This window comes from Agrobacterium sp. NPDC090283, assembly GCF_044769685.1.
In the GTDB taxonomy this organism is placed as follows: Bacteria; Pseudomonadota; Alphaproteobacteria; order Rhizobiales; family Rhizobiaceae; genus Agrobacterium.
In genome coordinates this window covers 171,995-229,665 of the sequence record NZ_JBIVYG010000004.1, presented here as the reverse complement: position 1 = coordinate 229,665, position 57,671 = coordinate 171,995, and the positions used below count along the sequence as shown (strand labels likewise).

At 60.7% G+C, this 57,671-nt stretch carries 50 protein-coding genes (2 of these 50 running past the window's edge); 14 read left to right on the top strand and 36 right to left on the bottom strand.

What is annotated here, in order from left to right:
• The 3 genes from ACIQUH_RS08400 to ACIQUH_RS08390 all read left to right on the top strand — a co-directional run.
• Nucleotides 1-797, top strand: partial view of an SGNH family hydrolase gene (locus tag ACIQUH_RS08400; protein WP_400813640.1) — the 3' portion only. It extends 439 nt beyond the left edge of the window; 797 of the gene's 1,236 nt are visible here — the last part of the coding sequence; its start codon lies off the left edge, out of view; the stop codon is at nucleotides 795-797.
• Between the two features lie 250 nt (nucleotides 798-1,047).
• The gene (locus ACIQUH_RS08395) at nucleotides 1,048-1,722 is read left to right on the top strand and encodes a response regulator transcription factor (protein WP_400813639.1); all 675 of its coding nucleotides are present in this window, start codon (nucleotides 1,048-1,050) and stop codon (nucleotides 1,720-1,722) included.
• Nucleotides 1,719-3,074 (top strand): sensor histidine kinase, encoded by a 1,356-nt coding sequence (locus tag ACIQUH_RS08390; RefSeq protein WP_400813638.1) that lies wholly within the window; start codon nucleotides 1,719-1,721, stop codon nucleotides 3,072-3,074. The genes ACIQUH_RS08395 and ACIQUH_RS08390 overlap by 4 nt, the downstream gene beginning before the upstream one ends.
• A gap of 85 nt (nucleotides 3,075-3,159) precedes the next feature.
• Here ACIQUH_RS08390 and ACIQUH_RS08385 read toward each other — a convergent pair whose 3' ends face one another.
• From ACIQUH_RS08385 to gltB, 3 genes are read right to left on the bottom strand one after another with little or no spacing between them, the layout of a single operon-like run.
• On the bottom strand, nucleotides 3,160-4,614 hold the full coding sequence (locus tag ACIQUH_RS08385) for a glutamate synthase subunit beta (protein WP_400813636.1): 1,455 nt from the start codon (nucleotides 4,612-4,614) through the stop codon (nucleotides 3,160-3,162).
• A gap of 15 nt (nucleotides 4,615-4,629) precedes the next feature.
• Nucleotides 4,630-4,788 carry a hypothetical protein gene (locus tag ACIQUH_RS08380; protein WP_374637175.1) on the bottom strand — a complete coding sequence of 53 codons (159 nt, stop codon included), beginning with the start codon at nucleotides 4,786-4,788 and terminating at the stop codon, nucleotides 4,630-4,632.
• An 8-nt stretch (nucleotides 4,789-4,796) separates the two neighbouring features.
• Nucleotides 4,797-9,542: a glutamate synthase large subunit gene (gene gltB / locus ACIQUH_RS08375; RefSeq protein WP_400813635.1), complete on the bottom strand. Its 4,746-nt coding sequence runs from the start codon at nucleotides 9,540-9,542 to the stop codon at nucleotides 4,797-4,799.
• Between the two features lie 369 nt (nucleotides 9,543-9,911).
• Between gltB and ACIQUH_RS08370 the strand changes: the two genes are divergently transcribed.
• Entirely contained in the window at nucleotides 9,912-10,964 is a 1,053-nt protein-coding gene (locus ACIQUH_RS08370; protein WP_400813634.1) for a low specificity L-threonine aldolase, read from the top strand.
• A 32-nt stretch (nucleotides 10,965-10,996) separates the two neighbouring features.
• On the opposite strand, the gene ACIQUH_RS08365 is transcribed toward ACIQUH_RS08370, so the two are convergent.
• The 9 genes from ACIQUH_RS08365 to ACIQUH_RS08325 all read right to left on the bottom strand — a co-directional run bounded on the left by ACIQUH_RS08365 (nucleotide 10,997) and on the right by ACIQUH_RS08325 (nucleotide 22,129).
• The gene (locus ACIQUH_RS08365; protein ID WP_127755535.1) at nucleotides 10,997-11,686 is read right to left on the bottom strand and encodes a response regulator transcription factor; all 690 of its coding nucleotides are present in this window, start codon (nucleotides 11,684-11,686) and stop codon (nucleotides 10,997-10,999) included.
• 58 nt (nucleotides 11,687-11,744) lie between these two features.
• On the bottom strand, nucleotides 11,745-14,447 hold the full coding sequence (locus tag ACIQUH_RS08360; RefSeq protein ID WP_400813633.1) for a DUF4118 domain-containing protein: 2,703 nt from the start codon (nucleotides 14,445-14,447) through the stop codon (nucleotides 11,745-11,747).
• Between the two features lie 55 nt (nucleotides 14,448-14,502).
• Nucleotides 14,503-15,069: a potassium-transporting ATPase subunit KdpC gene (gene kdpC, locus ACIQUH_RS08355; RefSeq protein ID WP_400813632.1), complete on the bottom strand. Its 567-nt coding sequence runs from the start codon at nucleotides 15,067-15,069 to the stop codon at nucleotides 14,503-14,505.
• A gap of 12 nt (nucleotides 15,070-15,081) precedes the next feature.
• Nucleotides 15,082-17,166 carry a potassium-transporting ATPase subunit KdpB gene (kdpB, locus tag ACIQUH_RS08350; protein ID WP_400813631.1) on the bottom strand — a complete coding sequence of 695 codons (2,085 nt, stop codon included), beginning with the start codon at nucleotides 17,164-17,166 and terminating at the stop codon, nucleotides 15,082-15,084.
• A 44-nt stretch (nucleotides 17,167-17,210) separates the two neighbouring features.
• On the bottom strand, nucleotides 17,211-17,372 hold the full coding sequence (locus ACIQUH_RS08345; protein ID WP_400813630.1) for a hypothetical protein: 162 nt from the start codon (nucleotides 17,370-17,372) through the stop codon (nucleotides 17,211-17,213).
• 9 nt (nucleotides 17,373-17,381) lie between these two features.
• Nucleotides 17,382-19,085 (bottom strand): potassium-transporting ATPase subunit KdpA, encoded by a 1,704-nt coding sequence (gene kdpA / locus ACIQUH_RS08340; protein WP_400813629.1) that lies wholly within the window; start codon nucleotides 19,083-19,085, stop codon nucleotides 17,382-17,384.
• A gap of 134 nt (nucleotides 19,086-19,219) precedes the next feature.
• Complete coding sequence (gene kdpF, locus ACIQUH_RS08335; RefSeq protein WP_003506089.1) at nucleotides 19,220-19,309, bottom strand: K(+)-transporting ATPase subunit F; 90 nt, start codon at nucleotides 19,307-19,309, stop codon at nucleotides 19,220-19,222.
• 418 nt (nucleotides 19,310-19,727) lie between these two features.
• A complete protein-coding gene (locus ACIQUH_RS08330) occupies nucleotides 19,728-20,681 on the bottom strand; it encodes an asparaginase (protein WP_400813627.1) in 954 nt (317 codons plus the stop codon).
• Nucleotides 20,678-22,129, bottom strand: a complete 1,452-nt coding sequence (locus ACIQUH_RS08325) for an amino acid permease (RefSeq protein WP_400813626.1) — start codon at nucleotides 22,127-22,129, stop codon at nucleotides 20,678-20,680. Before ACIQUH_RS08325 ends, ACIQUH_RS08330 begins: the two co-directional genes overlap by 4 nt.
• A 273-nt stretch (nucleotides 22,130-22,402) precedes the next feature.
• Between ACIQUH_RS08325 and ACIQUH_RS08320 the strand changes: the two genes are divergently transcribed.
• Nucleotides 22,403-23,830 (top strand): aspartate ammonia-lyase, encoded by a 1,428-nt coding sequence (locus ACIQUH_RS08320; protein ID WP_400813625.1) that lies wholly within the window; start codon nucleotides 22,403-22,405, stop codon nucleotides 23,828-23,830.
• On the opposite strand, the gene ACIQUH_RS08315 is transcribed toward ACIQUH_RS08320, so the two are convergent.
• The 4 genes from ACIQUH_RS08315 to ACIQUH_RS08300 form a co-directional block, all read right to left on the bottom strand.
• Nucleotides 23,799-24,515: a FadR/GntR family transcriptional regulator gene (locus tag ACIQUH_RS08315; protein ID WP_400813623.1), complete on the bottom strand. Its 717-nt coding sequence runs from the start codon at nucleotides 24,513-24,515 to the stop codon at nucleotides 23,799-23,801. The two genes, ACIQUH_RS08320 and ACIQUH_RS08315, sit on opposite strands and share 32 nt — an antisense overlap.
• Nucleotides 24,516-24,712: 197 nt before the next feature.
• A complete protein-coding gene (locus ACIQUH_RS08310) occupies nucleotides 24,713-27,784 on the bottom strand; it encodes an efflux RND transporter permease subunit (RefSeq protein WP_400813622.1) in 3,072 nt (1,023 codons plus the stop codon).
• Complete coding sequence (locus ACIQUH_RS08305) at nucleotides 27,781-28,866, bottom strand: efflux RND transporter periplasmic adaptor subunit (RefSeq protein ID WP_400813620.1); 1,086 nt, start codon at nucleotides 28,864-28,866, stop codon at nucleotides 27,781-27,783. The genes ACIQUH_RS08310 and ACIQUH_RS08305 overlap by 4 nt, the downstream gene beginning before the upstream one ends.
• Nucleotides 28,866-29,942, bottom strand: coding sequence for an efflux RND transporter periplasmic adaptor subunit (locus ACIQUH_RS08300; protein WP_400813618.1), 1,077 nt, complete (start codon nucleotides 29,940-29,942; stop codon nucleotides 28,866-28,868). Before ACIQUH_RS08300 ends, ACIQUH_RS08305 begins: the two co-directional genes overlap by 1 nt.
• 300 nt (nucleotides 29,943-30,242) lie before the next feature.
• Here ACIQUH_RS08300 and ACIQUH_RS08295 point away from each other — a divergent pair, with 300 nt between their 5' ends.
• Nucleotides 30,243-30,857, top strand: a complete 615-nt coding sequence (locus ACIQUH_RS08295; RefSeq protein WP_400813617.1) for a TetR/AcrR family transcriptional regulator — start codon at nucleotides 30,243-30,245, stop codon at nucleotides 30,855-30,857.
• Between the two features lie 23 nt (nucleotides 30,858-30,880).
• Here ACIQUH_RS08295 and ACIQUH_RS08290 read toward each other — a convergent pair whose 3' ends face one another.
• The 12 genes from ACIQUH_RS08290 to hutC form a co-directional block, all read right to left on the bottom strand.
• On the bottom strand, nucleotides 30,881-32,335 hold the full coding sequence (locus ACIQUH_RS08290; protein WP_400813616.1) for an NAD-dependent succinate-semialdehyde dehydrogenase: 1,455 nt from the start codon (nucleotides 32,333-32,335) through the stop codon (nucleotides 30,881-30,883).
• Between the two features lie 11 nt (nucleotides 32,336-32,346).
• Complete coding sequence (locus ACIQUH_RS08285) at nucleotides 32,347-33,429, bottom strand: ABC transporter ATP-binding protein (RefSeq protein WP_400813615.1); 1,083 nt, start codon at nucleotides 33,427-33,429, stop codon at nucleotides 32,347-32,349.
• Nucleotides 33,426-34,226, bottom strand: coding sequence for an ABC transporter permease (locus ACIQUH_RS08280; protein ID WP_400813614.1), 801 nt, complete (start codon nucleotides 34,224-34,226; stop codon nucleotides 33,426-33,428). The genes ACIQUH_RS08285 and ACIQUH_RS08280 overlap by 4 nt, the downstream gene beginning before the upstream one ends.
• Nucleotide 34,227: 1 nt before the next feature.
• Entirely contained in the window at nucleotides 34,228-35,055 is an 828-nt protein-coding gene (locus tag ACIQUH_RS08275) for an ABC transporter permease (RefSeq protein ID WP_400814009.1), read from the bottom strand.
• 108 nt (nucleotides 35,056-35,163) lie between these two features.
• Nucleotides 35,164-36,174 (bottom strand): ABC transporter substrate-binding protein, encoded by a 1,011-nt coding sequence (locus ACIQUH_RS08270; protein ID WP_400813613.1) that lies wholly within the window; start codon nucleotides 36,172-36,174, stop codon nucleotides 35,164-35,166.
• 57 nt (nucleotides 36,175-36,231) lie between these two features.
• A complete protein-coding gene (locus ACIQUH_RS08265) occupies nucleotides 36,232-36,546 on the bottom strand; it encodes an NIPSNAP family protein (RefSeq protein ID WP_400813611.1) in 315 nt (104 codons plus the stop codon).
• 4 nt (nucleotides 36,547-36,550) lie between these two features.
• On the bottom strand, nucleotides 36,551-38,017 hold the full coding sequence (locus ACIQUH_RS08260) for an aldehyde dehydrogenase (protein WP_400813610.1): 1,467 nt from the start codon (nucleotides 38,015-38,017) through the stop codon (nucleotides 36,551-36,553).
• Nucleotides 38,018-38,021: 4 nt separating this feature from the next.
• Nucleotides 38,022-39,062 (bottom strand): LLM class flavin-dependent oxidoreductase, encoded by a 1,041-nt coding sequence (locus ACIQUH_RS08255; protein ID WP_400813609.1) that lies wholly within the window; start codon nucleotides 39,060-39,062, stop codon nucleotides 38,022-38,024.
• Entirely contained in the window at nucleotides 39,059-39,997 is a 939-nt protein-coding gene (locus ACIQUH_RS08250; RefSeq protein WP_400813608.1) for a flavin reductase family protein, read from the bottom strand. The genes ACIQUH_RS08255 and ACIQUH_RS08250 overlap by 4 nt, the downstream gene beginning before the upstream one ends.
• The gene (locus tag ACIQUH_RS08245) at nucleotides 39,994-40,839 is read right to left on the bottom strand and encodes an alpha/beta fold hydrolase (protein ID WP_400813607.1); all 846 of its coding nucleotides are present in this window, start codon (nucleotides 40,837-40,839) and stop codon (nucleotides 39,994-39,996) included. Before ACIQUH_RS08245 ends, ACIQUH_RS08250 begins: the two co-directional genes overlap by 4 nt.
• 11 nt (nucleotides 40,840-40,850) lie before the next feature.
• On the bottom strand, nucleotides 40,851-41,453 hold the full coding sequence (locus ACIQUH_RS08240; RefSeq protein WP_400813606.1) for an amino acid synthesis family protein: 603 nt from the start codon (nucleotides 41,451-41,453) through the stop codon (nucleotides 40,851-40,853).
• 279 nt (nucleotides 41,454-41,732) lie between these two features.
• The gene (gene hutC / locus ACIQUH_RS08235; protein WP_400813605.1) at nucleotides 41,733-42,473 is read right to left on the bottom strand and encodes a histidine utilization repressor; all 741 of its coding nucleotides are present in this window, start codon (nucleotides 42,471-42,473) and stop codon (nucleotides 41,733-41,735) included.
• 130 nt (nucleotides 42,474-42,603) lie between these two features.
• Between hutC and ACIQUH_RS08230 the strand changes: the two genes are divergently transcribed.
• The 5 genes from ACIQUH_RS08230 to hutH all read left to right on the top strand — a co-directional run bounded on the left by ACIQUH_RS08230 (nucleotide 42,604) and on the right by hutH (nucleotide 47,358).
• Complete coding sequence (locus tag ACIQUH_RS08230) at nucleotides 42,604-42,945, top strand: hypothetical protein (protein ID WP_400813604.1); 342 nt, start codon at nucleotides 42,604-42,606, stop codon at nucleotides 42,943-42,945.
• A 98-nt stretch (nucleotides 42,946-43,043) separates the two neighbouring features.
• Complete coding sequence (locus tag ACIQUH_RS08225) at nucleotides 43,044-44,081, top strand: ABC transporter substrate-binding protein (RefSeq protein ID WP_174058092.1); 1,038 nt, start codon at nucleotides 43,044-43,046, stop codon at nucleotides 44,079-44,081.
• 95 nt (nucleotides 44,082-44,176) lie between these two features.
• Nucleotides 44,177-45,034 carry an ABC transporter permease gene (locus ACIQUH_RS08220; RefSeq protein ID WP_400813603.1) on the top strand — a complete coding sequence of 286 codons (858 nt, stop codon included), beginning with the start codon at nucleotides 44,177-44,179 and terminating at the stop codon, nucleotides 45,032-45,034.
• Nucleotides 45,027-45,857: a glycine betaine/L-proline ABC transporter ATP-binding protein gene (locus ACIQUH_RS08215; RefSeq protein ID WP_400813602.1), complete on the top strand. Its 831-nt coding sequence runs from the start codon at nucleotides 45,027-45,029 to the stop codon at nucleotides 45,855-45,857. The genes ACIQUH_RS08220 and ACIQUH_RS08215 overlap by 8 nt, the downstream gene beginning before the upstream one ends.
• On the top strand, nucleotides 45,850-47,358 hold the full coding sequence (gene hutH / locus ACIQUH_RS08210; RefSeq protein ID WP_400813601.1) for a histidine ammonia-lyase: 1,509 nt from the start codon (nucleotides 45,850-45,852) through the stop codon (nucleotides 47,356-47,358). Before ACIQUH_RS08215 ends, hutH begins: the two co-directional genes overlap by 8 nt.
• A 41-nt stretch (nucleotides 47,359-47,399) precedes the next feature.
• On the opposite strand, the gene ACIQUH_RS08205 is transcribed toward hutH, so the two are convergent.
• The 8 genes from ACIQUH_RS08205 to ACIQUH_RS08170 form a co-directional block, all read right to left on the bottom strand.
• The gene (locus ACIQUH_RS08205; RefSeq protein WP_400813600.1) at nucleotides 47,400-48,098 is read right to left on the bottom strand and encodes a GntR family transcriptional regulator; all 699 of its coding nucleotides are present in this window, start codon (nucleotides 48,096-48,098) and stop codon (nucleotides 47,400-47,402) included.
• Nucleotides 48,099-48,240: 142 nt separating this feature from the next.
• Nucleotides 48,241-49,125: a formyltetrahydrofolate deformylase gene (purU, locus tag ACIQUH_RS08200; RefSeq protein ID WP_400813599.1), complete on the bottom strand. Its 885-nt coding sequence runs from the start codon at nucleotides 49,123-49,125 to the stop codon at nucleotides 48,241-48,243.
• Between the two features lie 89 nt (nucleotides 49,126-49,214).
• Nucleotides 49,215-50,522, bottom strand: coding sequence for a type III glutamate--ammonia ligase (gene glnT, locus ACIQUH_RS08195; RefSeq protein ID WP_400813598.1), 1,308 nt, complete (start codon nucleotides 50,520-50,522; stop codon nucleotides 49,215-49,217).
• Between the two features lie 84 nt (nucleotides 50,523-50,606).
• Nucleotides 50,607-51,935, bottom strand: a complete 1,329-nt coding sequence (locus ACIQUH_RS08190) for an FMN-binding glutamate synthase family protein (protein ID WP_400813597.1) — start codon at nucleotides 51,933-51,935, stop codon at nucleotides 50,607-50,609.
• Nucleotides 51,936-51,951: 16 nt separating this feature from the next.
• Nucleotides 51,952-52,638, bottom strand: coding sequence for a protein GlxC (locus tag ACIQUH_RS08185; RefSeq protein WP_400813595.1), 687 nt, complete (start codon nucleotides 52,636-52,638; stop codon nucleotides 51,952-51,954).
• A 37-nt stretch (nucleotides 52,639-52,675) separates the two neighbouring features.
• A complete protein-coding gene (locus tag ACIQUH_RS08180; protein ID WP_400813594.1) occupies nucleotides 52,676-53,581 on the bottom strand; it encodes a glutamine amidotransferase family protein in 906 nt (301 codons plus the stop codon).
• 96 nt (nucleotides 53,582-53,677) lie between these two features.
• On the bottom strand, nucleotides 53,678-54,355 hold the full coding sequence (locus ACIQUH_RS08175) for a helix-turn-helix domain-containing protein (protein WP_400813593.1): 678 nt from the start codon (nucleotides 54,353-54,355) through the stop codon (nucleotides 53,678-53,680).
• A 34-nt stretch (nucleotides 54,356-54,389) separates the two neighbouring features.
• On the bottom strand, nucleotides 54,390-55,364 hold the full coding sequence (locus tag ACIQUH_RS08170; RefSeq protein ID WP_400813592.1) for a GlxA family transcriptional regulator: 975 nt from the start codon (nucleotides 55,362-55,364) through the stop codon (nucleotides 54,390-54,392).
• A gap of 89 nt (nucleotides 55,365-55,453) precedes the next feature.
• Here ACIQUH_RS08170 and ACIQUH_RS08165 point away from each other — a divergent pair, with 89 nt between their 5' ends.
• The 3 genes from ACIQUH_RS08165 to ACIQUH_RS08155 form a co-directional block, all read left to right on the top strand.
• Nucleotides 55,454-56,704: a sarcosine oxidase subunit beta family protein gene (locus ACIQUH_RS08165; protein WP_400813591.1), complete on the top strand. Its 1,251-nt coding sequence runs from the start codon at nucleotides 55,454-55,456 to the stop codon at nucleotides 56,702-56,704.
• 77 nt (nucleotides 56,705-56,781) lie between these two features.
• The gene (locus ACIQUH_RS08160; protein ID WP_400813590.1) at nucleotides 56,782-57,057 is read left to right on the top strand and encodes a sarcosine oxidase subunit delta; all 276 of its coding nucleotides are present in this window, start codon (nucleotides 56,782-56,784) and stop codon (nucleotides 57,055-57,057) included.
• Nucleotides 57,054-57,671 carry the 5' end (the start) of a sarcosine oxidase subunit alpha gene (locus ACIQUH_RS08155; RefSeq protein WP_400813589.1) on the top strand. Its footprint extends 2,346 nt past the window's final position, so the window shows 618 of its 2,964 coding nt (coding positions 1-618); it begins with the start codon at nucleotides 57,054-57,056; its stop codon lies beyond the right edge, outside the window. The genes ACIQUH_RS08160 and ACIQUH_RS08155 overlap by 4 nt, the downstream gene beginning before the upstream one ends.

Sequence of the window (57,671 nt, the reverse complement as noted above, 5' to 3'; positions counted from 1 at the left end):
GTCTCGTCCGTACCGATTATTACGACTGGTTCACCACCCTGCCGCAATTCATCAGCGAGACCAATCCGGCCACCATCGTCATCATGATGGGATCGAATGACCGCCAGCAGATGCAGATCGGCGATATCAGGGAAAAATTCGGCACGGAGGTCTGGTTCAAGGAATATGAACGGCGGATCGACGAGCTTCTCACCCTTGCCGGACGCCAGAAGGTGCCGCTGCTGTGGGTTGGCCTGCCCGCCTTTCAGTCGCCATCGCTTTCGGCCGATCTCGTCGGTTTCAACCGGCTTTATCGCAGCCATGTCGAAAAATATGGCGGTGAATTCGTGGATGTCTGGGATGGCTTTGTCGATGAGGCGGGGAAATTCGTCATCACCGGTTACGACATGAACGGCCAGCAGGCCCGCCTGCGCGAGGCCGATGGCATCGGCATGACCCAGGCCGGTAAACGCAAGCTCGCCTTTTACGTCGAAAAATTCGTGCGCAGGCACCTCGACAGTGCAGGACCGGACCTCGTGAAACTGGATGGCAGCAATCTGCCAGCGCTCACCTCCCTGCCGGCACTCGGCATCGATGCGGGCCAGGTGCGCACCCAGCCGATCAGCCTGACCGATCCCAATCTCGATGGCGGCGACAAACTGCTTGGCGACGCCCCCGTTGCTTCCGGACCGACACGCGTATCCGTGGTGGAATCGCCACGCGAAAGGCTGACCAAGCGGGGCGAGATGGCCGATGCACCAGCAGGCCGCATCGATGACTATCGGGTGATGCCCGATACCACACAGGTAAAACAATAGACGCCTGCCAGCGATCTGACGCCTCGTCAGCCGGCGTAATGTTCAGGCAATCCCCCAATGACAGGATAATTGCAGCTTTGCAGGAATGCGGAGATTGGCCACCAGCCTTCTCCGATCCCTCCTTTTGCAGGGCTATATTTTTTCGACGGCGACGCGTCGCTTGCCCTGAGCGTCAACGGAACCGTCGCTTTTGACTTCATGCGCGCCGTTCCCCCCCGGAAGGCGTGCCGGACGATGCCGAGACGAATTCATGCGCCTGCTGCTTGTTGAAGACGAACGCGAAATGGCAGCAGCCCTGTCCGCCGCGCTCCACCGGTTCGATATTATCGTGGATACGGTCGGCACGCTCGATCTCGCCCGTCACGCCATCATGGACGGCGTCCACGACCTTGTCGTGCTTGACCGGCAATTGCCCGATGGTGACGGCATCCAGCTTATCGAAGATTTGCGGCTCCTGCCCGTCACTCCGCCCGTCATTGTGCTGACGGCGCAGGGGGCGCTTGTGGATCGGGTGAAGGGTCTGAACCTTGGTGCGGATGACTATATGGCCAAGCCATTTGCCGTAGAGGAACTGCTTGCGCGCATCCGCGCCCTGATGCGCCGTCCGGCCGGCGCTGTGACGATGACGGCAAAACTGGGCAGGCTTGAATTCTGCTTCGAGACCCGCGAAGTGCGCATCAAGGGCGAATTTCTTCCGCTGACCAGACGCGAATTGCTGATCCTCGAAGCCCTGTTGCGGCGACAGGGCAGAACGGTGCTGCGCTCCCTGCTCGAGGAGGCCGTCTATAATTTCGACGATGAAATCCAGTCCAATGCGCTCGATTCCCATATTTCCCGCTTACGCCGCAAGTTGGCGGCCGCAGACGCGGGTGTCGAGGTTCACGGCATTCGCGGTGTCGGTTACCTGCTGAGGGCAACCTCGTGAAATCGGCCAAAAGAAAATCGCTCAAGCGCCGGCTGACCATTCAACTGCTGCTGTTCCAGATCGGCAGCCTTTTCTTCGTCACCGCCGCCATTGTCACCTATATGTCGAGCGGCGGCGCAGGCAGCGCGCTGCTCAGCCCGGAGGCAGCCCAGATAACCGCCAACGCGATCATACGGAATGAGGATGGTCGGCTGGTTCTCAAAGAAACGCCCGAATTCATCAACCTGCGCAGCAATACCTCCGATTTCTGGTTCGTCGCGGTCAGCGAGAAAGGTGAGATCGTGCAGGGCGGGCAAGTGCCCGAGGCGTTCAGCAACATGGATCAGCAGCTGAGCGACATCAAGGTCTCCGACGTGCGCGACGCGGCGCTGTCCTATTCCTATCTCGCCGTGGTGCGCATCGCCGTCGTTCGCCGCGCTTCGGGGCCGGCGGGAGAATTCGTCATGATCGGCAAAGGTGGCCCGTTCAGCATGACCTTTCCCGTTCTGTTGTTCTCGAACATATTGATCATGCCGGTCCTCATTCTCATGTCGGTCGTGACGATCGTAACCATCCCCTGGATCATCCGCAGGGAATTTCGCGCCCTTTCCACCATCGCCCGCACGGCGGAAACAATCGATATCGACAGGCGCGGATACCGATTGCCGGATGGCGATATTCCACGGGAGGTGCAGCCGCTCGTGCATGCCGTCAACGGCGCGCTGAAACGGCTGGACGACGGCTACGAACGGCACAAGCGTTTCATTCTCGATGCCGCCCATGAACTGCGAACCCCCGTCGCCATTCTCCAGACCCGCGTTGAAACGCTGCTGGACGGCCCTGCCCGCAGCAGAATATTGGCGGATGCCAGCCGTATCGCCGTGCTGGCCGAACAATTGCTCGATTTGCAGCGCCTTGGCGGGCAGAAGGCCCCTCTGGTCCCCCTTGATCTTGTCACCCTGTGCAGATCGGTCGTCGCCGATATGGCCCCGCTCGCCATATCGCAGGGATATGCGCTGTCCTTCGAACCGGAGGAAGAGCCGATCCTCGCGCTTGCCGACGACGCTTCGTTGCAGCGCGCCCTGATGAACATCGTGCAGAATGCCATCGAACATGGCGGCAATCGCGGAACGATCACGATAAGGGTTGCGGCAAACCGGGTGATCGAGATAGCCGATGAGGGCAACGGCATTCCCGAGGAGGAACGGGAGCTGGTTTTCGATGCCTTCCACCGCCTGCGGCCGAAAGATCGCGGCACCGGGCTCGGGCTCAACCTCGTGCAGGAAATCGTCCGTTATCATGGCGGAGAGATTACCATCAGCGATGCTTCCACCGGTGGTGCCTGCTTTCGCATCACCCTTCCCTATTGCTGAGGAAGAAACCCTCATTTTCGCGGCCAAAAGAAAAGGCCTGTTGCGTCTGCAACAGGCCCTTCCGGTTCGGATTATCTTCGCCTGCTCAGAGCGGCAGAACGGTCGCGCCCATCAGTGCCTCGTCGATCGCACGTGCTGCCTGACGGCCCTCGCGGATCGCCCAGACCACCAGCGACTGACCGCGGCGCACGTCACCCGCCGCCCACAGCTTGTCAACCGAGGTCTTGTAGTCCGTTTCGTTGGCGATCACATTGGTGGAGCCGCGACGGTCGGTGTTGAGCGTCAGCTTGCCGTCCATTTCCTTCAGCACGCTATCGGTGAAGGGGCCGGAAAAGCCGATGGCGATGAAGGCGAGATCGGCCTTGATGATAAATTCCGTGCCGGCAATCGGCTTGCGGCGGTCATCCACCTGGCAGCACTTCACGCCCGTCAACACGCCGTCTTCACCGACGAATTCAAGCGTCGCCACCTGGAACTCGCGGATGGCGCCTTCGGCCTGCGAAGACGAGGTACGCATCTTGGTTGCCCAGAAGGGCCAGACCGCAAGCTTGTCTTCCTTTTCCGGCGGCATCGGGCGGATGTCGAGCTGGGTGACCTTCACAGCACCCTGACGGAAGGCCGTGCCAACGCAGTCCGAAGCGGTGTCACCGCCACCGACAACGACGACATGCTTGCCGCCGGCCAGAATCGGATCGGCAGGCCAGCCGACGCTGTCGATGTTTTCGCGACCGACGCGGCGGTTCTGCTGCACGAGATAGGGCATGGCATCGTAAACGCCATGCAGATCGGCGCCGCCGATACCGGCCGGGCGCGGGGTTTCCGAACCGCCGCAATAAAGCACGGCATCGTGGTCGGCCAGAAGCGCCTCCACCGTCACATCGACGCCGACATTGACGCCGCAATGGAAGGTGACGCCTTCGCCCTTGATCTGCTCGACGCGGCGGTCGATGAAGTTCTTCTCCATCTTGAAGTCGGGAATGCCGTAACGGAGCAGGCCGCCGGGCTTGGATTCACGCTCATAGACGTGCACCTCATGGCCGGCGCGGCCAAGCTGCTGTGCCGCCGCCATGCCCGAAGGGCCGGAGCCGATGATGGCGACCTTCTTGCCGGTATGGATCGTCGCCGGCTTCGGCACGATGAAGCCCAGCTCGTAGGCCTTGTCGGCGATAGCCTGCTCGACCGTCTTGATGGCAACCGGCGCATCTTCGAGGTTCAGCGTGCACGCCTCCTCGCAAGGTGCCGGACAGACGCGGCCGGTAAATTCCGGGAAGTTATTGGTGGAATGGAGGTTGCGGATCGCCTCTTCCCAATTGTTGTTATAGACCAGATCGTTCCAGTCGGGGATCTGGTTATGCACGGGACAGCCCGTCGGGCCGTGACAATAGGGAATGCCGCAATCCATGCAGCGCGCCGCCTGCTTCTGCACCTCGGCATCCGACATCGGAATGGTGAATTCGCGGAAATGGCGGATACGATCCGATGCGGGCTGATACTTGCCCACCTGCCGGTCGATCTCCAGAAAACCTGTAACCTTGCCCACGTTTATGTCCTCACATCAAAGCGGAGCGCCTGTCGGGCCCCAGTACCAGTAAGCGAAACCCAAAGCCGCCCCCAATACGATGAACTCAAATCCGGTCTCGCCGCTCGTCCAATAGATCGCCGTGGGAACGGCGGCCGCGATCATCAGCGAGACCAGTTGGTGTAGTGTCCTCATGCGGCGGATTATTCCGCCGCCACGCCCATGCGCATGCGCTCCATTTCCTCAAGCGCACGGCGGTATTCGACCGGCATGACCTTGCGGAACTTCGGACGGAACTCGCTCCAGCGGTCGAGTATATCCTTGGCACGCGACGAGTTCGTGTAATGGAAGTGGTTCGAGATAAGCTGGTAAAGGCGCTCCTCGTCGTGGCGCGTCATGTCTTCGGAAACGTCCACGCGTCCCTTGTGCATGAGGTCGCCGCCGTGATGGTGCAGCTTTTCCAGCATGTCGTCCTCTTCCGGAACCGGCTCCAGCTCGACCATGGCCATGTTGCAGCGGGTGGCGAAATCGCCCTTCTCGTCGAGAACATAAGCCACGCCACCGGACATGCCGGCTGCGAAGTTGCGGCCCGTTTCGCCGAGAACGACGACGATGCCGCCGGTCATATATTCGCAACCGTGGTCGCCGACACCTTCGACAACCGCAACCGCTCCGGAGTTACGCACCGCGAAACGCTCGCCAGCCACACCGCGGAAATAGCACTCGCCGGTGATCGCGCCGTAAAGCACGGTATTGCCGACAATGATCGAGTTTTCCGCGACAATGCGGGTGTTTTCCGGCGGGCGCACGATGATGCGGCCACCCGAAAGACCCTTGCCGACATAGTCGTTGCCGTCACCCACCAGATCGAAGGTGATGCCGCGTGCGAGGAAAGCGCCGAAGGACTGGCCGGCCGTGCCCTTGAGGGTAACGTGGATCGTATCGTCCTTAAGGCCCTTGTGACCCCAACGTTTGGCAAGCGCACCCGAAAGCATGGCGCCTGCGGAACGATCGACGTTCTTGATCGGCACTTCGAAGACCACGGGCTCGCGGTTTTCGAGCGACGGCAAGGACTTCTCGATCAGCTTGCGGTCGAGAATGTCGTCGATCGGATGCTTCTGGCGCTCAGTCCAGAAGGTTGCTTCCTTGGGGGCCTCGACCTTGTGGAAGATGCGGCTGAAATCCAGCCCCTTGGCCTTCCAATGCGCCAGCATCTCATCCTTCTCGAGCAGTTCGGAAGCGCCGATGATCTCGTCCAGCCGGGTAACACCAAGCGAGGCGAGGATTTCGCGCACTTCTTCGGCGACGAAGAAGAAATAGTTGATGACGTGTTCCGGCGTGCCCTTGAAGCGCTTGCGCAGAACCGGGTCCTGCGTGGCAACACCCACCGGGCAGGTATTGAGGTGGCACTTGCGCATCATGATGCAGCCGGCCGCAATCAGCGGCGCGGTGGCAAAGCCGAATTCATCCGCGCCCAAGAGCGCGCCGATGATGACGTCGCGGCCGGTCTTCAGACCGCCATCCACCTGCAGGGCGACGCGCGAACGAAGGCCGTTCAGCACCAGTGTCTGCTGGGTTTCGGCAAGGCCGATTTCCCAGGGGCTACCCGCATGCTTCAGCGAGGTAAGCGGCGAAGCACCCGTACCGCCATCGAAACCGGCAACGGTGATATGGTCGGCACGCGCCTTGGCGACACCGGCCGCAACCGTGCCGACGCCCACTTCCGACACCAGCTTCACCGAAACATCGGCTTCCGGGTTGACGTTCTTCAGGTCGTAGATCAGCTGCGCCAGATCTTCGATGGAATAGATATCGTGATGCGGCGGCGGCGAGATGAGACCGACACCCGGGGTCGAGTGACGGGTCTTGGCAACCGTCGCATCCACCTTGTGGCCGGGCAGCTGGCCGCCTTCGCCCGGCTTTGCGCCCTGCGCCACCTTGATCTGCAGCATGTCGGCATTGACGAGATATTCCGTCGTCACACCGAAGCGGCCGGAAGCGATCTGCTTGATGGCGGAGCGCTCCGGGTTCGGCTGGCCGTTCAACAGCGGCATGTAACGGTCGGATTCTTCGCCGCCCTCACCCGTGTTGGACTTGCCGCCGATACGGTTCATGGCGATCGCGAGCGTGGTATGCGCCTCGCGGCTGATCGAGCCGAAGGACATGGCCCCCGTCGAGAAGCGCTTGACGATATCAGCCGCCGGCTCGACCTCGTCGATGGAGACCGGCTTGCGGCCGAGCGCTTCCGCCGACTTGACCTTGAACAGGCCGCGTATGGTGTTCATGCGCAGCGCCGTCTCATTCACCATGCCGGCGAATTCGCGGTAGCGGTCCTGGCTGTTGCCACGCACGGCGTGCTGCAGCGAGGCGACGGCATCCGGCGTCCAGGCGTGGCTTTCGCCGCGCATGCGATAGGCGTATTCGCCGCCGATATCGAGCGTGTTGGCAAGGATCGGGTCCTTGCCAAAAGCAGCCGTGTGGCGCGTTACGGTTTCTTCGGCGATCTCCGTCAGGCCAACACCTTCGATGGAGGTGGCGGTGCCGAAGAAATACTTCTCGACGAATTCCGAGGAAAGGCCGATGGCGTCGAAGATCTGCGCGCCGCAATAGGACTGGTAGGTGGAAATGCCCATCTTGGACATGACCTTGAGGATGCCCTTACCCACCGCCTTGATGTAGCGATAAACCACTTCGTCGTCGGAGACTTCCTTCGGGAAGGCGCCGTGCTTGTGCATGTCGAGCAGCGTGTCGAAGGCGAGATAGGGGTTGATCGCCTCCGCACCATAACCGGCCAGCAGACAGAAATGGTGGATTTCGCGCGGCTCACCGGTTTCCACGACGAGACCGACAGAGGTGCGCAGACCCTTGCGGATCAGGTGATGGTGTACCGCGGCCGTCGCCAGAAGGGCGGGGATCGCGATACGATCAGGGCCAAGCTGTCGGTCGGAAAGAACGATGATGTTATAACCGCCACGCACGGCCGATTCCGCCCGCTCGCACAGACGGTCGAGCATTTCCGGCATGCCTTCGGCACCACGCTCCACATCATAGGTGAAGTCGAGCGTCTTGGTATCGAAGCGGTCTTCCGTGTGGCCAATGGAGCGGATCTTTTCCAGATCGCCATTGGTCAGGATCGGCTGGCGCACTTCCAGACGCTTGGCGCGGGCAGCACCTTCGTGATCGAGAAGGTTCGGGCGCGGACCGATAAACGAGACGAGGCTCATGACGAGCTCTTCGCGGATCGGATCGATCGGAGGGTTGGTGACCTGCGCAAAGTTCTGCTTGAAATAGGTGTAAAGCAGCTTCGACTTGTCCGACATGGCCGAAATCGGCGTATCGGTGCCCATCGAGCCGATGGCTTCCTGACCCGTCGTCGCCATCGGCGACATCAGGAGCTTGGTGTCTTCGCTGGTGTAACCGAAGGCCTGCTGACGGTCGAGCAGCGACACGTCGCGGCGCAGTGCGCGCGGCTCCACGGGCTTCAGATCCTCAAGAATGAGCTGGGTGCGGTCGAGCCAGGTGCGGTAAGGGTGCTTGGCGGCAAGCTCGTGCTTCACATCCTCGTCGGAAATGATCGCGCCCTTTTCCATGTCGATCAGCAGCATCTTGCCCGGCTGCAAGCGCCACTTCTTGATGATGCGCTCCTCCGGCACCGGCAACGTGCCGGCTTCCGACGCCATGATGACGCGGTCGTCATCGGTGACGAGATAACGCGCCGGACGCAGGCCGTTACGGTCAAGCGTCGCGCCGATCTGCTTGCCATCGGTAAAGGCAACGGCGGCGGGGCCGTCCCACGGCTCCATCAGCGCGGCATGATATTCGTAAAACGCCTTGCGTTCCGCCGACATGGACAGGTTGCCCGACCAGGCTTCGGGGATCAGCATCATGACGGCATGGGCCATGGAATAACCGCCGCGCACGAGGAATTCGAGCGCGTTGTCGAAACAGGCGGTATCCGACTGGCCTTCATAGGAGATCGGCCAGAGCTTGGAAATGTCATCGCCGAACAGCGCGGACGAAACCGAAGCCTGACGCGCCGCCATCCAGTTGACGTTGCCGCGCAGCGTGTTGATTTCACCGTTATGGGCAACCATGCGGTAGGGATGCGCCAACTTCCAGGACGGGAATGTATTGGTCGAGAAACGCTGGTGCACGAGGGCAACGGCGGATTCGAAACGCGGGTCCGCCAGATCCTTGTAATAGGCGCCAACCTGATAGGCGAGGAACATGCCCTTGTAGACGATGGTGGAGGAAGACAGCGAAACCGGGTAGAAATCCTGCGTTTCCTTGCCGCCGCCCTCATCATAGATGCGGTTGGAGAGAACCTTGCGGATCAGGAACAGCTTGCGCTCGAAATCATGATTGGTCGCGGCATCGCGGCCGGCGCCGATGAAGACCTGAACATGGTGCGGTTCGGTCGCGGCGATATCCGGCGCCTTCGACAGCGAGGAATTATCGACCGGCACGTCGCGGAAGCCGAGGAACTGCTGCCCCTCTTCGCCGATCACGTCGACGATGACCTTCTTGTAATGCTCGATGCGGGAAGGATCGCGCGGCATGAAGATGTGGCCGACCGCATATTCTCCGGCCTTCGGCAATGTCACGCCCTGTGCCGCCATTTCCTCGCGGAAGAAGCGGTCCGGAATCTGCACGAGAATGCCCGCGCCATCGCCCATCAGCGGATCGGCGCCGACAGCGCCGCGATGCGTGAGGTTTTCGAGAATGAACAGGCCATCCTTGACGATCTGGTGCGACTTGACGCCCTTCATATGGGCAACGAAGCCGACGCCGCAGGCGTCATGTTCATTGGCGGGATCGTAAAGACCCTGCCTTTCCGGCAAGCCGCCCGCGAAACGCGCTTTCGCAGAAACGGGTGCGGCCGCAGCCGCGGTGGGACAGTCTGTGGTCAGGGTTGCGGCGGCGATATCCGCCTGCGGCTTGTTCGTCATTTTTGTCCCTCCTGCAAAATTACTTGCATGGTTTCATGCGAAGATCCGGCTCGACACGAATTTCTGCTTCCCGCAAAATCCGCATTCCATCCGGCTTGGTCAAATTTAGGACAGCAAAGCTGTCTCAATTCACGAGAATTTTGGCAGAAACGGGCGAATTTGGCAAGGGTACGAATCCAATTAGTGAAAACCCCATTTGCAGCGAAGTTTCGATACTGACCTATTGGGCGAAACTTTCTTGTCGCAAAACAGGCCGACCCGTTGCTTTCATTACCGGATTTGCCAAGCTCAATGTTCCGACCTAGAACTTTCCCTGTTATCGCTTCGAACAGCCCGAACAGAACCTCAGCTATCGGAAAGCCTTCAGAGATGTTTTTTGCTTCAGACAATTGGGCTGGTGCCCATCCGGCCGTCAATGAACGGCTGTCGCGGGAATCCACGCGTTTTGCCGCCGCTTATGGCACCAGCGAACTCGATCTCTCCATCGAAAAACGCTTCAACGAAATCTTCGAACGCGAAGTCGCGGTGTTTTTCGTTGCGACCGGCACGGCGGCCAATTCGCTTTCGCTGGCCAGCATTGCCCGCGCCGGCGGCCTGACCTTCTGTCACTCCGAAGCCCATGTGATCGAGGATGAATGCGGCGCCCCGGATTTCTTTTCCGGCATGCGCATGGTCGCGGTAGAAGGACCCAACGGCAAGATGCTGCCGGAGAACCTGATCGAGCGTATTGCGCGTTATCCGCAGGATGCCGTGCACCATGGTCGCGCCGCAGCCATCACCATGACGCAGGCAACCGAAGCCGGCACCGTCTACACGCTCGACGAAATCGATGCGATATCCAAGATCGCCAAGCAGAACGGCCTGCCGCTGCATATGGATGGCGCACGGTTTGCCAATGCGCTTGCCGCACTCGGCACCACACCGGCTGAAATGACCTGGAAACGCGGCGTCGACGTCCTGTCTTTCGGCGGCACGAAAAACGGCTGCTGGTGCGCGGAAGCGATCGTCTTCTTCGATCCTTCGCTCGCCCGGGACTTTTCCTTCCTGCGCAAGCGCACCGCCCAGCTTTTTTCCAAGTCGCGTTTCATCGCCGCGCAGTTCGAGGCCTATCTGCAGGACGATCTGTGGCTCGGTCTCGCCGGCCACGCCAATGCCATGGCCAACCGGTTGCGCGCCGGTTTCGGCTCATTGAACAGCGCCCGCCTGGCATGGCCAACACAAGCCAACGAAGTTTTCGCCATTCTGCCGAAGGCGGCCGCCGAAGCCGCCACGGCAAAGGGTGCGAAGTTCTACGACTGGCTGGAGCCGCGCGACATGCCGGAAAAGGTCGGCAAGGACGAAGTGCTGATCCGCATGGTCACCAGCTTCGCGACGACCGAGGCCGATGTGGACGAATTCCTGTCGATCTGCGCTGCCGTCTGACAATGATCGGAGGGCGTCGCCTTGCGGTGCCCTCACACCTCCTGCAGCCGGTAACCGACCCCGGTTTCCGTCAGGATATAGCGCGGCTGATCCGGGATTTTTTCGATTTTCTGGCGAAGCTGGCGCACATAGACCCGCAGATATTGCACGTCGGTCAGTTCGTCCCAGACATGTTCCAGCAGGAAACGGTGCGTCAGCACCTTGCCGGCATGCTGCACCAGAACCCGCAGAATGTCATATTCCTTGGGCGAGAGCTTCACTTCGCGATCTTCCACCTTGACGATGCGCCTGACGAGATCGACGGAAAGGTCTCCGGTCTGGAACACCGGCCTCTCCCCCTGGCTTTGCAGACGGTGGCGGAGCGCGACGCGAATGCGGGCGACGAGTTCGTTCATGCCGAAAGGCTTGGTGATATAGTCATCGGCCCCCAGTTCCAGCGCCTTGACGATACCCGCCTCATCCGTGCGGCTGGAGAGAATGATAACCGGCAGCGCCAGCCCTTCGCCGCGCCATTTCGCCAAAAGATCATGCCCCGACATATCCGGCAAGCCGAGATCGAGAACGACGAGATCGGGCTTGTCCTCACTGACCAGCTCCATGGCCACCTTCGCATTCATCGCCTCGCTCACCGCATATTCCTGGGTCGACAGCCCGACGCGCAAAAGCTTGCGGATCGGCGGTTCGTCGTCGACGATCAGAATACGAACGGCGGAATTGGTCATTCCCGATCTCCTTCAGCGGCCTTGCGCGGCATCATTGCTTGTCGCCGCCGATCGTGCCTTAATCATGGTCTATCACCGGAGCATCGGCGGGAACCGGCAGACTGACGGTAAACTGCGCACCGGTGCAACCCGACCTGTTTTCCGCGCGGATCGAACCCCCCATGGCCTCGATAAATCCCTTGCAGATGGATAGCCCGAGACCTGTTCCGGCCTGCACATGGTCCGTCTTGCGCACCCGGTAAAAACTGTCAAACACCCGTTCCGTATCATCGGGTGGAATACCGGGCCCCGCATCGGCTACAGACAGAAAGATATTCCTGCCCTGCCGCCAGCCGCGAATCTCGATGGCGGTATGTTCGGGAGCGTATTTGGCGGCATTGTCGATGAGATTGAACAGAACCTGTTCGAAAAGCACGGGATCGACCTTCAGCATCGGCAGGTCGGAGGGAATATCCAGAACGATCTCATGCCTGACGACAATTTTCGCCGCGCGCGAAAGCGCGGTTCCGACCATATCGCCCAGGAAATGCAGACCGTAATTCGGCTCCATCGCACCCGAGCCGATCCGCGTCATATCAAGAAGATTGGAGATGAAACGGTTCAGCCGCTCGGATTCCTCAACAATCGTCGAAAGCAGTTCGGCCCGCGCATCCGGCGGGATGTCCTCGGCAAAATCCTTCAGCGTTCCGGCCGAGCCCAGAATGGCCGCGAGCGGCGTTTTAAGGTCGTGAGAGATGGATGTCAGAAGCGCCGTGCGCAGCCGGTCGGTTTCCGCCGCAAGCCTTGCCCGGTCGACATCCGAGACGAGCTGAATCCGCTCGATGGCAAGTGCTGCCTGATCGGCCAAGGCGTCAAACAGCCGCTGCTGTTCCGGCGTCAGAAGCGGCCCGAGCCGGTCATCGTCCAGACCCACCACACCAACGGCACCGCTGCCGGTGCGCAAGGGCAGATAAAGCCGTCTGGCGCCAGGAAGCGTATCCGCGCCCCGGCCGGCAGCCTTGTTATGTTCCCAGGCCCACTGGGCGGCGGCAATATCGGCATCCACTAGCGTATCATCAGGCGGATATCCCGCCTTGACCGTGATCGTATTGTTTTCCGGCAGAAGCAGAACGATCCGAACCTTCAGCATCGAGGCCATCTGGAAGGCGGCGGCCCACAGCACATCGTCCAGTGTTCCTGTCACCGAAAGCTTCTTCGAGAACAGATACAAATCTTCCGTCGTTCGCGCCCTTGCCCGCGCGGCAGCAGCCTGCCGTTGCACCGCCGCGGTGAGGTTGGAGGCGACCAGCGCCACGCCAAGATAAAACAGCAGCGCCACGACACTTTCCGGATCGCGAACGGTCAGGGTGTAACGCGGCTCAAGGAAGAAAAAATTGAATGCAAAAGCCCCGAGCAGGGAAGCATAAAGCGCTGGCCCCAGCCCGCCGCGCACGGCGGCGGCCAGAACCGCCATCAGGAACACCAGCGCCAGGTTTCTGACATCAAGCGTCTGATCCAGCACGATGCCGGCCACGATCGCCAGACCGACGAACAGGGTGCTTTTTAGATAGGGCCGTATGGAACGATGCGATTGCGCCGAGGCCGGCTTCGCGGCATGGCCAGGCTTCTCTTCTTTTTTATCGCCGGAAATGACGTGAACGCTGATATCGCCGGCATGATCGATCAGATCATGCGTCAGCGAACGCTGAAAAATCCGCTGCCACCAGGATTTTCGCGGGCGGCCGATGATGATGTGCGTGAAATTATTGGCGTTGGCGTAGGAGATGATCTCCCGCGTCAGGTCGAGCGCCGGCAGGGTCACCGTCTCGCCGCCGAGCTGCTGGGCAAGCCGCATGGTGCCGGCCAGCCGGTCCTTCTCCACCTCCGACAATTGTTGCGAACGCGGCGTATCGAGATGCAGGGCCGTCCATGGTGCGCGCAGACGATCCGCCTGCCTCCGGGCATAACGCACCAGCCCCGGACCGTTGCCGCCATGGTCGAGGCAAACCAGAACCCGGTCTCCCGCCGCCCAGGGGCCGGAAATGGCATGCGACTGCATGTGGTTGAGCAATTGCTCATCCACCCGCTGCGCGGTTCGCCGCAATGCCAGCTCGCGCAGCGCCGTCAGATTGCCGCGCGAAAAATAATTCTCGATGGCGCGCCGCGCGGTGCGTGGCATATAGACCTTGCCGTCGTTCAGCCGCTTGATCAGATCATCGGGGGTGATATCGATGATTTCGACATCGTCGGCGCGGTCGATGATGCTGTCGGGCACCGTTTCACGAACACGGATGCGGGTGATCTGCGCAACGACGTCATTCAGGCTTTCGACATGCTGGATGTTCAGCGTCGTATAGACGTCGATGCCCTGCGCCAGAATTTCCTGAACGTCCATGTAACGCTTGGGGTGGCGGCTGCCGGCGGCATTGGTGTGGGCCAGTTCATCGACCAGAACCAGAGCGGGACGGCGGGCGAGAATGGCATCGAGATTCATCTCCTCCAGCACCTGACCGCGATAGTCGATACGCCGGCGCGCGATGATCTCGAAACCCTGCACCAGCGTTTCGGTTTCCCGGCGGCCATGGGTTTCCACGACGCCGATGACGGCATCCACAGCCTCCGCCAGCTTCGCACGGCCGGACATCAGCATTTCATAGGTCTTGCCGACGCCGGGTGCCGCCCCTAAAAAAATCTTCAGCCGGCCCCGCGCCTCGCGCCGGGCGTTTTCCAGCAGGGCATCGGGCGATGGTCGGCTCGGCATATTGCTGATATCGTCAGGCATTGAACCCACCAGTGGTCGAGGCTATGGCTTGCAAACAAGCCATAGCCATTTCAGTTCATGAGCCGGCTGCGTCAAGAGCCATGTTGAGCGCCAGCACGTTCACGACCGGCTCTCCCATGAAACCAAGCGCCGGTCCTTCGACATGGCGCTCGACGATGGTGCGCAGGGCTGCCTCATCCATGCCCCTTGCCTTGGCGATGCGGGGAACCTGAAAATAGGCGGCCGCCGGCGAGACATGCGGATCAAGGCCGCTGCCCGAGGCCGTCACCAGATCGGCGGGAACCTCAGCGGCCGGATTTTCGGCCTTTGCGGCCTCGTAATCCTGTTTCACACGGTCGATGAGCTTGGCGCTCGTCGGCCCGAGATTGGACCCGGACGACGAAGCGGCATTATAACCATCGCCGGCAGCCGATGGCCTGCCGTGGAAATATTTCTCACTGGCAAAGGCCTGCCCGATCAATTGCGAACCCAAGACCGCACCATTCTTTTCAACGAGGCTGCCGTTGGCCTGAAAAGGAAAGATCGCCTGCGCGAGGCCCGTCATCCCCAGAGGATAGGCAAGGCCGGTTATGGCGGTGGTGGCGAGGATGAGCACCAGTGCGGGACGAAACTGTCTAAACATTGTCTTTACTCCTCAGGCGAAACCGAGCGCCGTGATGGCGAGGTCGATGGCCTTGATGCCGATGAAGGGAACGATGATGCCGCCGAGGCCATAGATGACCAGATTGCGCGACAGCAGTGCACCGGCCCCGATCGGGCGATATTTGACGCCTTTCAGCGACAGGGGGATCAGCGCGATGATGATGAGCGCGTTGAAGATGATGGCTGACAGGATGGCGCTCTGCGGCGTCGAAAGCCCCATGACGTTCAGGACACCAAGCTGCGGATAGAGCACCAGGAACATTGCGGGGATGATGGCGAAATATTTGGCGATATCGTTGGCGATGGAGAATGTGGTCAGCGCACCGCGCGTCATCAGCAATTGTTTGCCGATTTCGACGATCTCGATGAGCTTGGTGGGGTCGCTGTCGAGATCGACCATATTGCCCGCCTCGCGTGCCGCCACCGTGCCGGTGTTCATGGCAACGCCGACATCGGCCTGCGCCAGCGCAGGGGCGTCGTTGGTGCCGTCGCCGCACATGGCGACAAGCTTGCCCTTGGCCTGTTCCTCACGGATAAGATCCAGCTTGTTTTCCGGTGTCGCCTGGGCGAGGAAATCGTCTACGCCTGCTTCCGCTGCAATGGCGGCAGCCGTCATCGGATTGTCGCCGGTGATCATGACAGTGCGGATGCCCATGCGGCGAAGCTCTGCGAAACGCTCGCGAATGCCGCCCTTGACGATGTCCTTCAGCTGCACGACGCCGAGCAGCTTGCCATCGCGCACGACGGCGAGCGGCGTACCGCCGGTCTTGGCGATCTCTTCCGCAATTGTCCGGATGCCGCGGGTGGCGTCCGTTTCGGTTTTGACGGCGAGCGCAACATTGCCCTGCTGCGAAGCGCCGCCATTAACATAAGCGAGAACGGCATCCACCGCGCCCTTGCGAATGGAGGAGCCTTCGAAATCGACACCGCTCATACGGGTCTGGGCGGTGAAGGGTACGAAATTCGCATGAAGCTTCTGCATGTCGCGCGCACGGATGCCGTATTTTTCCTTGGCGAGCACAACAATGGAGCGCCCTTCCGGCGTTTCGTCGGCAAGCGAGGCAAGCTGCGCGGCATCGGCGAGTTCCTGCTCGGAGACGCCGGGGATGGGGCGAAACTCGGTCGCCTGCCGGTTGCCAAGCGTGATGGTGCCGGTCTTGTCGAGCAGCAGCGTATCGACGTCACCTGCCGCCTCGACGGCGCGGCCGGACATGGCGAGGACATTAAAACGTACCAGACGGTCCATGCCGGCAATGCCGATGGCGGACAGAAGCGCACCGATGGTGGTCGGGATGAGCGTCACGAACAGCGCCACCAGCACGATGATCGATATGGAGCCTCCCGCATAGGCCGCGAAACTCGGAATGGTCGCGGTGGCGAGGACGAAGATCAGCGTCATGCCGGCCAACAGGATGTTGAGCGCGATCTCGTTCGGCGTCTTTTGGCGCTCGGCACCTTCGACCAGCGAAATCATCCGGTCGAGGAAGGTGGAGCCGGCGGCGGCTGTGATGCGTACACGGATCCAGTCCGACAGCACCTGCGTGCCGCCGGTGACGGCCGAACGGTCGCCGCCGGATTCGCGGATGACAGGGGCGGATTCACCTGTTATCGCCGCCTCGTTGACGGAAGCGACACCTTCGATGACCTCGCCGTCGGAGGGGATGATATCGCCTGCCTCGACGAGAACGACATCGTTCACCTTCAGGCTGGTGCCCGCCACCATTTTATATTGGCTGCGGTCATCGCCGCTCAGCAGTTTCGCCTGGGTTTCGGTACGGGTCCGGCGCAGCGAATCCGCCTGTGCCTTGCCGCGCCCTTCGGCGACGGCTTCGGCGAAATTGGCAAACAGCACGGTGAACCAGAGCCAGAGATTGATCTGGAAGGAAAAACCGAGATTGGCGCCGCCGGTGACGAGATCGCGGATGAACAGCACCGTTGTCAGCACCGACACCGTCGCCACCACGAACATGACCGGGTTGCGCGCAAGTGTGCGCGGATTGAGTTTTTTGAATGCAGCGGCAATGGCCGGCACGAGAATGCGAGAATCGAGGATGCTCGCTTGTTTGGACTGGCTCATGAAGAGGCTCCAGCGTTTGAAACAGGGCGACCGATGAGGGTCGATCAGCCCGTGATAACTTCGAGAGCGACGACGGCGGCGACGAGAGCCGCCATCATCGCAAGAATGAGATTGGAGGCGCACCAGCCGCCGGGCGTGGCGCTCCCCTTGCCGGGAGCGCCTTTGCGGGCGGAAACAATGCGGTTACTTCGGGACTTGTCGTTCATGGCATCACCTCAGAAGAGCTGGCCTGCCGCCATCACCAGGTGTTCGGCAACGGGGCCGAGCGCCAGTGCAGGCAGGAAGGTGAGGCCGCCGACGATCAGGATCGTGCCGACCAGCAGGCCGACGAAGAGCGGGCCGTCCGTCGGGAAGGTGCCGGCCGATGCCGGAACCGTTTTCTTGGTGACCAGCGAACCGGCAATGGCGAGTGCGGGAATGATCACCAGAAAACGGCCCATCAGCATGCCGAAACCAAGCGTGATGTTGTACCAGGTCGTGTTGCCTGTGAGGCCCCCGAAGGCCGAACCGTTATTGGCCGCCGCCGAAGTATAGGCGTAGAGGATTTCGGAGAAGCCGTGCGGCCCCGCCGTGCCGATCGACGCGACCGCCGAGGGCAGGACGGTGGCTGTGGCGGTGAAGACCAGCATGGCGAGCGGCAGGCAGAGAATGGCCAGAACCGCCATCTTCATTTCCTTGGCCTCGATCTTCTTGCCGAGATATTCCGGCGTGCGCCCGACCATCAGCCCCGCCACGAAGATGGCGATGACGATGAACAGAAGAATACCGTAAAAACCCGCGCCGACGCCACCGACGATCACCTCGCCCAGCTGCATGTTGATGAGCGGGATGAGACCGCCGAGCGCCGTGAAGCTGCCATGCATGGCGTTGACCGCGCCGCAGGATGCGGCGGTGGTGATGACGGCAAAGAGCGACGAAAGCGCCACGCCGAAGCGGACCTCCTTGCCCTCCATATTGCCGCCCGAAAGACCGAAACCGTGCATCAGCGGGTTTCCGGCCGCTTCCGCCCAATAGGTGGCGGCGACGCCGGCGATGAACAGAACGCCCATGGCGGCGAGGATCGCCCAGCCCTGACGCTGGTTGCCGACCATGCGGCCAAAGACATTGGTAAAGGCCGCGCCGATGGCGAAGATCGACACCATCTGGATCATGTTGGAAATGGCATCCGGGTTCTCGAAAGGATGCGCGGAATTGGCGTTGAAGAAGCCGCCGCCATTGGTGCCAAGCATCTTGATCGCCAGCTGTGACGCGACGGGGCCGACGGCAATCGTCTGCTGCGCGCCTTCCAGCGTCTGGGCAGTCACATAGGCGCCGAGCGTTTGCGGCACGCCGAGCCAGACGTAAACGAGGGTCAGCACGATGCAGAGGGGCAGAAGCACGTAGAGCGTGGAGCGGACCATATCCACCCAGAAATTGCCGATCGCCTTGCCGGAAGCGCGCGAAAAAGCGCGGATCAGGCCTATGGCGATGGCCATGCCTGTTGCGGCGGAAACGAAGTTCTGCACCGTGAGACCGGCCATCTGGGTCAGATAGGACAGGGTGCTTTCCCCGCCATAATTCTGCCAGTTGGTGTTGGTGACGAAGCTGACCGCCGTGTTGAAGGACAATTCCGGTCCCACAGCCGCCATTCCCTGCGGATTATAGGGCAGCACCGCCTGAAAGCGCATCAGGGCATAAAGCAGGGCAAAACCGAGAAGGTTGAAGAGAAGCATGGAGAACGCATAGGTCGTCCAGTGCTGTTCCTCGCGCTCGCTCGTTCCGGCAAGGGCATAAAGGCCGCGCTCGACGGGTGCGAGAACCGGCGAAAGCAGGGTGCGTTCGCCATTAAAGACACGCGCCATATAGAAGCCGAGCGGCTTCACCAGCGCAAAAACGATCCCGCAAAACAGCAGGACCTGAAACCATCCATTGAGGGTCATGGTATTGAACTTTCAATAAAGCATCGGACCGAAAAGTGTCATGCGGTTTTCGGAAAATCCGATGCTCGGACAGAAAGAGAGAGCGGCGGATTCGATTCCGTTTTCTCTCCGCCGCTCGAATCGCCGCTTCCCGATCAGAAGCGTTCGGGGCGAATGAGAGCATAGGTGAGATAGGCGGCGATAAAGACCGTGACGGCACCGCTCAAAATATAGTCGAATGTCATCGCAGCCTCCGTCTAAAGCCGGTCGCAGGCGCGCGTATAGGCAAAGCAGAGGGCGAAAAACACCGTGGCTGCGCCGATCAGAACAACATCCATCATCGATGGGACTCCTTTTTAATCGAGGAGCCGGACAGGAAGAAAAGCGCCGTCATGTGGGACGTCGCTTTTCATTCTTTCTGGCTGAGAAGGGAACACCATCCCTTCCCGCACAGAAGAATGCACCCGAACCGCATAAAGGTTCGAGACGGCCACAGAGACAATAAAATAGGAATCCTATAGGAATTTCGATGCCCGCCGGTCGCGGGCATCGCTGCTGCTGCTTAGAGTTTTTCGCTTTTCTTCGAATCGCGAAAACACTCTAGCTCTTTGTTTTGGCGCATTTCCGGACGGAAAACCGGGGTCCACTTTTCCTGGAAATGCTCTAAGAGAGCGGGCTGTCACCGAAAGCGGAAATGATGGTTTCCGCCGGACTTTGATTGGCCAGCAGCGCGGCCAGCAAAATGCGGGCCTGGCCCGGGCGAAGCGTGGATGAATGCACGGCGCCCGCCGCGACAAGATCATGCCCGCCGCCACCACCGCCGTAACTCGCCACCAGCCGTCCTTCCGGTACGCGGCTCGTAACGATGACGGGAACACCGCGCTCCGCGCAGCGCTTCACGGCTTCGGCGATACGCGGATTGGCGTTGCCGGAACCAAGCGCGGCAAGAACGATACCTTTTGCGCCGGCCTGCAGGCTTGCATCGATATGGGTCGCGTCACAGCCGGGATGAATGGCGACGATATCGACGCGCTGATCGGTTACCGGGGCGGAAAGCCTCAGCGTCGCGGTAGCAGCCAGCGGCCGGGCCGAACGGAAAGCGTCCGCCTCGTCCGCGCTCAGCTTGTAAAGCCCCCAGGCCGGCAGACAGCGCCCGCCGAAGGAGAGAAGCACGCCTCTCCCCGCATTCGCCTGATCGAGCGCTGTTTCTATGGCCCGGGCCAGATTGACCGGTCCGTCCGCGTCCTTATGGTCTGCTGTAAACTGCGCGCCGGTGAAGACCACCGGCTTTGTGATGGCCTGCTGCAAATGCACGAGCAGCGAGGATTCTTCCATGGCGTCGGTTCCGTGCAGAACCACGACGCCGAAAACGGCGGGATCATCAAGCTCGGTGCCCACCGCATCGCTGATGCGCTGCATGTCTTCCAGCGTCAGGCTGGAGGAATCCTTCGCCATCAGATCGACCGGCTTCAGCCGGGCGTTGATCTGCGGAACCAGCGCCAGCAGATCCTCACCCGAAAGGCTGGGCTGGCTTGCACCATCGGCGCCACGCCGGCTGGCGATGGTGCCGCCGGTGGCGATGACCGCCACCAGAGGCGTTGCGCCCTGCCCGCTCAATGCGATGCTCCCGCACGCTCGTCCGCAAGGCGGTAGATGCGGTCACGCAGCAGATACCAGCCGATGACGAGCGTCGGGATGATGATCAGCAGTGAGGCGATGGTCCAGGAGCCGACGGGATAGTCGAAAGCCATCAGCACCAGCACGCCGAACAGGAAGATGAGCGTGAGAATGCCGGTATAGGGCGCGCCGAACATGCGGAAATCCGGACGCACAAGCTCACCGCGCTCAGAAAGCTGCCAGAGCTTCAACTGGCAGAGCACGATGACGGCCCATGCGCAGATGATGCCGAGCGCCGAGAGATTGAGCGCGATCTCGAAGGCCGAGGCGGGAACGACGGCGTTCAGCGCCACACCGAGAACCGTGACGACGGCGGTCACCGCAATGCCGCCATAGGGCACACCATTCTTGTTCATCTTCGCAAGGGCTGCCGGCGCCGAGCCGGAAACCGCCATCGAATGCAGGATGCGTCCGGTGGAATAAAGCCCGGCATTGAGCGAGGACAGCACAGCGGTCAGAACGACGAGGTTCATGATCACGTCAGCGCCCTCTACACCGATGGAGCCGAAGAAGGTGACGAATGGGCTCTCGCCGGCCTTATAGGACGTGTAGGGAAGAAGCAGCGAGAACAGCAGCACCGAGCCGACATAGAAAACCACGAGGCGCAGGACAACGGCGCGGATGGCGCGGGGCATGACCTTGCGCGGATCTTCCGTTTCGCCGGCCGCGGTTCCGATCAACTCGATGGAGGCATAAGCGAACACCACGCCCTGTATGATCACGAAGGCTGGCAAAATGCCGTTCGGGAAGAAGCCGCCATTATCGGTGATGAGGCTGAAGCCGGTGACGTGGCCTTCGATGGGCGTGCCGAAAATGACGAAATAAATACCGACCACGAGGAAGATCGCAAGCGCCAGCACCTTGATGAGGCTGAACCAGAATTCAAGCTCCCCGAAGACCTTTACCGACAGCATGTTCATCGCCAGCACGACCAGAAGCGCCGTCATTGCGAAGACCCACTGGTCGATACCGGCGAGCCACGGAACATATTGCTTGAAGAAATTCATATAGAGCGCGACGGCGGTCACATCCGCCACCGAGGTCATGGCCCAGTTCAGCCAATACATCCAGCCGGCCGCAAAGGCCATCTTCTCGCCGTAGAACTCGCGGGCATAGGACACGAAGGAACCGGAACTCGGACGATGCATGATCAGTTCGCCGAGTGCGCGCAGCACCAGAAACGCGAAGAAACCGCACAGCGCATAAACGAAGACCAGCGCCGGACCTGCCTGCGCCAGCCGTCCGCCCGCGCCGAGGAAAAGCCCCGTGCCGATGGCGCCGCCAATGGCGATCATCTGGATCTGGCGCGGCTTGAGGGCCTTGTGGTAACCGAGTTCTTCTTCGACGAAGACCTCACGGTCGGCAGACGTCGTTTTCCCAGAATGCATGGATATTTATCCTCCCGATAAAGTGCTTGCAGTCGGCGATAAGCCGGAAATGAAATGAAACTGGCACAGTCCGCGCTGGAATATGGCCAGCATGCATGCTCATGCAGCGCTGTAAAGCTGCATGACAGATTTTCGCCCCTCATAATGGCAGATAATGCCGTTCGTCAAGCGTATTCGATATGATTGACCTTCTCCTCTGCCCCAATTAAGGTCAAAAAATCTGTAAGACAGCTTTACAGATATAGCAACGCTTAAAAGCCAGTGGAGGAAAAAGTGAGCGTGACGCGCAAGGAGCATGATTTGCTCGGGACGAAGGAAATTCCGGCGGATGTCTATTGGGGCGTGCACACGGCGCGCGCTGTGGAAAACTTCAAGATCACGGGGGTGACCATCGGCCACAACCCCTATCTCGTCCGGGGACTGGCCTATGTGAAGGAGGCGGCGGCACGCGCAAATCACGAGCTCGGCCTCATCGACAAGGAGCGGATGGAAGCCATCGCCGAGGCCTGCCGCGAAATCCGCGCCGGCGCGCTGCATGAGCAATTCGTGGTCGATGAAATTCAGGGCGGAGCCGGTACCTCCACCAATATGAACGCCAATGAAGTCATCGCCAACCGTGCGCTTGAACTGCTTGGCCACGAAAAGGGCGATTATGCCCGCCTTCACCCGAACGACCATGTCAATCTCAGCCAGTCAACCAACGACGCCTATCCGACCGCGGTCAATGTCGGCCTGATCGAATCAATCGACGATCTGGCGGCTTCCATGGGCGTGCTGAAGGACGCCTTCGACCGCAAGGCGCAGGAATTTGCCGAATTCATCAAGATCGGGCGCACGCAATTGCAGGACGCCGTGCCGATGACGCTCGGCCAGGAGTTCCGCACCTTCGTGGTGATGCTGGGAGAGGATCAGGCGCGCCTCATCGAATCCGCCGCACTGCTGCACGAGATCAATCTCGGCGCCACCGCCATCGGCACCGGGCTGAACGCGCCACGCGGTTATGCGGCGCTTGCCTGCCAGCATCTGGCGGCACTGACCGGACGCCCGCTGGTGACGGCCGCAGACCTCATCGAAGCCACACAGGATCCCGGCGCCTTCGTACACCTTTCCGGCGTGCTGAAACGCGTTGCCGTGAAACTGTCGAAGACCTGCAACGATCTTCGCCTGCTTTCTTCCGGCCCGCGCGCCGGGATTGGCGAAATCACCCTGCCCTCGGTTCAGGCGGGTTCCAGCATCATGCCGGGCAAGATCAATCCGGTCATTCCCGAAGTGGTCAATCAGGTCGCCTATGCGGTGATCGGCAACGACATCACCATCACCATGGCCGCCGAAGCCGGGCAACTGCAGCTGAACGCCTTCGAGCCGATCATCGTACGTGCGCTTTCACAGAGCATCAGCCAGCTGAGCGCCGCCTGCCGTACGCTGGCGGAACGCTGCGTCGACGGCATCGTGGCCAATCCGGCGATCATGGCGCAGCGCGTGGAAGAGTCCATCGGTCTCGCCACCGCGCTCAACCCACTGATCGGTTATTATGCGGCGACCGAAGTGGCCAAGGAGGCGCTTGCCAGTGGCCGCACGGTGCCGCAGGTGGTTCTGGAACGCGGTTATCTCACCGATGCGCAATTGCAGCAGGCATTAAGCCCACGGCACCTTGCCAACCTGCCCGCCGTCACGGCTGGCGAAGCCGATCTTCGCCGATGATCGTCGTCACCACCTGCTTCACCTGCCCAAGGTGAAGCTCCATCGCCTCCCGCGCCTCGGGCGCTGAACCCCGCCGGATCGCCTCGACGATCCGGCGGTGCTCGAAATTCGAGGCGACGCGGCGACCGGCCATCAGGTTGACCATCTCTGACTGTTGGGAGAGCGCCTCACGGGCATCGGCCACCACCTTGGCGAACAGCCTGTTGGCCGAAGCTTCCGCAATGGCGCAATGGAACTGCCCATCCAGCAGCACCCAGGGATGCGGCCTTTCTTCGGCTTCCATCCGGTCACAGAGGTCAAGCAAAACCTGGAGCTGGGCATCGGTGCGCCTCAACGCCGCCCAACCGGCCGCAGGAACCTCGATGAAAGGGCGGGCCTCGATCAGATCGCGGGCGGAATAGGCGCCATAATTCAATTCGGAGGGCGGCGTCGGCGTCATCACATAAGTGCCGCTTCCGGTGCGGGTCTGGGTGAGCCCCAGGGTCTGGAGCGACCGCAGCGCTTCGCGAATGATCGGCCGGCTGACGCCATATCGTGCTGCAAGATCCGCCTCGGAAGGCAACCGGGTGCCGACCGCAAGCTGCCCGGAGGTAATTGCGGAACGGATATCATCGAACACCGCTTCCGCGGCATTCTTGCGATTGATCGGCTGCGCATCCGCAAGCCAATCCGACAACCCGCCCATCTTTAAACCCTCCGCACTTTCAATATGTTCGCAATATCGACGCAAACCAGACAACCGTCCAAACGCAAAAGGACGGCCGCCGCTTTCGCGGCCAAGCCGACCTTCCTAACATTATCCTGCCCGCCGGAACAACGACGGCGGATATTTTTGTTGGAGAGAGGATGCGGTATCGCCGCACCCTCTTTCCGCGTCCGCTACTACGCCTTGACTTCCGCTCCCTCCGGCTTGTCATCCTCACGCGGAATGCGGAACCATGCGACATAAAGCGCGGGGAGGAAAAGCAGCGTAAGCGCCGTACCCACCACGATGCCGCCCATCATCGCATAGGCCATTGGACCCCAGAAGATTTCCCGCGATATGGGGATGAGGGCCAGTGTCGCCGCCGCCGCCGTCAGCATGATCGGCCGCATGCGGTGCTCGGTCGCCTCGATGACGGCATGCCATGCCGAGACCCCTTCGCTTCTCAGATGCTCGATCTGCACGACGAGGATGACCGAGTTGCGGATGAGGATGCCGATCAGCGCCAGCACGCCGAGGATGGCGACAAACCCCATCGGCGCATTGGAGAAGAGCAGCGCCACGACGACGCCGATCAGGGCAGTCGGCGCCACGGCAAAGACCAGGAACAGCCGACTGAAGCTCTGCAACTGGATCATCAGGATGGTCGCCATCGCAAACAGCATCATGGGCACGACGGCGACGATCGGCGCCTGCGAATCCGCACTGGATTCCACCGAACCGCCCGTCTCCAGCGTGTAGCCGACGGGAAGCGTTTTCTGAAACGCCTCGATCTTCGGCTTCAGCTGTTCGACGATCGTGGCCGGCTGCGTCGGGCCGATAATGGCAGCCTTGACGGTGACCGTCGGGATCCTGTCGCGCCGCCAGATGGTCGGCTGCTCCAGTTCATAGCGGAAATTGGCGATCGCCGAGAGCGGCACGGCCTTGCCGTTCGTCGCCGGCAATTGCAGGTTCTGCAAGGTCTCGATGGAGCCGCGCTCCGCCAGCTGCGCCCGCGCCACCACGTTGACGAGGTAGATATCGTCCCTCACCTGCGTGACGGTCGAGCCTTCGACAATGCTGTTCATGGCATTGGCGATGTCTTCCGACGAGACGCCGAGCTGGCGGGCCTTGTCCTGCAGGACATCCACTTTCACCACGCGTGTCGGCTCGTTCCAGTCCATGACCATGTTGGACAGGAGCCGGTGTTCACCGACAATGCCCGACAATTGCTGTCCCAGTTCACGCACCTTCTGGATATCAGGGCCGCTCAAGCGGTACTGTACCGGTTTTCCGACCGGAGGACCGATATCGAGCAGTTTCACGAAGGCATCGGTGCCGACGAATGTCCGGTTCAGATAATCCTGCAAGTCGGCGCGTACCTTGTCGCGCACATCCAGCCCCTTGGTGACAATGACGGTCTGGCCGAAGGTCACGTCAGGTGTCTGCACGTCGAAGGACAGGATGAAACGCGGCGCGCCTTCACCGACATAGGTTGTCCAGTGGTCGATATCCGGATTCTTGGCCAGCATTTCCTGCTCGAACTGCGCCATCTGCCGATTGGTTTCGGCAATGGAACTGTTCTGCGGCAGGTTCCAGTCGACGATCAGCTCCACGCGGTCGGATGACGGGAAGAACTGCTGCTGCACGAGGCTCATGCCGCCGACGGAAAGGCCGAACAGCGCAATGGTGAGAATGATCGTCACCCAGCGCCAGCGCAGCGCCCGGCCGAGAATCCAGGAGAAGGCAGAGGCGAAACGGCCCTTTTTCTCATGATGCGATTTCATCGTCTTCGGCAGGATCGTCACGCCGAGCAGCGGCGTGAACAGGACCGCGACGATCCACGACACGATCAGCGAAACGGCGATCACCACAAAAAGCGTGAAGGTGAATTCACCCGCTGCGCTGTTGTTGAGGCCGACCGGAATGAAGCCTGCGACGGTGACCAGCGTGCCCGTCAGCATCGGGAAAGCGGTGGAGGTATAAACATAGGTCGCCGCTTTCCTGAGGTCGTCGCCGACCTCGAGCCGCGCGACCATCATCTCCACGGCGATCATCGCATCGTCGACGAGAAGCCCGAGCGCAATGATGAGGGCACCCAGAGAGATACGCTGCAAGGAAATGCCGGTATATTCCATGTAGACGAAGGTGATCGCCAGCACGAGCGGGATCGAGACGGCAACCACCATGCCGGCCCTGAGGCCAAGGCTGATGAAGCTGATGACGAGAACGATGGCGATCGCCTCGAAGAGTGCCGAGGTGAAGCCAGAGACCGCCTCGTCGACCACGGCCGGCTGATCGGACACACGATGCACATCGACACCAACAGGCAGATCCGCCACCACCCGCTTCATCTGCGCATCCAGCGCCTCGCCGAAATGCAGCAGGTTCGCGCCGGTTTTCATGCCGATCGCAAGGCCGATGGCCGGCTGACCGTTAAAACGGAACAGCGAGGACGGCGGATCGACATAACCGCGCCGGATCGTCGCCACTTCCGTCAGCGGGAAGAACCGGTTGTTGACCCGGAGATTGATGGACCGCAGGCTGTCTTCCGAGGTGAATTGCCCGCTCACACGCAGCGCCACGCGCTCGGGGCCTGCATTGACAAAGCCGGATTGCGTGACGGCGTTCTGGGATTGCAGCGTCTTGATGATCGACTGCTGGTCGATGCCGAGCGCCGCGATCTGGCGTGTGGAAAACTCCAGATAGATCGTCTCGTCCTGCGCGCCGATGACATCGACCTTGCCGATATTGTCGACGGTCAGCACCTTCGCACGGGCATCCTCCACCAGATCGCGCAACTGCCGCTGGCTGAGGCCATCGCTGGTGAAGGCGTAGATATTGCCATAGACATCGCCGAAACGGTCGTTGAAGAAGGGACCGACGACGCCCGAGGGGAAATCGCCCTTGATGTCGGCGATCATGTTGCGCACCCGCACCCAGGTGGGCTCGACGTTGCGCGCCTTGGTTTCCGGCACCAGCTCCACGAAGATCGTTGTGCGGCCGGCAACCGTCTGGCTGCGCAGATGGTCGAGATTGTCGAGTTCCTCGAGCTTCTTCTCGATCCTGTCGGTCACCTGCCGCGCCACTTCTTCGGCGGAAGCGCCGGGCCATTGCGCGCTGATCACCATCGTCTTGATGGTGAAGTTCGGATCTTCCTCGCGGCCGAGGTTGAGATAGGAGAAAACGCCGGCAAGAACGAAAACCAGCATGAAGTACCAGACGAGCGAACGGTGTTCGAGCGCCCAGTCGGAGAGATTGAATTTCTTCACTGACGGACCTCCTGATCGATCCTGATGGCCTGTCCATCCCTAAGCTTGTGAACGCCGGCGCTGGCAACGCGCTCGCCGGGCTTGACGCCGCCGGTGATGCGCACGCTGCCGCCCTCGGCAGGCTCGCCCTCTATCGTGACCGGGCGGAATGTCACCGTTGCCGTATCGGCATTGACGATCCAGACACCCCATCCATTATCGGTTTTCAAAAGGGCTGATGAAGGAAGCGTGATCTGCGGTTCGGATGCGGCAAGCACCGAGGCCGTGACGACGGACCCCAGCCGGAATGCCGGCGGCGCATCCTGAAGGCTGATCTTCGTGCGGCGCGTGCGCGTCGCCGTTTCCGCTTCCGGAGCGATCTCGCGCACCACGCCGGTGGTGCGGATTTTCGGGTCAAGCTGCAGGGCGATCTCGAAGGCGGAACCGATCTCCAGCCGCTGCGCCGCAAATTGCGGAACATCGACCACCACATCGCGCACTTCCGGGCGGGCGATGGTCACGACCGTCTGGCCGGCCGAGACGACCTGACCGATTTCGCCCGAGGTTGCCGTCACCACGCCGTCAAATTCCGCGTGAAGCTGCGCATAGCCCAGCTGCTCCTCGGCCTTGTCCAGATTGGCGCGGGCCTTGGCGACGGCGGCATTGGCGGTGCGCGTCGCCTGTTCGGCTTCTTCGAGTGCGGCTTCCGTGCCGCTGCGGGCTTCGGCGAGCACGCGCTGGCGCTGCTCGGTCGTCACCGCATTGGCGAGTTGCGCCTCGGCATTTGAAAGATCGGACTGCGCGCTCTTCACCGCAAGCTCAAGCGCCAGCGGATCGATCGACGCCACCACGTCGCCTTTCTTCACCAGATCGGCCACATCGACATTGCGGGCGATAATGCGCCCGAGCACGCGAAAACCGAGATCGGTCTGAATGCGCGATTCCACCGTGCCGGTCAGCCGCAGCGCATCGGCCGGTTTCTCTTCCACGACGACGGAAAGCACCGGGCGCGGCGCCTCGGCGGCGGCTTCCTGCTTCTCCTCACAGGAGGAAACTGCAATCGCCACGGCCGCCAAAAACAAGCTTCTGTATATTCTGGACATTATTGTGCCTGCCCCTTTTCATAGGCGACCTTTTCACCGGTGCGGAGAAATTTGGTCCCGACGGTCACAACGAGATCGCCGGGGTTAAGCCCTTGGGCGATGACGAATTGACCGGTCTCGTAATCGGCGACCTCGACACGCCGCATGGCGATTTCCGACGTTTGCGGATCAACCACCCAGACGGCGGGAAAACCATCCTGCGACGTCATCGCCGACCACGGAAGCTCAATCGCATCCACCTGCTTGAAGCGGAAATGGCCGGATACGGGCGCCCCGAGCGGCATGGTCAGATCGCCGTTCAGCCCGACCTTGACCCTGATCGTTCCATTGTCCGGATCGATCGTCGGAGAAATCTCCCGCACCGGCGCCGCAACGCTGCGGGTGGGATCCGACAGAAGGCTGACATTGACGAGATTGTCGATATCGCGCTCAAGGAAGAGGGATTCGTAGACATCGAAAACCGCATCGCGCGGTCCGTCATGCGCGAGCGTGAAGACGAGCTGGGCGGCCTGCGCCACCTGGCCGACCTCCACATTACGCGCCGTGATAACGCCGTCCGCATCCGCCCTGAGTTCGGTATAGGAGAGCGCATCGCGCGCCGTGTCGAGCTGCGCCTGCGCCGATCTCACCGCGCCCTGCGTCGTGAGCAGGGTCTCCTGGGCCTTGTCGACCGCCGAACGCGACGTCACCTGCGTCTTGAAGAGGCTTTGCTGACGGTCGAACGTCAGCTGCGCCTGCGTCTGCTGCGCTTCCGCGGATTGCAGGTTGGCGAGCGCGACATCGAGATCGGCCTTTTGCTCTTCGGGATCCATGCGGGCAAGCAATTGCCCGGTCTTGACCCGCGTTCCCACATCCACCAGCCGCTCGGTAATCTTGCCGCTGACGCGGAAAGACAGATCCGTCTGGACCCTTGCTCTCACTTCACCGGTTATGACGCTGCCGCGATCGACTGGCTTTTTCTCAGCCGCGACCACGTCAACGGTGCGTAACGGCTTTTCGGCCGGCGGCTCTTCATTGCTGCAGGACGACAGGGCGAAAATACCGCCAAGCGCCGCCGCGATAAGAATGGTTCTCATGGTGACCTCTTGATCTTCGCCTCATCCTATAATATTTGACTAACTGAATAGTCAATGAAATTCTTATTTCGCTGAGCGGGGAGCTGTCCGGGATATCCCGCCGGCCTCCCGAATGATCATTTTTCCATTGTCCGGCACATTCCTGCGGGCGATCGGAAATGTTCCGGCAAATGAGCCACGCGTGCGCCTTCACAAAAATCCATTTCGGTTTTTGCGCCGGTGCTATAGGCAACCACTCTCATTTCCGCCAATCGCGACGGACAGAAGGGCACGCGCCGAAAAACATAGGGATCCGGGGCCATGGCGAAAGCAAAACTGACACGTGCTGAACAGAAGATACAACGTCCGTTGCAAATTCTCGATGCCGCATTCGAGGAATTCACCAAAAGGGGATTTACCGCGACGCGGGTGGAAGACATCGCGGAACGGGTGGGGGTGACGAAAGGGACGGTCTATGTCTATTTCGAGACCAAGGAGGCCCTCTTCGAGGCTATGGTCAAGCACGCCTCCCAGCCATTCCAGGAGGCATTCAACGCCTATGCACATACATCCGACGACCCCGTCGAGGAGCTTCGCCTGCTGCTGGAATTCCTGTTCGATGCTCTCGTCGACAACAAGAAGATGCGGGAGCTGTTCCGCCTGATCCTCGCGGAAGGCGCAAAATTCCCCGATCTCATCGACCAGCACCATGACACGTTGATGGCCCCGGTCTTTGCGCGCATCGATGCGATCCTCGAGGAAGGCGTGGCGAAAAAAAGGTTCAGGGCCAATCCTCCCGAACTCGCCAAGGTCGTCATGTCGCCCATGGTCGGGACATTGGTGTTTCGGCTGATTTTCAACGACCGGCGCATTTTGGACAGGCAGGCCGTTCTGAAGATTCATCTCGAACTGATCATGCGCGGGCTGCTGGCATAGGCATCCGTCTTCGAGGCCCGGCCTCAGCCGATGCCGCCGATACAGACATATTTGAGCTCGGTATATTCCTCGATGCCGTAGCGTGACCCTTCCCGGCCGAGACCCGACATTTTGACACCACCGAAAGGCGCCTCGGCGGTGGAAATAGCGCCCGTATTCACGCCGACCATGCCATATTCGAGGGCCTCGGCAACCCGGAAGACCCGCGACAGATCACGCGCATAAAAATAGGAGGCGAGGCCGAAATCGGTATTGTTGGCCTGCGCGATCACATCCGCCTCATCCTCGAAACGGAAGAGCGGAGCGAGTGGCCCGAAGGTCTCCTCACGCGCCACCTGCATGCCGGCATTGACATTGCGCAGGATCGTCGGCTCGAAGAAATTGCCGCCAAGCGCATGTCGCCTGCCACCGATGGCAATCTCTGCGCCTTTTGAAAGCGCATTGGCAATATGCGCTTCCACTTTTGCGACGGCATTCCCGTCGATGAGGGGCCCGAGAATGCTCCCCTCCTCCAGCCCATTGCCAACCTTCAGCTGTTTTACGGCGCGTGCGAATTTTTCAGCGAAGGCATCATAGACACGGCTCTGCACATAGAGACGGTTGGCGCAGACGCAGGTCTGGCCATTGTTTCGGAATTTGGCAAGGATCGCGCCTTCAACAGCGGCATCGAGGTCAGCGTCATCAAAGACGATGAAGGGCGCATTGCCGCCGAGTTCCAGCCCCAGTTTCTTGATCGTCGGCGCACATTGCCGGTAAAGATGTTCTCCCGTGCGCGTCGAGCCGGTGAAGGTCAAAAGGCGGATATCCGGGCTTGCCGTCATCACACCGCCGATTTCCGTGGCAGGTCCCGTCAATATGCTGAAAAGTTCGAGCGGCAGGCCCGCGCGCTCGGCGAGGATGGCGAGAGCGATCGCCGAAAACGGCGTCTGCGGCGCGGGTTTCAGCACCACCGCACAACCCGCGGCCAAGGCCGGGCCGACCTTGCGGGTAATCATGGCATTGGGAAAATTCCACGGCGTGATGGCCGCGACCACGCCGACCGGCTGGCGAAGGACCAGAATTCGCTTGTCCGGCTGATGGCCGGGCACGGTCTCGCCATTGATCCGTCGCGCCTCCTCTGCAAACCATTCGATGAAGTTTGCGCCATAGGCAATTTCGCCTTTGGCTTCAGCGAGTGGCTTTCCCTGTTCCAGCGTCAGGATCATGCCGAGATCGTCACGGTTTTCCATGACGAGCCGATACCACGCCTTCAGGATGGTCGCACGCTCACCGGCCGTGCGGCGCGCCCATGCCTTCTGGGCAATCACGGCAGCAGCGATTGCCTCCTGCGTTTCCGTTGCACCAAGTTCAGGAACCTGTCCGACGACGTCTCCCGTTGCGGGATTGCGGATCGTCGCCGTGTCGCGGCCATCGCAGCCGACCCAGCGGCCGGCCACGGGCACTTTTTCACCTAGAAGTGTGGGATCATTCAGATGCATGGGCCGGTCCCTCAACAGAAAACCTGGGCCGAGGCCGGATCGAAGGCGAGATGCACGAGATCGCCCCGGTTAAGACCGGAAATCGCTTCGTGGCCGAAGGGCAGACGCACCGCAAGCGGTTCACCCGAACCGGTATGAGCAACCACATGAACGTTGTTGCCGAGGAAGGTGATGTCGCTGACCGTGACCTGAAAACCGGCAGACGCGACCGGCCGGCTGCGGCTGAGCTGCAGTCGCTCCGGACGCAGCATCAGCGCCGCCTTCTTGCCCGGTGCGGCCTCACCATGCATCGGAACATGATCGAAGACGATATCCTGCCCGAGCGAAACCGTCGCCTTGCCGTCCGAGCTTGCGAGGAGATCGCAGGCGATGAAATCGCTGTCACCGATGAATTCAGCCACGAAACGGGTCGCCGGGTGGGCATAAAGCTCCGGTCCCGTGCCGATCTGGTCGATGACCCCTTTCGAAAACACGGCGATCCGGTCGGAAAGACGCAAGGCCTCCTCCTGATCGTGGGTGACGTAGAGGATCGTCACTTCCGTCTGCTGGTGGATGCGGCGGATTTCGAACTGGATTTCCTCACGCAGCTTCTTGTCGAGCGCCGAGAGCGGTTCATCCATCAGAAGCACCGGCGGATCATAGGCAAGAGCGCGCGCCAGCGCCACACGTTGCTGCTGCCCGCCCGACATCTGCGCCGGTTTTCTGTCCTCGAAACCTTCGAGACGGACAAGCCGCAGCATCTCCTTCACCTTGGCATCGATTTCCGCCTTGCCTTTACGGCGAACCTTCAACGGAAAGGCGATGTTCTCGCCGACCGACAGATGCGGAAACAGGGTATAACGCTGGAAGACCATGCCGATATTGCGCTTGTGGGACGGCGTCGACAGCAGGCTCTCGCCATTCAGCAGTATGCCTCCCGAGGTCGGCTGTTCGAAACCGGCCAGAATATAAAGCGTCGTGCTCTTACCCGAACCCGATGGCCCGAGAAACGTCATGAACTCGCCCGGCTGCACGTCGAGATTGACGTCCTGAACGGCGACGACCGGTCCATATTGCTTGCGGATACCGCGAATCTGCAGGAGCGGTTTGGTCATGTTTTCAGTCCTTTTCGCACAGCCGCGACAAGCAGCATGAGAATGATGGTCACCGCGATGAGAAGCGTGGAGGCGGCGGCGATGACAGGCGTCAGGTCCTGACGCAGCGTCGCCCAGATCTTGACCGGCAGCGTCTGCAATGTCGGGCTAGCCATGAAGATCGCCAGCACCACCTCATCCCAGGAGGTGAGGAAGGAGAAGATCGCCGCCGAAAACAGGCCGTGGCTGATGGCGGGCAGCGTGATGCGGATTTTCGCCTGCAAGGGGCTTGCACCGCACAGCACCGCCGCATCCTCGACCGATTTGTCAAAACCCTCGAGCGCGCCGGTCAGCGCCAGGATGGAAAAAGGCAGCGCCACGACGAGATGGGCGATGACGAAGCCGGCGGTGGTGCCGGCAAGGCCAAGCTTCAGGAAAAAAGCGTAAAGCGCCACCGCCAGTACCACGACGGGCAGGATCATCGGCGTCATGAACAGCGCGCGAAGCGTACCCCGCCCGATGAAGCGGCCGCGCACCAGCCCGAAGGAGGCGACAAGTCCGATCAGCACGGACAGCACCGTGACCATCAAAGCGATGCGCAGGCTCGTCCAGGCGGCCTCCAGCCATCGCGGATCGGCGAAGAAGTCCGCATACCATTTCAACGTCCAGCCGGGCGGCGGAAAGATCAGCCATTGCGAAGAACCGAAGGACAGCGCGGCGATGAAAACGATCGGGAGGATGAGGAATGCCGCCGTCAGCACCGTGATCAGCAGGAGCAGCCATTTCCAGAGGCCGAGGCTGTTATAGTTCAAAAGCATGTCAGCGTCCCCCTGCCCCGGCCGCGCCGAAGAATTTGAGCTGCACGGCGTAAAGAGTGAGCGTCACGACCAGAAGCACCAGTGCGGCCGCACCGCCCATGCCCCAGTTGACGAGCGACTGCACGAATTGCGCGATGAGTTCGGCCAGCATCATGTTCGCCGTGCCGCCGAGCAGCGCCGGGGTGACGAAATAACCGAGCGACATGACGAAGACCATCAGCGCGCCGGAAATCATGCCGGGGGCCGCCAGCGGAATGAGAATGCGCGTCAGCGCCTGAAAGCGCGTCGCGCCGCACAAGGCCGCCGCCTGAAGAATGGCCGGATCGATCTTGCGGATGACGCCATAGAGCGGAATGATGATGAAGGGCAGCATGATATAGGTCATGCCGATCGTCACACCCGTGAGATTGTTGACCAGCGGCAGAGGCTGATCGATGATGCCGAGCCCCATCAGCGTCTTGTTGACCACGCCGGTGCGCTGCAACAGCACCATCCAGGCATAGGTGCGCGCGAGAAGATTGGTCCACATTGACAGGAGCAATATGGCAAAGACGACGGAGGCGAGCCGCGCCGGCATGATGGCAAGCGCCCAGGCGACGGGAAAGCCGATCGTCAGCGACACGACCGTGACCAGCGCCGACACCGCGAAGGTGTTGAAGAAGATCTTCAGATAGGTGGAGCTTCCCAGCAGGGCGGCATAGTTGCCCAATCCGAAGACGGGTTCGGTGACGCTGCGCGACAGCAGGATCAGAACCGGAACGACGAAGAACAGGACAAGCAGGATGAGTGCCGGCAGGGTAGCGGTAAAATTGCCGGGCCGGAAGGGCATCCGCACCTTCGCCTTCGAGCTGACTGTTTCATCGGTAAGCGAGACCATGTCCAAACCTCCCGGACGTGGAAAATCGCGCGGGCGCCTGTCGCAGCCCGCGCCGTTGTCTTACTTTGCCTGCCAGGCGTACCAGCGCTCGCCGATCTCGTCACGATGCTGCGCCCAGTAGCTCATATCGGCATTGACCTGGCCTGCCGTCTGCTGGTCCGGCAGGGTCTTGGCGGTTTCCGGGTCCATCAGCTTGGCGGATTCGATGTTGACGGGCGCATAACCCGTCGCCGTCGCCATATCCGCCTGCGCCTGCGCCGAGGTGGCAAGCGCGATGAACTTCATCGCCGCGTCCTTGTTCTTCGCTCCCTTGGGAACGACGAGGGAATCCGCCGCGGTGATGTTCTGCTGCCACGAGGTCTCCACCTTCACACCGCTTTTTTCCAGCGCCGTCATACGGCCGTTCCAGACGCTGCCGAAAGGCGCTTCCGCAGATGCAATCAGCTGCTGCGACTGGGCGCCGCCGGACCACCAGATGATATCGGATTTGATCGTATCGAGCTTCTTGAAAGCGCGGTCGAGATCGAGCGGATAAAGCTTGTCGGCGGCCACGCCATCGGCCAGAAGAGCGGCTTCGATCACGCCCGGCGCCGACCATTTGTAGAAGGTACGCTTTCCGGGAAACTTCGCGGTGTCGAACAGATCCGCCCAGCTCTTCGGGCAGGCGGCCACGGCATCGACATTGCAGCCGATGACGAAGGAATAATAAAAGCTGCCAACGGAGTAGTCCGTCACGAAGCGCGGATCGAGCTTGGTCCTGTCGATGACGGCAAAATCGAGCTTCTCCAACAGGCCCTTCGGGCCGGCCTGCGCGGCATAATCGCCCTCGACGTCAACCACATCCCAGGTCACGCCATTCGCCTCGACCATGGCTTTCAATTTGCCGTAGTCCGTTGGGCCGTCCTGCACCACGTTGATGCCGGTCGATACCATGAATTTATCGGCCCATGCCGCCTTCTGGGCATCCTGCGTTGTTCCTCCCCAGCTGGAGAAAACCAGATCATTCGCCTGAGCAGAGGCACCAAGGGCAAAAAGAGCTGCGCATGTCGTCAATACCAGTTTCAGTTTCATGTTCCCTTACTCCGTTTTAGAGCTTGTTGTTGGCATGCACGCCGCGGACGGCGCATTTCACCCGAGTGGCGAAAACCGCGCCGGTTTCATGATCTTGTTTTCGGCGACTTCGATGAGGTCGCGGATTTTCGGAAGGAAGGACAGCCAGCGCGGATCGGCCATCAGCCGTGCGCGCCGTTCCTCGCGGTCATCCAGGCTCGAAAAGGCCCAGATATGGACGATCTCGTTGATCGGGCCGATTTCCGAGAAGAAGTAACCCACGAGTTCGCCGAGATGGCTCTTCTGGATTTCGATACCTTCCTCCTCCACCACCTTGAGGTAGGTGGGGATGGCGCCGTTCTTCAGCCGATAGGTGCGGATTTCGTAAAACATGGGTTCACCGCATCACGAAGGGATCGGGGATCGGGTCGTCGGAGGTTCTGAGCCATATGGTCTTGGTGCGCGTGTAATCGAGCGCCGCCGCAAGCCCGCCCTCACGACCGTCGCCGGACAGGCCAAAGCCACCGAAAGGCGCAATCGGCGAGACGGCGCGATAGGTATTCACCCAGACGATGCCGGCACGGATCGTCTTCATGAGCCGGTGGGCGCGCGTCAGGTTCTGCGTGAAGACACCGGAGGCAAGGCCGTAGACCGTGTCATTGGCCAAAGCGAGGGCTTCCGCTTCGGTTTCGAAGGAAACGACCGAGAGAACGGGGCCGAAGAACTCTTTTTCCATCGATGGCGAACGAATGCCATCGCAATCGAGAATGGTCGGCCGATAGAAATAACCGTCGCCGTCCATCGGCACCCCGCCGGTGACCACCTTGGCGCCCGCATCCACCGAGGCGGACAGCAGAGAAACGATATGCTTCCTTTGACGCTCGGTTGCGAGCGGTCCCACCTCCGTCGCCATGTCCAGCGGTGAGCCGATATGGATCGCCTCGGCCTTCGCCTTCAGAATCTCAAGGAAACGATCCTTGACACTTCTTTCGACGATCAGCCGCGAGCCGGCGACGCAGCTCTGGCCGGTCGCGGCGAAAATGCCCGCCACCTGCGCATTGGCAGCACTTTCGAGATCGGCATCGGCAAAAACGAGGATCGGCGATTTGCCGCCGAGTTCCAGCGAGGTGGAGGCGAGATTTTCAGCCGAATTGCGCACGATATGACGCGCCGTTTCCGGACCGCCGGTAAAGGCGATATGGGCCACCTTCGGATGGGTGGTGAGCGCCGTGCCGCAGGACGCGCCAAAGCCGGAGACGATATTGACGACACCGGCGGGAAAACCCGCCTCATGCACCAGCCGGGCAAATTCCAGAAGCGGCGCCGGCCCGTCTTCCGAAGCCTTGACGACGATGGTGCAGCCGGCAGCGAGCGCCGGGCCGATCTTGACGGCGGCGAGAAACAGCTGGCTGTTCCACGGCACGATGGCCGCCACGACGCCAACGGGTTCGCGCCGCAGCCAGACATCCATATCCGGCTTGTCGATCGGCAGATAGGCGCCCTCGATCTTGTCGGCGAGACCCGCATAATAACGGTAGTAATCCGCGACATAGGCAATCTGCGCGGAGGTTTCGCGAATGATCTTGCCGGTGTCGCGAGTTTCCAGTTCAGCGAGCGTTTTCGCATTCTCAGTGACCAGATCGGCTAGCCGGTAGAGCAGCTTGCCGCGCTGTGTCGCCGTCAGTTTCGACCAGCCTGCATCTTCATAGAGCGCCCGATGCGCGGCTTCGACAGCACGGCCGATATCCGCCTCGCGGCTTTCCGGCATTTCGGCCCAGGCAGCGCCGCTTGCGGGATCGACACTCGCGAACCGCGCCTCACCATCCTCGAAACGTCCGTCGATATAGCACTGGAAACTGCGCATCGCATTACTCCCCGAAAGCCGGCATCACATCGGAAAGGAAGCGCTCCAGCGAGGCCTTCTTCCGTTCAAAGCTCATGCCCGTATCGATCCAGAAGGAATATTCGTCATAGCCCATCGCCTCGTAGGCCTTGATCCGGCTAATCACCTCACCGGCATTGCCGACGACATTGTTCCGGCGCATCACATCAGCGGAAAGCATGGCGTTGGCGGCGATGTCTTCCGGCGCAATTCGCTCGATAAGCCCCTGATGAACGGGTTTTTCGTTTTTGAACCAGGCGAAGAAATAATTGTAATAAACGCTCATCTCATGCGCCGCCTGCGCGATATCGGCTTCATCGGAACCGACATAGGTGTGGCGGAGCAGCATGATTTTTGGCCGCTGTTTTTCCGGGTTCTTGGTACAGGCCTCGTTGAAGCGGCCCATCAGGGTTTCCACCTCGTCATCACCTTGCCACAGCGGCGTCACCTGCACGTTGCAATCATTGGCGACGGCGAATTCATGGGAATTCGGATCGCGCGCCGCCACCCAGATCGGCGGGAAGGGTTGCTGCAGCGGCTTGGGAGCGGAAGTGGTGGCGGGGAACTTGTAGAATTCGCCGTCATGGGCGTAGTCGCCCGCCCACACACCTTTGACGGCCGGGATGAGTTCGCGCATGCGCTGGCCGGCACCCCAGGCATCGAGACCCGGAAGCAGCCGCTCATATTCAAACGAGTACGCGCCGCGGGCAATACCGATATCCAGACGTCCGTCGCAGATGAGGTCCGTCATCGCCGCTTCGCCGGCAAGTTTGATCGGATGCCAGAAGGGTGCGATCACCGTTCCCGTGCCAAGACGCGCCGTCCTGGTGCGCCGGGCAAGATCGGCGATCGTCACGAAGGGGTTTGGGGCAATGGTGAAATCCATGCCATGATGTTCGCCAGTCCAGATGGCATGCATGCCGCCGCGATCAGCGATTTCGCAAAGCGTCACGAACTCCTCGTAAAGCGTCTTGTGATCCTGCGAGGCGTCCAGCCGTTCCATATGGACGAAGAGGGAAAATTTCATGGGTTTGTCGCCTTCATCGAGATGGGATGGACCCTGCCGGCGGTCTCGTTACCGACATAGACACCGAAATTGCCGATCGAACTTTCCAGTGCGAACCGGCTGACAATGTCCGCGGTCGCGCCGGAGTCGAACTTTGCCGAAGCCAGCGCGCCGGGCAACAGAAAACGGCCCTGACGCGGCGCCTCATCGCCATCTGCCAGCGCGTGGTAGACGATGTGCTGACGCCCATCCGCCTTGTTTTCATAAACCGAGTAAAGAAAACCCGTCCTGACCGGCAGTCCGGTGAGTTCCTCAAGCCGCTCCGTGAGCGCCGCGACCGGATCGCCGCCGGACACGACGCAGCCGGGCAGCGACAGAACATCCTCACCAACGAGGTAAATCTCGCCGCGCCGCTCAAGAACCGCGCCGACAGCAACTTCCCCCTCCGCCGCAGCCGAAAGCGCCTTGGCGGCCAGCATCGGCGTGAAATAACCACCGCGCGCATAACCGAGCCCGTTCAGGCCGCTATTCTCGAAAACGCTGATGCGACCGAGCAGAATGACGTGGTCTCCGGCCTCGATCACCTCCTGCATCGAACATTCGAACCAGGCCGCAACATCGGCAAAGACCGGCGATCCTTCCGGCGCATCCGACCAGGTGGCGGCGGCGAAACGATCCTCTACCGGCCGGGCGAAGGTATTGGACAGGTCCTTCTGGCCTTCCGACAGAATATTGACGGCGAAATTTTTCGCGCCCGTCATCGTCGCGAAATTGCGCGAGCTGCGGGCAAGGCAGATCAGCAGCAGCGGCGGATCGAGCGAGACGGAGGTGAAGGAATTTGCGGTGAAACCCACCGGCTTTCCAGCCTCGTCGCGGGTGGTAACGATCGTTACCCCCGTTACGAAGGCGCCGAATGCGTCGCGCAGGGCGCGCGGGTCAAGGGTTGCAACGGTCATTGCGGCTCCTCCTCTAAAGCCAGCCATTCGGCCATCAGTGCATTGACGGTTTCAGGTGCGGTCAAATTGACCATATGCCGGTGCGCCTCGACGATGCGGGCATACCCGCGCGGCGTGATCGCCGCCATCTGCTCCGCCATCAGCGGCGTTGAGTTCGGGTCATCCGAACCGGTCAGGAAAAGCGCCGGGCAGGTAACCGAAGGCCAGCGGTCCGCATAGGTCTCATCTCCCCCCGCAAAAGCCGTATAAGCGACCGCGTAACCTTCCGGATCGACCATTTCCAGCCAGCCTCTCGTCAACTCCCGCGCGTGCTGGCTTTTCAGATCATCGCCGAACCAGCGCAGCAGGGGGCCTTCCTTGTCCACCCCCGTGGTGCGGATCGCCGCCGCGCGCGCAAGCACTGCCGCTTTGGCAGCTGGATCCCGGCGATAAACACCGTTCAGGTATCCGACGCGTATGATGCGATCTCCAAGGGTCGCGGCTGCACCGCCGGAAATCAGCGCACCCATCGAGTGTCCGGCGACATTGGCGCGGTCTATCCGCATATCCTCAAGGAACCGGCCGAACCAGCCGACGAAATCCTCAAGAGTGCTGCCAGCCGCGAGGCGTTCGCTACCGCCATGGCCCGGCATGTCGACAGCGATGACACGATGCGTCCTCGAAAACACCTCGATCTGCGGTGTCCAGGCTTCAAGCCGCATTCCGACCCCGTGGATGAGGATCAGGGCCTCGCCCGCGCCGGCTTCAAAATAGGCGGCTCCGTCCCCGGTCGTTTTCCGGGGAAGCGTGGCGGCACCTGCCGTTGCAACATTGACCTTTGACGTGTCGGCGACCCCTTGCATTGGCATCCGCCTCACACGCCGGCCGGATTGGCGACATCCTGGCCGAGATCCTTCAGATCCTGATAACGGTCGCCGATGCGGTGGTGTGGCCGGCCACCAACGGAAGCGCCGAGCGCGACCACGATCTCGTCGGCGGCCGGGGCATCGGGAATGGCCGTCTGGATCGTCAGATAGTGCGAACGGCGACCTTCATCGTTCTTGTCCATCAGCGGAATCATGATCGGCGCATTGCCGGGGCCACGTGTGTTGCAGAAGGCGAGATAGGATTTGGCGCCAACAGCCTGACGATAATGGTTGCCGAAACGCAATGTGTGGATGAGCGCGGAAGCATGTTCGATTTCCCCGTCCAGCCCCACGACAGCCGCCTTGCCATAGGCCTCCACCGCCTCGCCGGAACCGACGGCATCGAGGATCATCTTCGTCAGCAATTCGCCGAGCACCGGCGCGCCTGCGTGAATTTCCGGCTTCAGATCGCCCACGAAACCTTTGCCCGCCCACGGATTTTTGACAACCGCAATGGCGGCGAACAGCTTCAATGGCGTCGCGGCGGCCTTGCCCCCCTCAATCAACGTCGTTTCGACCTGAAGCAGGGTCTTGCGGATCTGGATGGACATCAGCGCTCTCTCCGTAAATATGATGGCTTATGGTATGCCATAATATATAACTGTCAAGTACCGTAATCCGGTATGAGCGAACCGTTCGGTTTTTGGGTATTATCGTGGCCGGCAAGTCGAGCGGCATGAGCAACCGATTGCGATTGGCAAACGACGACTTGAGGCGGGAAAAAGGGGCACATTTAACCCAGGCGTCATCAGCGGGGCTGGATACGCAAGTGGCCGGTTCATGTGGCGATAATGTTGCGGAGGGTCAGGTCAGCCGACGGCTGACGGCCGCTATTCCTGACTTTCGAGCCGGTATCGGGAACCGGGATAGAGCAGCCGCACGGACGTGACGGCGCGGCTCGATGACCAGGTTCTGCGGCGCACCAGAAGGCAGGGCTCATTTCGACTGATGGCCATCAACTTGCACTCCCAGGGCTGGGGTGATGCGGCCTCGATGAATTGCTCGGTCCGTGAAATGGGTGCCGCCGCCGTCAGATAGGCATTCGGGGTAAGCGTATTGAAATCCTGCATCAGATAATCCGGAGCGATCTCCGCATTGACGAAGCGATCCTCGAGCTGGATCGGCACATCATCTTCATGGTGCACGATGATGGAGTGAAAAACCTTTGCTCCCACACTAATCTCCAGCGCGGTTGCGAGATCCGGGCCGCAAACTTCCGTCTGGGCGAGAATGAGGCTCGGCCGATGCGTCGAACCGCGCTCCTTGATCTCGTCGGCGATGTTGCGCACGCCCATCATGCCGGCGCTTCTTTTTTTCGGGGCGACAAAGGACCCGCGCCCCTGCACGCGAACGATCACCCCCTCGGTCGCCAGCTCCCGCAAGGCGCGGTTTGCCGTCATGCGACTGACACCCAGCATGTCGACGATCTCGTTTTCGGAGGGTATCCTGTGGTTGGTCAACCACTCTCCGCTGGCGATCTTTTCCTTGATCTGTTCTTTCACCCGCTCATACAGCGGCAGGGAGGAGCGATCGCCCGAGACAGGAAACTCGTTTTCGGTGACGGGCAGCATTAAAACTCCTAAAAATCGGGCGGCTGCACAAAACGCAGCCAGAATCCGCGCAAGCACAAAATTATCACATCCTATCTTGCTTGTCTTTCGCAAATGTGTGAAGTTACATATACAACTTGAGGGGAAAATAATGGCAAGCGAAGACTCGATCTCCAGCGGCCGCAAGTCTCCCGCCGATAGTCGGGGCGATATTCGAATGCCCGCCCAGCGCAACGGCAGGAGCTGCCATACCAGAGCTGAAGCCATGTTTGATGGCTCGCTTGGGCAATATGCGCTGAAAGACCGCCCTTTCCCGAACCGGCCAGCCGCATGCGCCTCCAATCCGACATCGCCAATGCGCGCGACCCACATGAATTTCTCAAAGTTGTATAGTGAACTTACGGCACGCCGTTTCAAGGCGAACATCGAATTCCCTATTGATTCGATGATCAACCGGCCGCCGATTTTGACAGGATATGAAATGCACCAATGACCGCCGGGTTCAGGGCAAACGCCTGCCTTGAGCGTCCGGCGGAAACCGTAAAATGCATGCCAGCAAGTTGCCAATCATCAAACCAAAAGGGGAATGCAATGCTGAATTCAAAGCTGAAAATCGCGCTGGCCACCACCGCGCTCATCATGGGAGCCCATGCCGGCGCCGCGAGAGCGGAAGGCTATTGTGCTGCTGGAAAGACCATCACCTTCGCCGGCATCGACTGGGAAAGCGGTGCTTTCATCACCGAAGTCATGAAGGAAATCCTTGCCAAAGGTTATGATTGCAAGGTCGATTCCATTCCCGGCAACTCCGTGACACTGGAACAGGCGACCGCCAATAACGACGTGCAGATTTTCGCTGAAGAATGGATCGGCCGCTCCGACGTCTGGAACAAGGCTGCGGAAGCCGGCCAGGTCACCTCGGTCGGCAAGACTTTCGTCGGCGCCGCCGAAGGCTGGTTCGTGCCGGAATATCTTATCAAGGGCGACCCGGCAAAAGGGATCGAAGCCAAGGCTCCGGACCTGAAGAGCGTCGATCAGCTTTCCGATCCAAAGATCGTTGAACTGTTCAAGGATCCGGAAGAGCCGACCAAGGGCCGCTTCCTCAATTGCCCCTCGGGCTGGACCTGCGAAGGCGTCAACACCGCCAAGCTGCAGGCCTACAAGCTGGAAGCAAACTATGTGAACTTCCGCCCCGGCACGGGTACCGCTCTCGATGCCGCCATCGCCGCCGCCTATCTTCAGGGCGAGCCGATGCTGTTCTATTACTGGAGCCCGACGGCAATCATGGGAAAATACAAGCTCATCCAGTTGCAGGAGCCGGCCTATAGCGACGCCTGCTGGAAGGAGCTGACGAGCGCCGACGGAAAGCGCGATGCCGGTTGCGCCTTCCCCTCCGTCGAGGTGGCCTATGGCGTGAACAGCACCTTTGCGAAGGAAGCGCCTGAGATCATCGCGATCCTTGAAAAGGCGACGTTCCCGCTGACGGAGATCAACGCCAGCCTCGCCTATATGACGGACAAGCAGGTCGATGCGACAGCCGCCGCCAAGACCTTCCTTCAGACCAAGGCCGATATCTGGGGCAGCTGGGTTTCCGCGGACGCCAAGGCGCGTATCGAAGCCGCCGTCAAGTAAACATCGCAGGCGCGCCGGGCTACCGGCGCGCATTTTCCCGTCAGGACAGGGGCCGGCTCCCGGACATGGGGTCGGCAGGCGCGAGGACCACACCAATGTTTCCTGAAGTTTTCCATATTTCCATCCGGGGCCCGATCAATGAGATCGTGCGTTCGCTGGTGGTGAATTACGGCTCCGTTTTCAAGGCGATCTCGCAGACGATCCTGCAGGCGATCCTCTTCGTGGAATGGGTGCTGCGCGGTCTGCCGTGGTGGGCCGTTTTTCTGGTCTTCCTGGTGCTCGCCTGGTTCGCGGCGAAAAAGATTTCGCTCGTCATCATGGTGGCGGTGATGCTTTTCATCGTCGGCTCGCTCGGTCTCTGGGACCTGACGATGCAGACGCTGGCGCTGATGCTGATTGCCAGCCTCATTTCCATCGTCATCGGCGTACCCATGGGCATCCTTCTTGCCAAAAGCGAATGGGCGCGGCGCATCACCCTGCCGGTGCTCGACGTCATGCAGACCATGCCGAGCTTCGTCTATCTCATTCCGGCCATCATGCTGTTCGGCCTCGGCAAGGTTCCGGCCGTGCTTGCCACCATCGTTTATGCCGTGCCGCCGCTGATCCGCCTGACCGATCTCGGCATTCGGCAGGTGGACCGGGAAGTGGTGGAGGCGGCGACCGCCTTTGGCGGCAGCCCGCGACAGATCCTGTTCGGTGTCGAATTGCCGCTTGCCACGCCCACGATCATGGCCGGCCTCAACCAGACGATCATGATGGCGCTCTCCATGGTCGTCGTCGCCTCGATGATCGGCGCGCGCGGTCTTGGCGAGCAGGTGCTGAACGGCATCCAGACGCTCGATGTCGGCAAGGGTCTCGAAGCGGGTCTCGGCATCGTTATTCTCGCAATCGTGCTCGATCGTATCACCCAGGGTTTTGGCCGATCCAGCCGGAAGGAAATGGGCAATGACTGATATCCATATCCGCAACGTGTCCAAGATCTTCGGCGGCAACTGGAAGGCCGCGCTCGCCATGGCGCAGCAGGGCGCGGAAAAGAGCGACATCCTGGCGAAGACGGGATGCAGCGTCGGCCTCGACAATGTCAGCCTCGACATAGCGGGCGGCCGCATTTTCGTGATCATGGGCCTCTCGGGCTCCGGCAAGTCGACGCTCGTGCGCCACATCAACCGCCTGATTGAGCCGACAAGCGGCGAGATTCTCGTCGGAGACGACAATGTTCTCGCGCTGAAGGCTAAGGAGCTGCGGGATTTCCGCAACCGGCGCGTCAGCATGGTGTTCCAGAATTTCGGCCTGATGCCGCACCGCACCGTGTTGCAGAACGTCGTTTATGGCCAGCGCGTGCGCGGACTGACCAAGGCCGATGCAAGGCCCATCGGCATGAAGTGGATCGAGACCGTCGGTCTTTCAGGCTATGAGGACAAGTTTCCGCACCAGCTGTCCGGCGGCATGAAGCAGCGCGTCGGCCTCGCCCGCGCGCTGGCCGCCGATACTGACGTCATCCTGATGGACGAGGCCTTTTCGGCGCTCGATCCGCTGATCCGCGCCGACATGCAGGATCAGTTGCTGCAGCTCGAAAAGAACCTGCACAAGACGATCGTCTTCATCACCCACGATCTCGATGAGGCGCTCCGCATCGGCGCGCAGATCGCGATCCTGAAGGATGGAAAGCTGGTGCAGGTGGGAACGCCGGACCAGATCCTCAACAGCCCCGCAAACGACTATGTCGCCCGTTTCGTGGAGCGCCGCGCGGGTGCGGGAGAAGGCCAGCATGGCTGATACGATCACCATCGATCGTCCCCTCACCTGGCAACAGATCGCCACGGTTGCAAAAGGTGCCACGCTTTCCCTGTCGGATAAAGCGTCGCAGCGCATCGCCGATGCCCGCGCCATCGTCGATGCACTCGTCGAAAAACGTGTGCGCGGTTATGGCATCAATACGGGTGTCGGCGCGCTCTGCGATGTGATCGTGGATATTCCCAAGCAGCAGGCCCTCTCCCGCAATATCCTGCTCAGCCATTCCTGCGGCGTTGGAGAACCGCTGGGACGCGAAGAAACGCGCGCCATCATGGCCGCCCAGATCAACAACTTCGCGCATGGCTACTCCGGCGTGCAGGTCAAAACGGTCGAAATGCTGCTGGGCCTGTTGAATGGCGACATTCTTCCCGTCATTCCATCGAAGGGTTCCGTGGGCTACCTCACCCATGCCGCGGCCATTGGCCTCGTGCTGATCGGCGAAGGTCAGGCCCGCCACGGGGGTGAATTGATCAGCGGCAGGCAGGGGCTCGAAAAGCTCGGCCTCGACCCCATGGTTCTGCAGGCGAAGGAAGGGCTGAGCCTCGTCAACGGCACACCCTGCTCCACCGGCCTCGCCAGCCTCGCGCTTGCCCGCACGACGTCCCTCCTTGACTGGGCCGATGCGGCAGCGGCAATGAGTTACGAAAACCTTGGTGCGCAGGCGGATCCCTTCGCCGCAGGACCGCTTGCGCTACGCAACTCACCCGGCATCCAGACCGTTGGCGCGAACCTGCGCCAGCTTCTGGCGGCAAGCCCGCTTCTTGCCCGGTCGGCCGGATCGCGCACGCAGGATCCGCTCAGCCTGCGCGCCGTGCCGCAGGTGCATGGCGCCGTTCGGGACAGCGTCGCGCAGATTGCCGATGTCGTAAACCGCGAGCTCGCGAGTGTCACGGACAACCCTGTTGTCGGTGGCACACCGCAGGCGCCCGAGGTCCATTCCCAGGCCCATGCCGTCGGTGCGGCGCTCGGGCTTGCCATGGATGGGCTGGCGACGGCCGCGGCCGAACTTGCCGCCATTTCCGAGCGGCGTATCGACCGGCTCGTCAACCCGCTTGTCAGCAGGCTGCCTGCCTTTCTGGCGGAAAGCGATGGCGTCTGTTCCGGTTTCATGATCATCCAGTACACGGCTGCAGCACTTGCCGCTGAAAACCGCCGCCTTGCCGCCCCCGCCAGCCTGGATGGCGGCATCACCTCCGCATTGCAGGAGGATATATTGACACATGCCACCGCCGCTGCCGACAAAACGCTCTCGGTTATCGGCAATCTGGAAACCATTCTGGCGATCGAGGTCATGAGCGCGGCTCAGGCTTACGACATGCAGCCAGACCAATCCGGCCGCGCGCCCGGCACCGATACGCTCTACCAGCGTGTCCGGACGGCTGTACCGTTTTACCGCGACGACCAACCGCTCAACAATTTGGTAACGGACGTTCGCGGCATGCTGCAGACCACACTTGCAGGGATACCCGCCGGCGCAGATTGAATGCTGCACCGGAAATCTAGCCGCACGCGATGCGGAAGGGGTTACTCTTTGCCGGTCTTCTGGGCGATGAGAACGGCCTCCGCAATCGCGCTCGCGCTCGCGACATGATCCAGAGCCGCCTTGTAGGCGGCGTCTCCATCCCCCTGCCGGATGGCCTCGACGATCTTCTCCATTTGCGCCGGACCTTCGGTATCGCGGCTTTTCGTCTTGATCGTCATCGAACGAAGATGGTTGATCCGCACCGTCAGCAGGTTGACGACGCCCCAGGCGACATGCCGGTCGATCTTGCTGAACAGCGTCTGATAAAAGGACGAGGTATGCATGAGAACGCCAGGCATATCCTTGGCGACATAACTTTCGCGGATATGCCTGAGCGAGGCTTCAAGCGCCTCCACGATGGCAGGATCGCGGCGTTCCGCGCAAAGGCGCGCCGCCATTCCCTCCAGCGCACCACGAATTTCATAAATCTGCTTTGCCTCATCGAGATCGAGCATCGCGACCATCGGGCCCTTGTTCGGCAAATTCGCCACCAGCCCCTCGGATTCCAGATGCCGCAGGACCTCACGAACGATGGTGCGGGAAACGCCGAGCTGAGCGCAGAGATCGCGCTCCACCAGACGGTCGCCCGGACGGAAATAACCGTTCACGATGGCGTCACGGACCTTGTCGAGCGCGAGTTCCCTCAGCGTCTTTGTCGGGCGCTCAACGCGAATGGCAGTTCCGTGCGAAGCATCTGTCATGGTATCACCTCGTTTGACACATCCCGTTTCGTTACAGCACAGTTACGAACGACACGGGAGATGGCTTTTGTATTATGGCGTACCAGCTTATTTAGCGCTGTGCTCTCCTTAAGGCAACATCAGCGCGACGTGCGGAGAATGGTCATCCCATTCTTTCCGAAGCATAAGAGCCGGGACCGGGAGGAAACACCACGGTTCGGCTGCCGTTCAGGAATACGCGCCGGTGAATATGGGCGTGGATGGCACGCGCCAGCACCTGCGCCTCCACATCCCGGCCGAGCGAGACATAATCCTCGGCCGACTGCGCATGGGTGATGCGAACGATATCCTGCTCGATGATCGGCCCTTCATCCAGATCGGCCGTCACATAATGGGCCGTCGCACCAATCAGCTTCACACCGCGCTGATAGGCCTGCTTGTAGGGGTTCGCCCCCTTGAAGGACGGCAGGAAGGAATGGTGGATATTGATGATCTTGCCCGACATCGCCTCGCACATCCTGTCGGAAAGCACCTGCATGTAACGCGCCAGCACGACGAGTTCCGTGCCGGTACTTTCCGCGATCTCCATGATCCGGGCTTCGGCCTGCGGCTTGTTCTCCTTCGTCACCGGAATGTGGTGAAAGGGAATGTCGTGATTGACGACCACCTTCTGGTAATCGAAATGGTTGGAGACGACGCCGACAATATCGATCGGCAAGGCCCCGATACGCCAGCGATAGAGCAGATCGTTGAGGCAATGGCCAAAGCGCGACACCATGAGCAGAACCTTCATCCGTTCGGACTGGTCGTGCAGCGCCACCTCCATGCCGAATTTCTCCGAAATCGGCGCGAGCCCTTCCATAAGCGCATCACGCGTCGCGCCTTCCTCGGATATGAAGCCCACGCGTATGAAAAAACGACCGGTACCGAGATCGTCGAATTGCGAACTGTCGACGATGTTGCAGCCTTTCTCCGCCAGAAAACCTGAAAGGGCGGCAACAATGCCGCGGGTGGATTTGCATGTTACGGTCAAGACGAAGTTCGTCATCTGGCGGTCTCCCTGTCATAGATATTAGAAAAACCCGCGCGGTTTGACGCGCGCGGGAAAAGCCGCAAGGGCGGCGGGGAAAACCGGGCTCAGACGTCGAGCGTGGTCTGGTGCTCCCAGGCGGTGAACTGCGAGCAATAGCTGTTCCACTCGCCCTGCTTGAGCTTCAGATAGGCCTTGGAGAATTCCGTGCCGAGCGCCTGCTGTAACTCCGCATCCTTCTCATATTCGCGCAGCGCATCGAGAAGATTGAGCGGCAGCTTCGGCGCATCCGTAACCGTATGACCCTCACGATACATGTCGATATCGTGATGCGGACCGGGATCCGCCTTGGAGCGGACACCCGAGAGGCCGGCAGCGATGATGATGGCCTGCAGCAGATAGGGGTTCACCGCACCATCCGGCAGGCGCAGCTCGAACCGCCCCGGCCCCGGCACGCGCACCATATGGGTGCGGTTATTGCCGGTCCAGGTCACCGTATTCGGCGCCCAGGTGGCACCGGAAATCGTGCGCGGCGCGTTGATGCGTTTGTAGGAATTGACCGTTGGATTGGTGACGGCCGCAAGAGCGGACGCATGTTTCATGATGCCGCCGAGAAAGGTCTTGCCCTTGGCCGACAGACCGAACGGCATTGCCTTGTCGGCGAAGGCGTTGACCTTGCCGTCGAGGTCCCAGACCGAGATATGGGCATGGCAACCGTTGCCGGTCAGCCCCTTGAACGGTTTGGGCATGAAGGTGGCGCGCAGCCCGTGCTTTTCGGCAACGGACTTGACCATGAACTTGAAGAAGGAATGTTTGTCGGCGGTCTGCAGCGCGTCGTCATATTCCCAGTTCATCTCGAACTGACCATTTGCGTCCTCATGGTCGTTCTGGTAGGGCTTCCAGCCCAGTTCCAGCATATAATCGCAAATCTCGGCGATCACATCGTAACGGCGCATGACGGCCTGCTGGTCGTAGCAGGGCTTTTCCGCCGTATCGTATTCGTCGGAGATTTTCGCACCGTCGGGCGAAATCAGGAAAAATTCCGGCTCGACGCCGGTCTTGACCCTGAGCCCTTCGCTTGCCGCTTCCGCAATGAGTTTTTTCAGCACCACGCGCGGCGCCTGTTCCACCGGCTGGTCTTCCATCACGCAATCGGCAGCAACCCAGGCAACATCTTTTTTCCATGGAAGCTGGATGACCGAAGAGGCATCCGGCACGGCGAAAAGATCGGGATGAGCAGGCGTCAGATCGAACCATGTGGCGAAGCCGGCAAAACCCGCGCCACCCTTCTGCATATCGGCGATCGCTTCCGCCGGCACCAGCTTGGCCCGTTGGCCACCGAAGAGATCGGTATAACTGATCATGAAATATTTGATGCCCTTTTCGGCAGCAAATTTGGAGAGGTCCAGTGTCACGTCATTCCCCTTTTTTTGGTATCAGACACTTCATTGAAAAAAGACGGGCACATCCTCCCAAATGCGCCCGTCCGTTCTTATGACTTAAAAGCTGCCTTTCCCCGGGAACCAGTTCGTTCCCGCCAGCGGAACCTGCGCCATGGCAGCCGCCTCCATGGTCAGCGCCACCAGATCTTCCGGCTCCAGATTGTGGAGATGGTTCTTGCCGCAGGCACGCGCGATGGTCTGCGCTTCAAGCGTCATGACCTTCAGGTAATTGGCAAGGCGGCGGCCGGCAGTGACGGGATCGAGGCGTGCTGCCAGTTCCGGGTCCTGCGTGGTGATGCCGGCGGGGTCTTTGCCTTCGTGCCAGTCATCATAAGCGCCGGCCGTGGTGCCGAGTTTCTGATATTCCTCTTCCCAATGCGGATCGTTATCGCCAAGCGCCACCAGCGCCGCAGTGCCAATGGCAACCGCATCGGCACCGAGCGCCAACGCCTTGGCGACATCAGCGCCTGAGCGAATGCCGCCGGAGACGATGAGCTGCACCTTGCGGTGCATGCCGAGATCCTGCAGCGCCTGAACGGCGGGACGAATGCAGGCGAGCGTGGGCATGCCGACATTTTCGATGAAGACATCCTGAGTGGCCGCCGTTCCGCCCTGCATGCCATCAAGCACCACCACGTCGGCGCCGGCCTTTACCGCCAGCGCCGTGTCGTAATAGGGCCGTGCACCGCCGACCTTGATGTAGATCGGCTTTTCCCAGTCGGTGATTTCACGCAGTTCGAGAATCTTGATTTCGAGATCGTCCGGCCCGGTCCAGTCGGGATGGCGGCAGGCGGAACGCTGGTCGATGCCCTTCGGCAGGTTGCGCATATTGGCGACGCGATCGGAAATCTTCTGGCCGAGCAACATGCCGCCGCCGCCCGGCTTTGCGCCCTGGCCGACAACGACCTCGATGGCGTCCGCACGGCGCAGGTCTTTCGGGTTCATGCCGTAACGTGAGGGCAGGTACTGGTAGACCAGCGTCTGGCTGTGGCCGCGCTCCTCATCCGTCATGCCGCCATCGCCCGTCGTCGTAGACGTGCCGGCAATGGTCGCGCCACGGCCAAGCGCTTCCTTGGCATTGCCCGAGAGAGCGCCAAAACTCATGCCGGCAATGGTGATCGGCGTTTTCAGCGTGATCGGCTTCTTGGCGAAACGCGTGCCTAGCGTGACGGTCGTATCGCATTTCTCACGATAACCTTCGAGCGGATAACGCGAGATGGATGCGCCGAGAAACAGCAGGTCGTCGAAATGCGGCACCTTGCGCTTGGTGCCGGCGCCGCGAATGTCATAAATGCCGGTTGCCGCCGCGCGGCGGATTTCCGCCAGCGTATGGTCGTCAAAGGTTGCGGATTTGCGCGGCGGGGTGAAGGGGTTGTGATAGCTCATCGGAATATCCCTCGCCTCAATACGCGTCGGCGTTGTCGATGTTGAAATTGTAGAGCGTGCGGGCCGAACCGTAGCGCTTGAACTCACCGGGGCTGACATCCGTGACGCCGGCCTTTTCGAGAAGCTCTGCAAGCTTTTCGAGATGTTCCGGGCGCATCTCTTTTTCGATGCAATCGGCACCCAGGCTCTTCACCGAACCGCGCACGAAAAGCTTCGCCTCATAAAGGCTGTCACCCAGCGCATCGCCCGCATCGCCGCAGACGACGAGATGGCCGGACTGGCCCATGAAGGCGGACATATGGCCGATATTGCCTTTCACGACGATATCGATGCCCTTCATGGAAATGCCGCAGCGGGAAGCGGCATTGCCCTTGATGACCAGCAGCCCGCCGCGACCGGTGGCGCCCGCATATTGCGAGGCGTCGCCTTCGATGACGACGGTGCCGGACATCATGTTTTCAGCGACACCCGGCCCGGCCGAGCCGTGAACGGTGACGGTGCCACCATCATTCATGCCGGCGCAATAATAGCCGACCGAACCGTGCACATCGACGGTGACGGGGCTGTCGATGCCGACGGCGACGGCATGGTGGCCGCGCGGATTGACGACTTCGAATCCGGTATCGTTGACACCGGCGGAGAGGCCATGAAGTGCGCTATTCAGTTCACGCAAGGGCGTTTGGGATAGATCGAAAACTGGCATGGATTATGACTTTCAAAACAGGCGCCGATGACGGGTCTCAGGCGGCCTTTTCATGGTCCCAGAAATAGACGGTCGCCGGTTCCGGCTCCCACACGCGGGCGTTTTCAATGCCGGGCAGGTTGACGAGCGCGCGATATTCGGAGCCGAAAGCGACATATTGATCGGTCTCGGCCATCACTGCCGGCTTGCAGGCGATGGGATCCCGCACCACGCCGAAACCGGATTTGGTGCCGACGACGAAGGTGAAGAAACCATCGAGATCATCGAGCGCACTTGTCAGTGCTTCGCCCAGATCTTTGCCCTTGGCCATCTCAGCCGTGAGATAGGCGGCAGCGACTTCCGAGTCGTTCTGGGTCTCGAACGTCATGCCTTCGCGCACCAGTTCGCGGCGCAGATTATTGTGGTTGGAAAGCGAACCATTATGCACCAGGCATTGGTCAGCGCCGGTGGAGAATGGATGCGCGCCAAGCGTCGTCACTGCCGATTCCGTCGCCATGCGGGTGTGGCCGATGCCATGGGTGCCGGCCATGGAGCGCACGTCAAAGCGGGCGACCACGTCCTTTGGCAGGCCGGTTTCCTTGTATATTTCCACACTGTCGCCGGAACCCATTACCCGCACATTCGGGCGGATGGTGGCGAGAACCGCGCGAATTCCGTCAAGCTTCTGCGATGGAATATCCAGCACCGCATGGGTGCTCTTCACCGTGACCACGGCGTCAACGCCGTTTTCCTTCAGCGCCTCGGCAAGGCCCGAAAAATCGGCAGCGGGATCGGCCGACTGGATCGTCACTTTCGCACGGCCATTGGCCGCACTTCCATAGATCGCAATGCCGGCCGAATCCGGCCCGCGATCGGTCATGGTGACCAGCATGTCCGAAAGCAGCTGGCCCAGCTGCGGTTCAAGGCTTTTGTCTTTCAGGAATAGTCCAACAATGCCGCACATCGACAGGCACCTCCATTCGTTTCTGAATGAAGGGCTAACATATGGAATTCCATTCCGTCAACTATCAGGAATATTTTTTTCTTCTAAGGCAAATTCTCAATCATTGGTCATTCGCCTTTGCGGATAGGAGATGATCGACAGATACCGCGCCGGAAGCTTCACCAACTCTTCCGGCCCGTGCGGCGCATCGGCGTCGAAAAACAGGCTGTCGCCGGCCTGCATGGTGAAAAGCTGCTCGCCATGGCGATAGACCACCTCGCCTTCCAGCATGTAGAGAAACTCCATGCCCTCATGCTGGAAGGTCGGGAATACGTCCGAATCCTTGGTGAGCGTGATGAGATAGGGCTCTACGGTGACGCCGCTGGTATTGTTGTCGATATGGCCGAGCAGGCTGTATTGATGACCGGCGCGGGTGCCCCTGCGCTCGATATTCACCCCCTGCCCCGCCTTGACGAAGGTGGCGCTGCGCGGCTCCTCGAAACCGCGGAAGAAAGCCGTAATCGGCACGCCGAGCGCCTTGGAGAGCGTTTGCAGCGTGGTAAGCGACGGGGAGATATTGCCGTTCTCGATCTTGGACAGCATGCCCACGGAAACGCCAGTGGCCGAAGCAAGATCGGTGACGGTGATGCCGAGCTTCTTGCGATAGGCGCGCACCTCGTGGCCGATCGCCATTTCCAGATTGTTGACCCTCGGCTCGCGAACGGCATGCGGATCCTGCGACGGGAACGCAGCTTCGGTCTTGGTGGCATCCTTCGCCATGGTGTCCTCCGGCATTATCGTGTTTTCCCTTCCTTACAGGAAAACTATTTTAATTCGGAGGAAATCTTTGCCGCATGGCATTCGGCGTCTGACCGAAGCGAGCCTTAAAACTTCCTGAAAAATGGCCTGCACTGGAAAAGCCGGTGGCAAAGGCCACTTCCGCGATGGAGAGCGGGCTTTGCTCCAGCAATCGCCGGGCGTGATCAAGACGGATTGCGCGGTATGTCTCCAGAAAACTCGACTTCAGGTGGGTCGCGAAAAGCCGGTCGAGGTGGCGTGCGCTTGTGCCCGCCAGCTTTGCCATGGTCTGCCGGTCGAGAGGGCTTTCGATGGTCGTTTCCATTTTTTCCAGCACGGTCAGCAAGGCCGGATGGTTGGTGCCATGACGTTCCGCTGAGGAACCGCGCTGCGGTGCGCCGGGCTCGGCGATGGCCGTATGCAGATACCAGTCGCTGACACGCCTTGCGAAATGCGCACCCATTCTCTGCGAAATCATCGCATGCATCATGTCGAGGGGCGCCACGCCGCCGGCGCAGGTGATGCGATCCCCATCGAAAACAAACCGCGCCTGCCGGGGCGTGAGATGGCCGAAGGCCTCTTTCAGCACCGGCGCATGTTCCCAATGAATGGTGAAATCGCGGTTTTCCAGCAATCCCGCCGCTGCCAGCACATAAGCGCCGCTGGAAATGCCCCCGATCCTGACACCCTGCCGCGCCAGCCGCCGTAACGTCCCATAAGAATTTTCCGCAACGGTCCAGTCCTGCGGCCCGCCACCTGCACAGACAAAAATCGTATGGCATCGTTCGCCGGCAGCGGCGAGCGCCTCGCAGCCGACAATGATGCCGGACGAGCTTCTGACTGCCTCGCCATCGAAAGACAGGGGAACCACATCGTATAGATCGGTTCCAGCAATCAGATTGGCGGCGCGCAATGGCTCCGCCGCCGAGGCGTAGGACATCAGCGCAAAATTCGGAACCAGGATGAAACCAATGCGCTGGACATTCTTCTGTTCGATGGTCGTCATGTCTTTTTTTTAAATCAGAATGTCCCTTATCTGCAATACCCTTCCGTACAGCATCGCTAAGCTTGCTTGATATCGTTCGAGGTTCGCAGATGCGCTATTCCGCCTTTTCCATTTTCAAGAACGGCCTTTTCGGCAACAAATCGTGGAAACCCGCATGGCGGGATGTGTCACCGAAACCCCATTATGACGTCATCATCGTCGGCGGTGGCGGGCACGGGCTGGCGACCGCCTATTATCTCGCCAAGGAATTCGGCGTCACCAATGTCGCGGTGCTGGAGAAAAACTACATCGGCTCCGGTAATGTCGGCCGTAACACCACGATTATCCGCTCCAATTATCTGCTGCCGGGCAACAATCCTTTCTACGAGCTTTCGATGAAGCTGTGGGAAGGGCTGGAGCAGGATTTCAACTTCAACGCCATGGTTTCCCAGCGCGGCGTGTTGAACCTCTTCCATTCGGATGCGCAGCGTGATGCCTATACAAGGCGCGGCAATGCCATGCGGCTGCACGGCGTCGATGCCGAGTTGCTGGACCGCGCCTCGGTAAAGGCCATGCTGCCGTTTCTCGATTTCGACAATGCCCGTTTTCCCATTCAGGGCGGCCTGCTGCAAAGGCGCGGCGGCACCGTCCGTCACGATGCCGTAGCCTGGGGTTATGCCCGCGGCGCAGATAGCCGGGGCGTCGATATCATCCAAGGCTGTGAGGTAACGGGCATTCGCCGCGAAAACGGGGCGGTCGTGGGCGTCGAAACAAGCCGCGGCTTCATCGGTTGCGGCAAGCTGGCTTTGGCGGCGGCGGGCAATTCCTCTCAGGTCGCCGCCATGGCCGGGCTGAAGCTGCCGATTGAAAGCCACGTTTTGCAGGCGTTCGTCTCCGAGGGTCTGAAACCCTTCATCGACGGCGTCGTCACTTTCGGGGCGGGCCATTTTTACGTCTCGCAATCGGACAAGGGCGGCCTCGTTTTCGGCGGCGATATAGACGGCTACAATTCCTACGCCCAGCGCGGCAATCTGGCGACGGTCGAACATGTGGCGGAAGCCGGCAAGGCGATGATACCGGCCCTCTCCCGCGTCCGGGTTCTGCGCTCCTGGGGCGGCATCATGGATATGTCGATGGATGGTTCACCGATCATCGACCAGACCCCCATCGATAATCTCTATCTGAATGCCGGCTGGTGTTACGGCGGCTTCAAGGCGACGCCCGCCTCCGGTTTCTGCTTCGCCCATCTTCTGGCGCGCGGCATACCGCAGGAAACGGCGACGGCCTTCCGGCTGGACCGCTTCCGGCGCGGTTATCTCATCGATGAAAAAGGCCAGGGCGCACAGCCCAACCTTCACTAAATCTGTAGCGGGATTTCAGGCGAAATCCGTTCCCGGTTTTCGCCATCCCGCTATCTCGCGGATCAAGGACATTCGAAATGGCAAGTCTCGTGCCCTGCCCGCATTGCGGGCCAAGACCCAAGGAAGAATTCACCATCAAAGGTGCTGCCCTCACCCGGCCTGAAGCGGATGCCGGCACCGAGGAATGGTTCGACTATGTCTATCTGCGCGACAATCCTCGCGGCACTTATGAGGAGTATTGGCACCACACATCCGGTTGCCGCCGCTGGCTGGTCGTGGCCCGCGATACCGTCACCCACGAAATATCCGCCTGCCGCGACGCTGCCGAAAAGACGAAAGTGACAAGCGCATGAGCTCCCACCGCCTGAAGACCGGCGGTCTGATCGACCGCTCCAAACCACTCTCCTTCACCTTCGACGGCAAGACGATGTCTGGCTTTGCGGGCGACAGCCTCGCCTCCGCCCTGCTCGCCAATGGCCAGCAACTCGTCGGCCGCAGTTTCAAATATCACCGCCCGCGCGGCATATTGACGGCGGGCGCCGCCGAGCCGAATGCCCTGATGACCATCGGCAGCGGCGGCCGAACGGAGCCGAATACGCGCGCCACCATGCAGGAGCTTTATGCCGGGCTGGAAGCGAAAAGCCAGAACCGCTGGCCCTCGCTCGATTTCGATATCGGCGCGTTGACCGGCCTTCTGTCGCCTTTCCTCGGCGCGGGATTTTACTACAAGACCTTCATGTGGCCCGCCGCCTTTTGGGAGAAAATCTACGAGCCCTTCATCCGCAAGGCGGCCGGTCTCGGCAGGGCGAGCTACGAGGTGGACCCGGATGCCTATGACAAATGCTGGGCGCATTGCGATCTGCTGGTGATCGGCTCCGGCGTTACAGGACTTGCGGCAGCTCTCACCGCCGGCCGCGCCGGCGCGCGCGTTATCCTTGTCGATGAACACTCCGTGGCAGGCGGCGGG

Coding starts and splice junctions, on each gene's coding strand:
- ACIQUH_RS08345 (WP_400813630.1), bottom strand. CDS start 17,372: ATGAACGACAAGTCCCGAAGTAACCGCATTGTTTCCGCCCGCAAAGGC.
- gltB (WP_400813635.1), bottom strand. CDS start 9,542: ATGACGAACAAGCCGCAGGCGGATATCGCCGCCGCAACCCTGACCACA.
- ACIQUH_RS08260 (WP_400813610.1), bottom strand. CDS start 38,017: ATGCGCAGTTTCCAGTGCTATATCGACGGACGTTTCGAGGATGGTGAG.
- ACIQUH_RS08380 (WP_374637175.1), bottom strand. CDS start 4,788: ATGAGGACACTACACCAACTGGTCTCGCTGATGATCGCGGCCGCCGTT.
- ACIQUH_RS08170 (WP_400813592.1), bottom strand. CDS start 55,364: ATGACGACCATCGAACAGAAGAATGTCCAGCGCATTGGTTTCATCCTG.
- ACIQUH_RS08190 (WP_400813597.1), bottom strand. CDS start 51,935: ATGAGCTATCACAACCCCTTCACCCCGCCGCGCAAATCCGCAACCTTT.
- ACIQUH_RS08295 (WP_400813617.1), top strand. CDS start 30,243: ATGGCGAAAGCAAAACTGACACGTGCTGAACAGAAGATACAACGTCCG.
- ACIQUH_RS08305 (WP_400813620.1), bottom strand. CDS start 28,866: ATGTCCAGAATATACAGAAGCTTGTTTTTGGCGGCCGTGGCGATTGCA.
- ACIQUH_RS08250 (WP_400813608.1), bottom strand. CDS start 39,997: ATGACCGTTGCAACCCTTGACCCGCGCGCCCTGCGCGACGCATTCGGC.
- ACIQUH_RS08175 (WP_400813593.1), bottom strand. CDS start 54,355: ATGCCGGAGGACACCATGGCGAAGGATGCCACCAAGACCGAAGCTGCG.
- kdpC (WP_400813632.1), bottom strand. CDS start 15,069: ATGTTTAGACAGTTTCGTCCCGCACTGGTGCTCATCCTCGCCACCACC.
- purU (WP_400813599.1), bottom strand. CDS start 49,125: ATGACGAACTTCGTCTTGACCGTAACATGCAAATCCACCCGCGGCATT.
- ACIQUH_RS08395 (WP_400813639.1), top strand. CDS start 1,048: ATGCGCCTGCTGCTTGTTGAAGACGAACGCGAAATGGCAGCAGCCCTG.
- ACIQUH_RS08160 (WP_400813590.1), top strand. CDS start 56,782: ATGGCAAGTCTCGTGCCCTGCCCGCATTGCGGGCCAAGACCCAAGGAA.
- ACIQUH_RS08325 (WP_400813626.1), bottom strand. CDS start 22,129: ATGCATTCTGGGAAAACGACGTCTGCCGACCGTGAGGTCTTCGTCGAA.
- kdpA (WP_400813629.1), bottom strand. CDS start 19,085: ATGACCCTCAATGGATGGTTTCAGGTCCTGCTGTTTTGCGGGATCGTT.
- ACIQUH_RS08220 (WP_400813603.1), top strand. CDS start 44,177: ATGTTTCCTGAAGTTTTCCATATTTCCATCCGGGGCCCGATCAATGAG.
- ACIQUH_RS08370 (WP_400813634.1), top strand. CDS start 9,912: ATGTTTTTTGCTTCAGACAATTGGGCTGGTGCCCATCCGGCCGTCAAT.
- ACIQUH_RS08365 (WP_127755535.1), bottom strand. CDS start 11,686: ATGACCAATTCCGCCGTTCGTATTCTGATCGTCGACGACGAACCGCCG.
- ACIQUH_RS08180 (WP_400813594.1), bottom strand. CDS start 53,581: ATGTGCGGCATTGTTGGACTATTCCTGAAAGACAAAAGCCTTGAACCG.
- ACIQUH_RS08215 (WP_400813602.1), top strand. CDS start 45,027: ATGACTGATATCCATATCCGCAACGTGTCCAAGATCTTCGGCGGCAAC.
- ACIQUH_RS08240 (WP_400813606.1), bottom strand. CDS start 41,453: ATGTCCATCCAGATCCGCAAGACCCTGCTTCAGGTCGAAACGACGTTG.
- ACIQUH_RS08225 (WP_174058092.1), top strand. CDS start 43,044: ATGCTGAATTCAAAGCTGAAAATCGCGCTGGCCACCACCGCGCTCATC.
- kdpF (WP_003506089.1), bottom strand. CDS start 19,309: ATGACATTCGACTATATTTTGAGCGGTGCCGTCACGGTCTTTATCGCC.
- ACIQUH_RS08270 (WP_400813613.1), bottom strand. CDS start 36,174: ATGAAACTGAAACTGGTATTGACGACATGCGCAGCTCTTTTTGCCCTT.
- ACIQUH_RS08265 (WP_400813611.1), bottom strand. CDS start 36,546: ATGTTTTACGAAATCCGCACCTATCGGCTGAAGAACGGCGCCATCCCC.
- ACIQUH_RS08280 (WP_400813614.1), bottom strand. CDS start 34,226: ATGCTTTTGAACTATAACAGCCTCGGCCTCTGGAAATGGCTGCTCCTG.
- hutH (WP_400813601.1), top strand. CDS start 45,850: ATGGCTGATACGATCACCATCGATCGTCCCCTCACCTGGCAACAGATC.
- kdpB (WP_400813631.1), bottom strand. CDS start 17,166: ATGAGCCAGTCCAAACAAGCGAGCATCCTCGATTCTCGCATTCTCGTG.
- ACIQUH_RS08275 (WP_400814009.1), bottom strand. CDS start 35,055: ATGCCCTTCCGGCCCGGCAATTTTACCGCTACCCTGCCGGCACTCATC.
- ACIQUH_RS08165 (WP_400813591.1), top strand. CDS start 55,454: ATGCGCTATTCCGCCTTTTCCATTTTCAAGAACGGCCTTTTCGGCAAC.
- ACIQUH_RS08185 (WP_400813595.1), bottom strand. CDS start 52,638: ATGCCAGTTTTCGATCTATCCCAAACGCCCTTGCGTGAACTGAATAGC.
- ACIQUH_RS08245 (WP_400813607.1), bottom strand. CDS start 40,839: ATGCAAGGGGTCGCCGACACGTCAAAGGTCAATGTTGCAACGGCAGGT.
- ACIQUH_RS08285 (WP_400813615.1), bottom strand. CDS start 33,429: ATGACCAAACCGCTCCTGCAGATTCGCGGTATCCGCAAGCAATATGGA.
- ACIQUH_RS08205 (WP_400813600.1), bottom strand. CDS start 48,098: ATGACAGATGCTTCGCACGGAACTGCCATTCGCGTTGAGCGCCCGACA.
- ACIQUH_RS08290 (WP_400813616.1), bottom strand. CDS start 32,335: ATGCATCTGAATGATCCCACACTTCTAGGTGAAAAAGTGCCCGTGGCC.
- hutC (WP_400813605.1), bottom strand. CDS start 42,473: ATGCTGCCCGTCACCGAAAACGAGTTTCCTGTCTCGGGCGATCGCTCC.
- ACIQUH_RS08230 (WP_400813604.1), top strand. CDS start 42,604: ATGGCAAGCGAAGACTCGATCTCCAGCGGCCGCAAGTCTCCCGCCGAT.
- ACIQUH_RS08360 (WP_400813633.1), bottom strand. CDS start 14,447: ATGCCTGACGATATCAGCAATATGCCGAGCCGACCATCGCCCGATGCC.
- ACIQUH_RS08300 (WP_400813618.1), bottom strand. CDS start 29,942: ATGAGAACCATTCTTATCGCGGCGGCGCTTGGCGGTATTTTCGCCCTG.
- ACIQUH_RS08315 (WP_400813623.1), bottom strand. CDS start 24,515: ATGGGCGGGTTGTCGGATTGGCTTGCGGATGCGCAGCCGATCAATCGC.
- ACIQUH_RS08255 (WP_400813609.1), bottom strand. CDS start 39,062: ATGAAATTTTCCCTCTTCGTCCATATGGAACGGCTGGACGCCTCGCAG.